56 protein-coding genes and 1 tRNA gene (2 of these 57 running past the window's edge) are annotated in these 57,671 nt (G+C 43.1%); 23 read left to right on the top strand and 34 right to left on the bottom strand.

The window, feature by feature from the left end; genetic code table 11:
• From QQK21_RS07830 to QQK21_RS07820, 3 genes are all read left to right on the top strand, one after another.
• Nucleotides 1–585: the 3' portion of an SDR family oxidoreductase gene (locus tag QQK21_RS07830; RefSeq protein ID WP_284191636.1), read on the top strand. It extends 273 nt beyond the left edge of the window; 585 of the gene's 858 nt are visible here — the last part of the coding sequence; the start codon falls outside the window, past its left edge; the stop codon is at nt 583–585.
• 42 nt (nt 586–627) lie between these two features.
• Nucleotides 628–1,305 (top strand): transaldolase family protein, encoded by a 678-nt coding sequence (locus QQK21_RS07825; RefSeq protein ID WP_284191635.1) that lies wholly within the window; start codon nt 628–630, stop codon nt 1,303–1,305.
• 124 nt (nt 1,306–1,429) lie between these two features.
• Entirely contained in the window at nt 1,430–1,765 is a 336-nt protein-coding gene (locus QQK21_RS07820) for a PTS fructose transporter subunit IIB (RefSeq protein ID WP_152430131.1), read from the top strand.
• Here the strand turns inward: QQK21_RS07820 and QQK21_RS07815 are convergent.
• On the bottom strand, nt 1,762–2,658 hold the full coding sequence (locus QQK21_RS07815) for a helix-turn-helix domain-containing protein (RefSeq protein WP_284191634.1): 897 nt from the start codon (nt 2,656–2,658) through the stop codon (nt 1,762–1,764). The genes QQK21_RS07820 and QQK21_RS07815 overlap by 4 nt on opposite strands.
• Nucleotides 2,659–2,875: 217 nt before the next feature.
• Between QQK21_RS07815 and QQK21_RS07810 the strand changes: the two genes are divergently transcribed.
• The 3 genes from QQK21_RS07810 (at nt 2,876) to QQK21_RS07800 (ending at nt 6,987) form a co-directional block, all read left to right on the top strand.
• Nucleotides 2,876–3,643, top strand: a complete 768-nt coding sequence (locus QQK21_RS07810; RefSeq protein ID WP_284191633.1) for a phytanoyl-CoA dioxygenase family protein — start codon at nt 2,876–2,878, stop codon at nt 3,641–3,643.
• A gap of 60 nt (nt 3,644–3,703) precedes the next feature.
• Entirely contained in the window at nt 3,704–4,891 is a 1,188-nt protein-coding gene (gene manA / locus QQK21_RS07805; protein WP_284191632.1) for a mannose-6-phosphate isomerase, class I, read from the top strand.
• A gap of 359 nt (nt 4,892–5,250) precedes the next feature.
• Complete coding sequence (locus QQK21_RS07800) at nt 5,251–6,987, top strand: hypothetical protein (protein ID WP_284191631.1); 1,737 nt, start codon at nt 5,251–5,253, stop codon at nt 6,985–6,987.
• A gap of 45 nt (nt 6,988–7,032) precedes the next feature.
• Here QQK21_RS07800 and darG read toward each other — a convergent pair whose 3' ends face one another.
• The 4 genes from darG to QQK21_RS07780 all read right to left on the bottom strand — a co-directional run bounded on the left by darG (nt 7,033) and on the right by QQK21_RS07780 (nt 9,521).
• Complete coding sequence (gene darG / locus QQK21_RS07795) at nt 7,033–8,073, bottom strand: type II toxin-antitoxin system antitoxin DNA ADP-ribosyl glycohydrolase DarG (RefSeq protein WP_284191630.1); 1,041 nt, start codon at nt 8,071–8,073, stop codon at nt 7,033–7,035.
• 13 nt (nt 8,074–8,086) lie between these two features.
• Complete coding sequence (gene darT, locus QQK21_RS07790) at nt 8,087–8,728, bottom strand: type II toxin-antitoxin system toxin DNA ADP-ribosyl transferase DarT (RefSeq protein WP_284191629.1); 642 nt, start codon at nt 8,726–8,728, stop codon at nt 8,087–8,089.
• 118 nt (nt 8,729–8,846) lie between these two features.
• Nucleotides 8,847–8,927 carry a helix-turn-helix domain-containing protein gene (locus QQK21_RS07785; protein WP_431313104.1) on the bottom strand — a complete coding sequence of 27 codons (81 nt, stop codon included), beginning with the start codon at nt 8,925–8,927 and terminating at the stop codon, nt 8,847–8,849.
• Nucleotides 8,928–9,131: 204 nt separating this feature from the next.
• Nucleotides 9,132–9,521, bottom strand: a complete 390-nt coding sequence (locus QQK21_RS07780) for a helix-turn-helix domain-containing protein (protein ID WP_284191628.1) — start codon at nt 9,519–9,521, stop codon at nt 9,132–9,134.
• Between the two features lie 131 nt (nt 9,522–9,652).
• Between QQK21_RS07780 and QQK21_RS07775 the strand changes: the two genes are divergently transcribed.
• Entirely contained in the window at nt 9,653–10,114 is a 462-nt protein-coding gene (locus QQK21_RS07775; RefSeq protein WP_284191627.1) for a lecithin retinol acyltransferase family protein, read from the top strand.
• A gap of 132 nt (nt 10,115–10,246) precedes the next feature.
• Here QQK21_RS07775 and QQK21_RS07770 read toward each other — a convergent pair.
• A tRNA-Ser gene (locus QQK21_RS07770) sits at nt 10,247–10,334 on the bottom strand.
• Nucleotides 10,335–10,507: 173 nt separating this feature from the next.
• Entirely contained in the window at nt 10,508–12,937 is a 2,430-nt protein-coding gene (locus QQK21_RS07765; protein ID WP_284191626.1) for a hybrid sensor histidine kinase/response regulator, read from the bottom strand.
• Nucleotides 12,938–13,058: 121 nt separating this feature from the next.
• Between QQK21_RS07765 and QQK21_RS07760 the strand changes: the two genes are divergently transcribed.
• Nucleotides 13,059–13,631, top strand: coding sequence for a UPF0149 family protein (locus tag QQK21_RS07760; protein WP_284191625.1), 573 nt, complete (start codon nt 13,059–13,061; stop codon nt 13,629–13,631).
• Between the two features lie 67 nt (nt 13,632–13,698).
• Here the strand turns inward: QQK21_RS07760 and QQK21_RS07755 are convergent, their stop codons facing one another.
• From QQK21_RS07755 to QQK21_RS07740, 4 genes are all read right to left on the bottom strand, one after another.
• Nucleotides 13,699–14,910 carry a serine protease gene (locus QQK21_RS07755; protein WP_284191624.1) on the bottom strand — a complete coding sequence of 404 codons (1,212 nt, stop codon included), beginning with the start codon at nt 14,908–14,910 and terminating at the stop codon, nt 13,699–13,701.
• 223 nt (nt 14,911–15,133) lie between these two features.
• The gene (locus QQK21_RS07750; protein WP_284191623.1) at nt 15,134–15,493 is read right to left on the bottom strand and encodes a hypothetical protein; all 360 of its coding nucleotides are present in this window, start codon (nt 15,491–15,493) and stop codon (nt 15,134–15,136) included.
• A complete protein-coding gene (locus QQK21_RS07745) occupies nt 15,486–16,715 on the bottom strand; it encodes a S1 family peptidase (RefSeq protein ID WP_284191622.1) in 1,230 nt (409 codons plus the stop codon). Before QQK21_RS07745 ends, QQK21_RS07750 begins: the two co-directional genes overlap by 8 nt.
• A 279-nt stretch (nt 16,716–16,994) precedes the next feature.
• The gene (locus QQK21_RS07740; protein WP_284191621.1) at nt 16,995–18,035 is read right to left on the bottom strand and encodes a potassium channel family protein; all 1,041 of its coding nucleotides are present in this window, start codon (nt 18,033–18,035) and stop codon (nt 16,995–16,997) included.
• A 191-nt stretch (nt 18,036–18,226) separates the two neighbouring features.
• Here QQK21_RS07740 and QQK21_RS07735 point away from each other — a divergent pair, with 191 nt between their 5' ends.
• Nucleotides 18,227–18,703 carry a GNAT family N-acetyltransferase gene (locus QQK21_RS07735; protein ID WP_284191620.1) on the top strand — a complete coding sequence of 159 codons (477 nt, stop codon included), beginning with the start codon at nt 18,227–18,229 and terminating at the stop codon, nt 18,701–18,703.
• A gap of 69 nt (nt 18,704–18,772) precedes the next feature.
• On the opposite strand, the gene QQK21_RS07730 is transcribed toward QQK21_RS07735, so the two are convergent.
• A complete protein-coding gene (locus QQK21_RS07730) occupies nt 18,773–19,216 on the bottom strand; it encodes a DUF2000 domain-containing protein (protein WP_284191619.1) in 444 nt (147 codons plus the stop codon).
• Nucleotides 19,217–19,668: 452 nt separating this feature from the next.
• Here QQK21_RS07730 and QQK21_RS07725 point away from each other — a divergent pair, with 452 nt between their 5' ends.
• The 3 genes from QQK21_RS07725 (at nt 19,669) to QQK21_RS07715 (ending at nt 21,513) form a co-directional block, all read left to right on the top strand.
• Entirely contained in the window at nt 19,669–20,535 is an 867-nt protein-coding gene (locus QQK21_RS07725; protein WP_284191618.1) for an isochorismatase family protein, read from the top strand.
• Nucleotides 20,536–20,808: 273 nt separating this feature from the next.
• Nucleotides 20,809–20,964, top strand: coding sequence for a DUF5993 family protein (locus QQK21_RS07720; protein ID WP_284191617.1), 156 nt, complete (start codon nt 20,809–20,811; stop codon nt 20,962–20,964).
• A 9-nt stretch (nt 20,965–20,973) separates the two neighbouring features.
• Nucleotides 20,974–21,513, top strand: a complete 540-nt coding sequence (locus QQK21_RS07715) for a disulfide bond formation protein B (protein WP_284191616.1) — start codon at nt 20,974–20,976, stop codon at nt 21,511–21,513.
• Between the two features lie 73 nt (nt 21,514–21,586).
• On the opposite strand, the gene nadA is transcribed toward QQK21_RS07715, so the two are convergent.
• The 16 genes from nadA to QQK21_RS07635 form a co-directional block, all read right to left on the bottom strand.
• Nucleotides 21,587–22,648, bottom strand: coding sequence for a quinolinate synthase NadA (nadA, locus tag QQK21_RS07710; RefSeq protein WP_284191615.1), 1,062 nt, complete (start codon nt 22,646–22,648; stop codon nt 21,587–21,589).
• Nucleotides 22,649–22,786: 138 nt separating this feature from the next.
• Nucleotides 22,787–23,557 (bottom strand): tol-pal system protein YbgF, encoded by a 771-nt coding sequence (ybgF, locus tag QQK21_RS07705; protein WP_284191614.1) that lies wholly within the window; start codon nt 23,555–23,557, stop codon nt 22,787–22,789.
• Nucleotides 23,558–23,572: 15 nt separating this feature from the next.
• Nucleotides 23,573–24,112 (bottom strand): peptidoglycan-associated lipoprotein Pal, encoded by a 540-nt coding sequence (pal, locus tag QQK21_RS07700; RefSeq protein WP_284191613.1) that lies wholly within the window; start codon nt 24,110–24,112, stop codon nt 23,573–23,575.
• 36 nt (nt 24,113–24,148) lie between these two features.
• Entirely contained in the window at nt 24,149–25,492 is a 1,344-nt protein-coding gene (gene tolB, locus QQK21_RS07695) for a Tol-Pal system beta propeller repeat protein TolB (protein WP_431313103.1), read from the bottom strand.
• Between the two features lie 30 nt (nt 25,493–25,522).
• A complete protein-coding gene (gene tolA, locus QQK21_RS07690) occupies nt 25,523–26,509 on the bottom strand; it encodes a cell envelope integrity protein TolA (RefSeq protein ID WP_284191612.1) in 987 nt (328 codons plus the stop codon).
• Between the two features lie 13 nt (nt 26,510–26,522).
• A complete protein-coding gene (tolR, locus tag QQK21_RS07685; protein ID WP_284191611.1) occupies nt 26,523–26,966 on the bottom strand; it encodes a protein TolR in 444 nt (147 codons plus the stop codon).
• Between the two features lie 5 nt (nt 26,967–26,971).
• A complete protein-coding gene (tolQ, locus tag QQK21_RS07680) occupies nt 26,972–27,670 on the bottom strand; it encodes a protein TolQ (protein WP_284191610.1) in 699 nt (232 codons plus the stop codon).
• Complete coding sequence (locus tag QQK21_RS07675; RefSeq protein ID WP_284191668.1) at nt 27,660–28,010, bottom strand: YbgC/FadM family acyl-CoA thioesterase; 351 nt, start codon at nt 28,008–28,010, stop codon at nt 27,660–27,662. Before QQK21_RS07675 ends, tolQ begins: the two co-directional genes overlap by 11 nt.
• A 225-nt stretch (nt 28,011–28,235) precedes the next feature.
• The gene (gene ybgE / locus QQK21_RS07670; RefSeq protein WP_284191609.1) at nt 28,236–28,538 is read right to left on the bottom strand and encodes a cyd operon protein YbgE; all 303 of its coding nucleotides are present in this window, start codon (nt 28,536–28,538) and stop codon (nt 28,236–28,238) included.
• Entirely contained in the window at nt 28,531–28,638 is a 108-nt protein-coding gene (gene cydX, locus QQK21_RS07665) for a cytochrome bd-I oxidase subunit CydX (RefSeq protein ID WP_165310907.1), read from the bottom strand. The genes ybgE and cydX overlap by 8 nt, the downstream gene beginning before the upstream one ends.
• Nucleotides 28,639–28,650: 12 nt before the next feature.
• Complete coding sequence (cydB, locus tag QQK21_RS07660; protein ID WP_284191608.1) at nt 28,651–29,787, bottom strand: cytochrome d ubiquinol oxidase subunit II; 1,137 nt, start codon at nt 29,785–29,787, stop codon at nt 28,651–28,653.
• Nucleotides 29,788–29,803: 16 nt separating this feature from the next.
• The gene (cydA, locus tag QQK21_RS07655) at nt 29,804–31,390 is read right to left on the bottom strand and encodes a cytochrome ubiquinol oxidase subunit I (RefSeq protein ID WP_284191607.1); all 1,587 of its coding nucleotides are present in this window, start codon (nt 31,388–31,390) and stop codon (nt 29,804–29,806) included.
• A 455-nt stretch (nt 31,391–31,845) separates the two neighbouring features.
• The gene (gene ruvB, locus QQK21_RS07650) at nt 31,846–32,850 is read right to left on the bottom strand and encodes a Holliday junction branch migration DNA helicase RuvB (RefSeq protein ID WP_284191606.1); all 1,005 of its coding nucleotides are present in this window, start codon (nt 32,848–32,850) and stop codon (nt 31,846–31,848) included.
• Between the two features lie 20 nt (nt 32,851–32,870).
• Nucleotides 32,871–33,488 carry a Holliday junction branch migration protein RuvA gene (gene ruvA / locus QQK21_RS07645; protein WP_284191605.1) on the bottom strand — a complete coding sequence of 206 codons (618 nt, stop codon included), beginning with the start codon at nt 33,486–33,488 and terminating at the stop codon, nt 32,871–32,873.
• An 87-nt stretch (nt 33,489–33,575) separates the two neighbouring features.
• Nucleotides 33,576–34,097 carry a crossover junction endodeoxyribonuclease RuvC gene (gene ruvC, locus QQK21_RS07640; protein ID WP_284191604.1) on the bottom strand — a complete coding sequence of 174 codons (522 nt, stop codon included), beginning with the start codon at nt 34,095–34,097 and terminating at the stop codon, nt 33,576–33,578.
• A gap of 73 nt (nt 34,098–34,170) precedes the next feature.
• The gene (locus QQK21_RS07635) at nt 34,171–35,907 is read right to left on the bottom strand and encodes a glycoside hydrolase family 36 protein (RefSeq protein WP_284191603.1); all 1,737 of its coding nucleotides are present in this window, start codon (nt 35,905–35,907) and stop codon (nt 34,171–34,173) included.
• Between the two features lie 197 nt (nt 35,908–36,104).
• Between QQK21_RS07635 and QQK21_RS07630 the strand changes: the two genes are divergently transcribed.
• The gene (locus tag QQK21_RS07630; RefSeq protein WP_284191602.1) at nt 36,105–36,899 is read left to right on the top strand and encodes an ABC transporter permease; all 795 of its coding nucleotides are present in this window, start codon (nt 36,105–36,107) and stop codon (nt 36,897–36,899) included.
• Between the two features lie 136 nt (nt 36,900–37,035).
• Here the strand turns inward: QQK21_RS07630 and focA are convergent, their stop codons facing one another.
• Nucleotides 37,036–37,878: a formate transporter FocA gene (gene focA / locus QQK21_RS07625; RefSeq protein ID WP_284191667.1), complete on the bottom strand. Its 843-nt coding sequence runs from the start codon at nt 37,876–37,878 to the stop codon at nt 37,036–37,038.
• 285 nt (nt 37,879–38,163) lie between these two features.
• On the opposite strand from focA, the gene QQK21_RS07620 reads away from it, so the two are divergent.
• Both QQK21_RS07620 and QQK21_RS07615 read left to right on the top strand, forming a co-directional pair.
• Entirely contained in the window at nt 38,164–38,397 is a 234-nt protein-coding gene (locus tag QQK21_RS07620; RefSeq protein WP_284191601.1) for a TIGR02647 family protein, read from the top strand.
• A gap of 95 nt (nt 38,398–38,492) precedes the next feature.
• Nucleotides 38,493–39,314: an NAD-dependent epimerase/dehydratase family protein gene (locus QQK21_RS07615; RefSeq protein ID WP_284191600.1), complete on the top strand. Its 822-nt coding sequence runs from the start codon at nt 38,493–38,495 to the stop codon at nt 39,312–39,314.
• An 89-nt stretch (nt 39,315–39,403) separates the two neighbouring features.
• Here the strand turns inward: QQK21_RS07615 and clpA are convergent, their stop codons facing one another.
• Both clpA and clpS read right to left on the bottom strand, forming a co-directional pair.
• On the bottom strand, nt 39,404–41,677 hold the full coding sequence (gene clpA, locus QQK21_RS07610; protein WP_284191599.1) for an ATP-dependent Clp protease ATP-binding subunit ClpA: 2,274 nt from the start codon (nt 41,675–41,677) through the stop codon (nt 39,404–39,406).
• Nucleotides 41,678–41,718: 41 nt separating this feature from the next.
• Nucleotides 41,719–42,039 carry an ATP-dependent Clp protease adapter ClpS gene (gene clpS, locus QQK21_RS07605; RefSeq protein WP_284191598.1) on the bottom strand — a complete coding sequence of 107 codons (321 nt, stop codon included), beginning with the start codon at nt 42,037–42,039 and terminating at the stop codon, nt 41,719–41,721.
• Nucleotides 42,040–42,505: 466 nt separating this feature from the next.
• Here clpS and cspD point away from each other — a divergent pair, with 466 nt between their 5' ends.
• On the top strand, nt 42,506–42,727 hold the full coding sequence (cspD, locus tag QQK21_RS07600; protein WP_006962882.1) for a cold shock domain-containing protein CspD: 222 nt from the start codon (nt 42,506–42,508) through the stop codon (nt 42,725–42,727).
• 94 nt (nt 42,728–42,821) lie between these two features.
• On the opposite strand, the gene QQK21_RS07595 is transcribed toward cspD, so the two are convergent.
• Nucleotides 42,822–45,047 (bottom strand): NADP-dependent isocitrate dehydrogenase, encoded by a 2,226-nt coding sequence (locus QQK21_RS07595; protein WP_284191597.1) that lies wholly within the window; start codon nt 45,045–45,047, stop codon nt 42,822–42,824.
• A gap of 303 nt (nt 45,048–45,350) precedes the next feature.
• On the opposite strand from QQK21_RS07595, the gene QQK21_RS07590 reads away from it, so the two are divergent.
• Nucleotides 45,351–46,043 carry a pseudouridine synthase gene (locus QQK21_RS07590; RefSeq protein ID WP_284191596.1) on the top strand — a complete coding sequence of 231 codons (693 nt, stop codon included), beginning with the start codon at nt 45,351–45,353 and terminating at the stop codon, nt 46,041–46,043.
• Between the two features lie 66 nt (nt 46,044–46,109).
• Here QQK21_RS07590 and aspS read toward each other — a convergent pair whose 3' ends face one another.
• Nucleotides 46,110–47,888 carry an aspartate--tRNA ligase gene (gene aspS, locus QQK21_RS07585; protein ID WP_284191595.1) on the bottom strand — a complete coding sequence of 593 codons (1,779 nt, stop codon included), beginning with the start codon at nt 47,886–47,888 and terminating at the stop codon, nt 46,110–46,112.
• 264 nt (nt 47,889–48,152) lie between these two features.
• Here aspS and QQK21_RS07580 point away from each other — a divergent pair, with 264 nt between their 5' ends.
• The 6 genes from QQK21_RS07580 to QQK21_RS07555 all read left to right on the top strand — a co-directional run bounded on the left by QQK21_RS07580 (nt 48,153) and on the right by QQK21_RS07555 (nt 54,364).
• Nucleotides 48,153–49,016, top strand: a complete 864-nt coding sequence (locus QQK21_RS07580; protein ID WP_284191594.1) for a DUF72 domain-containing protein — start codon at nt 48,153–48,155, stop codon at nt 49,014–49,016.
• Nucleotides 49,017–49,161: 145 nt separating this feature from the next.
• On the top strand, nt 49,162–49,899 hold the full coding sequence (gene cmoA, locus QQK21_RS07575) for a carboxy-S-adenosyl-L-methionine synthase CmoA (RefSeq protein WP_284191593.1): 738 nt from the start codon (nt 49,162–49,164) through the stop codon (nt 49,897–49,899).
• A gap of 69 nt (nt 49,900–49,968) precedes the next feature.
• Nucleotides 49,969–50,943 (top strand): tRNA 5-methoxyuridine(34)/uridine 5-oxyacetic acid(34) synthase CmoB, encoded by a 975-nt coding sequence (gene cmoB / locus QQK21_RS07570; RefSeq protein WP_284191592.1) that lies wholly within the window; start codon nt 49,969–49,971, stop codon nt 50,941–50,943.
• Nucleotides 50,944–51,116: 173 nt separating this feature from the next.
• Nucleotides 51,117–51,866 carry a putative ATP-dependent zinc protease gene (locus QQK21_RS07565; RefSeq protein WP_284191591.1) on the top strand — a complete coding sequence of 250 codons (750 nt, stop codon included), beginning with the start codon at nt 51,117–51,119 and terminating at the stop codon, nt 51,864–51,866.
• Nucleotides 51,867–51,874: 8 nt separating this feature from the next.
• A complete protein-coding gene (locus tag QQK21_RS07560) occupies nt 51,875–53,380 on the top strand; it encodes an inactive transglutaminase family protein (protein ID WP_284191590.1) in 1,506 nt (501 codons plus the stop codon).
• A 3-nt stretch (nt 53,381–53,383) separates the two neighbouring features.
• Nucleotides 53,384–54,364, top strand: coding sequence for an alpha-L-glutamate ligase-like protein (locus tag QQK21_RS07555; RefSeq protein WP_284191589.1), 981 nt, complete (start codon nt 53,384–53,386; stop codon nt 54,362–54,364).
• A 73-nt stretch (nt 54,365–54,437) separates the two neighbouring features.
• Here the strand turns inward: QQK21_RS07555 and mukB are convergent, their stop codons facing one another.
• Nucleotides 54,438–57,671: the 3' portion of a chromosome partition protein MukB gene (mukB, locus tag QQK21_RS07550; protein WP_284191588.1), read on the bottom strand. The gene runs 1,221 nt beyond the window's last position; 3,234 of the gene's 4,455 nt are visible here — the last part of the coding sequence; the start codon falls outside the window, past its right edge; its stop codon occupies nt 54,438–54,440.

Genomic DNA, 57,671 nt, shown 5'->3' with positions numbered 1-57,671 from the left:
ACCCACCAAGCCAAACTTGTTTTTATTTCAAGCGAACAAGTGTTTAACGGTAATCCCGAAGCCGGCCCTTACAAAGAAACGGATCATCCCATTCCAGATACGATTTATGGGCAAAACAAGCTCGAGGCTGAAAATACACTGCGTTCCATCCTAGATGATATGTGGATTCTTCGTTTCACTTGGTTATTTGGATTACCAGAACGTAATACAAGCATCAACCCCAATGTAATTTGGAATGCCCTTCAAGCATTGATCAAGGGTTCGGTAATGAAAGAGCGCAGTAATGAATTTCGCGGCCTCACCTATGTCCACGAACTGATTGAACAATTTCCAACAATTTTCACCATTCCATATGGAACTTACCACACTGGCGCGCACAACTCGCTGAGCCGATATCAGATAGCTGAGCACATCTTAACTGAGCTTGGTCAACAACACCGTTTGGCTGAAGTCTTGGAGCGATGTGATGCCCCAACAATACGTGATGTTCGCTTAGATACAAGCAAACTTGGTGAGCTTGGTGTGAACTTTACCGAAAGTAAAACGGCGATCAGTCAGTGTTTGAAAGACTTTCATTTTACGTAAGCAATTTAAGGGAAAGCATCCTTTTTTATTAGGAGATTCGATATGATCTACATGTTAGATACCGCCAATATTGAGGCAATTTGCAGAGCCGTTGATCTATACCCTTTAGCGGGTGTAACGACGAATCCCTCCATCATCGCACAAGAAAATCGACCGCTTAAAGAGATTTTGCTGGGTATCAGAGAGTGTATCGGCAGAGAGCGCATGCTGCATGCGCAAGTTATGGGTAGCGATGCGCAAACAATGTTGCTAGAAGCGATCGCAATGAGAGCACTTGATCCAGAGATCATCATCAAGGTACCTGTAACCCAGCAAGGTATTAAAGCAATAAAACTGATTGCCGCAAAAGGCATTCGTATCACGGCTACCGCTATTCTTACTCCACAGCAAGCGCTCATGGCTGCCGTTGCCGGTGCAGAATTTTTGGCACCTTATGTCAATCGGCTCGACAATATTTGCAGTGATGGCATCAACCTAGCGGCGGAGATTGGATTATTAATCAAACACTACCATCTCAGTGCAAAAGTACTCGGAGCCTCGTTCAAGAATGTTCAGCAAATACACCAGCTCGCTCTTGCTGGCGCACACTCTGTCACTGTTTCACCAGATGTGTTCGATCTTCTACTTAGTCATCCATTGACCGATTCTGGTGTGGCTGGATTTAGAGCCGATTGGGAAAAAATATACGGAGACAATACCAATGTGCTAGATGCACTTTAGTGTGATCGATGATAAATTTTTAACATTAAATAATGATACAATGACCAATAAGCAACCAGCAATAAGCCCAATATTGCCGTAAGGTTTGGGCGTTACTCAATGACGGAAACAAAGGATCGCCAGAATGAAAATAGTAGGCGTTACTGCGTGTATTAGTGGCGTAGCACACACTTACATGGCTGCCGAAGTGCTTGAAAAAACGTGTAAAAAAGCTGGCTATAACATATCTGTGGAAACACAGGGCGCGCTAGGGAGTGAGAATTATCTCGACGAGAGTGTCATCGATGCCGCAGATGTTGCGGTTATCATTGCCGACATCAATATTGAGGGCGTTGAACGGTTTAACCATACGCGGATAGTTCGCTGCTCCATTGCCCATTTTTTGCGCAACAGCGATCAAGTGTTGCACGCGATTGAAAAAATACGCAATGCGCCCCCTAATGCAGAGCTTATCCTCTAATCCATAGGCCTAATATTCGAACTTACATACTGCGCACGATACTCAGATGGAGAACGCGCAGTTTGATTTTTAAACACTCGACAAAAGTAATTACTGTCCTTAAATCCACAGCGATGAGCTACCTCTTTCACTTTCATATCGTATTCAATAAGCAGATATTTGGCTCTCTCAAGGCGAACATGGTTTAAATATTCATTAAATTTAAGCTGGCCTTCTTTTTGAAAAAGCTGAGATAAATAATTAGGAGAGACATAAAAATGCTGCGCCACAGATTCACGTGTAAGCGGCTCATGATAGTGTTGTTCCAAGTGTTCTCTCACTGCTTCAAACAAAGCGTGGCTTTTGGATAGAGTCTCAACCGGTCTTTCAAGCAGATCAAGGATGTGGCTAAGCAAAGCACTTACCAATAAACGTTTGGTGTCTTGGCTTTCTGGCTGCTTAATCAGCTCTTCAATGGCATTAAGAATAAAAGCTCCGATTCGCGGACCACGACGCAAAACACTTTCTTTAATAGCAGAGTCAAACTGTTGTCCATCCCAACTGAGTAAACTCATACCAAAGCTTTGTTTGCCGGCCATTACCGTCAAGGTAACGACGGGCTTATTCCACACAGGCTTATTCCAACTCTCTGCGGGCAAATATAACACTCCGCCTTGTTTTAACGTGTATTGAGTATCGATCCCAAGGCTATTGCCCACCTCCATATCCAGCTCACCGATCAGTACCATTTCCACGCGCGGAAAATGCACCTGATAGGCTAGCTGAGGTGGTTTAGGGAGGTTTCCCGCAAAGTAAACATCGCTAATATTTTCCGAGTGCTTTGCATAGTGATTGAGTGCTTCAAGTAAATATTTTTTGTCTAGCATAATCGATAATACAGATAACCTTTCCATTTAATAAATAGCCAACATAACACACCACAATGTATTGCTATATATGTTCTTAAGCAAGATAAAAGAGCCCAATAAAATAGAATATGCCATACATCACACTTTCTTAACCAGCTAACAAAAATCCAGCATTTCGAACGATTACCCTACTTATAAACTTCGCATACTCGATTAATTTGAGTATCACCAACAGAAACAAAACCACAACAAGGTGCCCACTATGACACAGACTGCTCAACAGCATTTAAGCGCTCTAGGTGCCGACCTAGAACTCTCTGAAAAAATGACTCATGAACTCGATACTTTGGGATTCACTATTATTCACAATGTCGTGGATAGCGATTGGCTTGAAGAAATGCGTAGAACCATCGATATGTTAGCGGAACGTGAAGGTGATAACCTTGCCATCGAACACCACCAAGAAGAGGGGGTGACAAGGATCGCCAACCTTATCAACAAGGGCACGGTATGGGAAAAAGTCTGGGCACACCCGCTAGCGCTTTCTGCATGCAGGCATATTTTCGGTGGTGCGTTCAAGATCTCCAGCCTGAACGCTCGTGAAGCTCATCCAGACTGTGGCCACCAGCCGCTGCATGCTGACTGGAAAAAACCACGCCCAGACTACCCAAAAGTCCACCTGGTCAACTCAATCTGGGCTGTTGACGACTTGACGCGTGAAAACGGCGCGCCTCGTATCATCCCTGGTACGCATTTACGCAAAGAATTACCCGAAGACATTTTGGATGATGTCGAAGGAGAGCATCCAGATGAAATCTACTTAGAGTGTCCAGCAGGAAGTGTGATGATTTTTAACGCTCACACTTGGCATGGCGGGACTATCAACTATGCCGGAACTCGTCGCCGAGTGTTGCATGGTTTATACATTGACCGCAATGACGAGCCACAGCAAGACCAACAAAAGTGGCTAACAGAGCATACCGCTAGTCGACTCACTCCAGCACAAAAGTGGCTCCTAGACGTAGAGTAATGTGACCCGTTGTCAGCGTTTGTTTCAAAACGCTGAACCGCAAGTAAAGAGAGAATTTGTATGTCGATGCATAAACTCAATAATGTCATTCAAACCTATCCTTGGGGAAGCCTAACTTCCTTGCATGAGATGTTTAATGTCGACAATCCTCACCATACACCGCAAGCCGAAATGTGGATGGGTGCTCATCCGCGTGGCTGCTCTCGTACTTTGGATAAAGATATTGCGCTTGACGAACTATTGGCAAAAAATACCAAGAATATGCTGGGTACCTACACCGCTATGCGTTACGGTGAACTGCCATATTTGCTAAAAGTAATTGCCGCTGACTCGCCCCTATCTATTCAAGTTCATCCGAGTAAACAAAAAGCGGAAGATGGTTTTCAACGTGAGAACGATCAGGGTATTCCCATTGATGCTGACAACCGAAACTATAAAGATCCCAACCATAAGCCTGAGCTTGTTTATGCACTTACCTTCTTTCACGCGCTCAATGGCTTTAGGCCTGTTGATGACATCATTGCACTGTTTCACGAGCTGAATATTGATGTATTGAGCGAGCCGCTAGACGTGCTGGTGAGTCAACCCAACGAAAACGGCTTAAGCACATTTTTCACCCAAATCATACGACTGTCTGGTCATGACAAAGCGGATGCCCTTTTGGCATTGAAATCAGCGATTGGAAAGACGCCGAAAAGCCGTCTAGCCAGAGAAGCCTTTCACACCACAAAAATGCTAATGGCACACTATCAAGATGACGTCGGCCTATTTGCCCCCTTCATATTGAATATTGTCGAGTTAGCCCCTGGGGAAGCGATGTTTCTTGATGCGGAAACGCCTCATGCTTATTTGTCCGGTACCGCCCTTGAAATCATGGCCAACTCAGACAATGTATTGCGAGCAGGTTTAACCTCAAAGCATATTGATACTGAAGAGCTTCTAAGAAACTTATCGGCAAAATCCACCCCAGCTTCTAACTTGATTATGACTCCAGTAGTCAAGTCATCGAGATGGACATATCCGGTACCTGTGGACGATTTTTGCTTTGATATTGTGTTTTCAACACCAGATCATCAAACTCTCTATGTAAGAAGTGCTGAAGTGCTGTTCTGTATTGAGGGGAAGATACGCATAGAAGCGCCACATCACTGCGTGGTGTTGAGTAAAGGAGAGTCCGTACTGATCACCTGCGATTCTCAAGCCTATCAAGTGAGCGGCACTGGCACCCTAGCGCGAGCATACAATTAGGTACTTTTCGCAGGCTTAGAGCCTCACACCTAAATAACGAGAAAGATGGCTTAAAACAACAAACCCCAGCATTTCTGCTGGGGTTTTGAATGTGGCGGTGAGAAGCCGACCAAGTGAAATATCTTATTGATTAATAAAGACTTACATTAAGTCTACTTTCGGAGACATACACTCAGTCATACATAAAAATTTGTGACAAATGTTACATTAAATACCCATTTAGCCAAGCACGTAGCAATAATATAATTAGATGCGATAAAGAGTAACCACCAAACTAAATTGAATTAACCTTTCCCCTAACCCTTGAAACACTGTTCATAAAAACATATGTATATATGAACAGACAAAGGGAGAATCACATGAATACACCTCTGATTCACATTCGCCGCCACAGAGCAACCCAAGCGGCTAAATCAATGCTTAACTACCCTCTGAAGTACTTCGCAAATACAAATAACATCAAGCGTCTTGAGTCCATTGTCGAAGATGACGAACGTGCCTTGAAAGTTATCAACATACTAAAACAGCAACAAACACAATTTTCTAGTTACTTGAACTTTTCACAAGCATCGACGAGCGAACACAACCTCATCAAAAACCTAATAGAAAATCAATCAGAACAATACGTTAACATAAAATCCGAACTGTGCCCTGATGCTCCGTCCGAGCTTTTCGAGCTAGGAGTTACCAATATAGTTTCGAGGATGAACTTGAACTTGGCTGAGTCATTAAATGGCATTGGTGTCAGAAGTGACTTATCAGATAACAACGTATTTATTGCAGAGCTTCTCAATTCAGCATGGCTTGTTGACCATTTCGCTATGTATCTTGTCGGAGCCGTTGATTTATCGGAAGATGTAAGCGGAAATTTCATTTTTAAGCCTAAGCATGAAGATCAATTTACTCCACTCTGGTTTGGGAATGCATTAGAACAAAGTTCCCTACAAGCAGGAAACTACGCTATCGCAAAACTAGCTGCATCTAGTTATGCTCCCAACGCCAATGATCTCTCGTTACAAATGCTACATGCTCGAGTTTTAAGCTTAGTAGAGCAACACTGGAAACTTAAATCCTCCACAATTTTTGAAAAAGTATTCCACCAAAAAGCTGATTTGATAATGCTATTACTTGGAGCATATCAGAACCACTTATCCCAAGATTCGTTTACCGCTATAACTCGTGGAAAGATCGAAACATTGGTACGGCATTCGCCAAATCATCATGGGTTACTTAACACCTATGACGTTGTAAAAGCCTTTCAACAAGCTCTGCCTTCTGAAGATAGATTGTTTGACATCATGAATGACGGTCTAGTTTTAGGGAATACAGAGATTGTTCGTGGGCTTATAAAACAAGTTGAGCATTTCGCTGCAATTCAATTTGGAAATGATTGGCATGCAAACCTTGAAAAAGAACAATTAGCAGAGCTTTTTGGTAGCCTGAAAGAACATGCTCACATTGATGTATTGAACTTTGGACTTAAACAAGAACATATTGGCTTACGTACCCAGAATGAAATTGGCTTAGACATTGACTTCTTCATTCGCGACAACCGAACTAAAAAGGTTTACGCCGTACAACTCAAGCACATTGAATCGAACTTCAAGGCAAACTTAGCACTATGGCTCGACATACTAGCCGGCGCTAACGCAAAACTTGGAAAAGGTGTTACACAGTTAGAAAACCTTGGAGCGTTATGCAAAACCGATCAGAAGATACGAGATCGTTTGATCCAGCATGGAATTATTGAGAGTGAAATCCCTCATATTGTACCTATACTCGTTCATAACTGCGGTAGTATGGATATGATTAAGCTTCATTCAAACATTTGGCTATACGATATATCAACGTTTGTACGGGTATTGACTGGCAGAACTGCCATTTTAGACGTGTATGATGGAGAAAACTATCGCGCTGAAGGTTCGAGTAAATTCGACGCTTCTGGACTGAGATTAGACGAACCATTAGAAATTGTTCATGCCTATCTACAAGATGAACGTTTCCAGAAGCTTAAACACTTTGACGCTGGTCGACATATATCTCGCACAGCCAGAATAGAGGATACAACATTCTCTTCTATTGGATTAGCCCTTTAATCTAGTCAGCACCTAAATGGGCTCATTAAGAGCCCATTTTTCACATTAAGCACTCAACCAATGCTGATTGCTAAGAACCTTCTCTGCGATAGAAATTTGCCGTGGCGTGAACTGCTGCTTTCTCACATTCCAAGAATGAACACCTTCAATTACCTGGTCAGTATTTATCGCTTGCTCATACTTGTTTAACCAATGCACTGTTGCAAGGAGCTCTAGGCCTTGAGGTGACTCAAAACCTTCTACCAATCGAGAAACCTTTTCAAATCTCTCACGAGTATCGGGGTGCTGTTCTAAATATGCTTGTGCTTCTTTGATTGCACCTGGTACTAGCTGAAGTACTTTATCTGGCGCATCACCACCATCTGAATAACCAGAAACAAAATGCCCTTCAATCGCATTAAGCACATGGCGTAAGTTCTGCGCATAAGGTCCATAATGTGCTTTTTGATATTTCAAACGCAATGGTTCACCTGCTTCTTGCATGAAATATAAAAGCTTATGCACTTCAAGTAATGATACAGATGGATCGAGCAAACCTTTCAGGTAGCGCTGCATCAGTTCTATCAATACCGCTCTACCTGCTGTCATCTTTGGCTCTTCTTTCTGCTTTGCCATTCTGTCATTTTGAGGGGCACCTGATGGCTCATATAGCAATACTTGGACATCAGTTAGCGGCTTCATCGCTGCTTCGATTTTTTCATGCACCACCAGCCAATCAAGCCCGCCTAAGCCTGCACCTAATGGAGGAATAGCAATAGATTTGATGCCTAAACGTTGAATATCTTCCACCAATGCTGCTAAGCCAGATTCGATATCTTCAATTCTGCTTGCACCGCGCCAATGACGCTTGGTTGGGAAGTTCACAATAAAACGTGGACTCGCCAACTGCCCAGTTTCAAAGATAAACATTTTTCCTGGCTGAACGTCTTTGTTTTTACATGCAGCGGCATAAGCCTTGAAATTATCAGGCCACGCTTTCTTAAACTGCAATGCAATACCACGCCCCATCACACCGACACAGTTGACTGTATTTACAATAGCTTCTGCATCAGCGCGAAGTATATCACCACGAGTAATTTCGATCATATCTACGGCCTCCTCAGTAATACCAGTTAGAGTTAATTGTAACAGGCGGTCTGTGAGCTGCCATTTGCAACGTGTTGACTACCTGCTGATGAATAAGTGGAGATTGGACAGTGATCGCTTCAACTAAATGCCAAGGAAAACTTTGCTCTATAAGGAACTCAGCTTGCTTTCCTTCCTTACAGCCTTGCCACTGTCTCTCATGAATTGCAGGCCAATCCAGCTCATACAATTGAGCCAAATCGTTTCTATCTTCAAAGTAGTACGAACCTGCGTTTGACAGCGTAAATGCCCAACGATGTCCTTGCTGCTGCGCCCATTGCACTGTGGCATTGAGATCTGCTTGAAGATGAATAATCGGCCCCTGTCCACCTTTGTACGCCAGCTCATCACTGTCTGCTCGATGAATCACATACAACATGATTGAACGCGGGCAAAAGTAAAACGGCACGCATTGTCCTACGTACAAATCAGGATGGCTATCCAGTGTCAGCTCTGTCAAACGGCGCTGCTTGATCGTATTCATACCAATCGTAGTCCCCGCTGCTTGCTGTGCGATGATCTGGGCATCACATAAAAGCCCGTTCGAACCGAGAATAGAAGCTAATCGATCTACGTGGACAATATGAAAAATTTTAGGCTGCACTGGTACGGGCATTTATCATCCTTTCTATTGACACTAATTAAGCGTTCTTAGGCTCTGCATTAGGATTTACCATTACTTGACCATTCATTAACACTTGCCGATGGCTTCTCGACACTTTCTGGGCTTTTTCTTAATACAAAAGTGTCACTGTGTTTGGGCTCAAACCTGTTTCACGAATGACATCAAAAATTTTCAGTTTTCTCTCACCCATCATGCGGACAAAGTGACACTCAATCATGTCATCCTATCCATAGTGGCGAGACATTTTTGATGATGTAGGATTCTATCAAAGTTTATTCTTTAAGCTGAAAAATTTAATTTGAATTTTTGACCTCAAAATTCAATACTGCGTTTCGTCATTCGATGAAGCTCACGCTTCGTTACCCCTCTGAGATAACCATGATATCCGTTACGTTTATTTGGATTTACCAGCCAATCCAATTAGTAATGCTCCCAAGGCTGCTCCCGCAATGAAAGTACCTACATTGCTCCCCCCTTCAGACTTAGATTTTATTGCATTACCTCTAGGTTGCGCTTGAACAGACAACTGTTCACTTTCCTTGAGATTATTAACTGTATTCACAACCGAATTAAAAAGTTTATCTGGAGCAATACCAAGAGCTTTAGCACATTCAAACATCTGATCAACAGAGAATATTGACTTTCCTGATTCCAAACGACTGTAGCTAGCTTGTGAGAGCCCCATTTTTTCAGCTAATACGCTCTGCTCTATGCCTAGTTCTTTGCGCTTATTCGCGACAACCACACCCAGAATCGATGAGTAAGAAACCATTTTATCTTGCATTTTTACCACCAATAACCAAATAACACTTACTCAACAAAGTGCATATGTATAAGTTAAATGCATTGATATACGTTTTACGCATTTCAATGTGAATTTAGAATACACATACTTTAAATCAGTAAGGAAAATTTATGAAGAATAATCTTAGTATTGGTGATCTACTTTATCGTTCAAAGCTGCTGGTAGAACATGCCGGAATCTACCTGGGTAAAGGACGAGTACTTCACAACTCTCCAAATGGCAATGTAGAAATTTGTGCCTTAGAACAGTACTCAAATGGCAAACCAGTGAAAGTCGTCTTAAGCCATTTAAGTGAAGACATGAAAAACGAACTGTTTAGCCAAGCAGAACAATTAATCAAGAACGCTAGAAAATATGGGGTGTTAGACAATAACTGTGAGCATTTAGCCTCAACAGTGCTACACGGCAAGCCCTCCAGTGAGCAATTGCAAGGAGCGGGCCTTGGTGCTGTTGCAGGTTTACTTTTGGCTCACTGTAACCAATCGAAGAACTCTTTGCTGTACATATTAGCTGGTGGCCTTATAGGGTGTATGGCCGTCAATGCAACTCGTAAATACGATTGTGTTGTATAAGAAAAAACCGCGACAATGAAGCAACAAGCCTAAATTTTTGAGCCATTAAATACGAGATGTATCATTGCTCGATTTACTCACTGTTTCACAGATACAAGAAAAGACGCCCTTGGACGTCTTTTAACATAAAAGTGGCGGTGAGTGAGAGATTCGAACTCTCGATACGTTGCCGTATACACACTTTCCAGGCGTGCTCCTTCAGCCACTCGGACAACTCACCGAATCAAATTAAGGTCGGTTTCGATTACCGACGAGGCGCTAATTTAATGATTCTATTGGAGTAGGTCAAGCTAATTGGGGAAAAAAAATCTCGCTTCATGTCTGTTTGATTATTTAATGTCTGATTCGAGCGGATTTTCCCCGCTCGATACTCTTCATAGCAAGATTGACCAACTAACTGCAATAGTCATTCAGTGACACAGTGAGTACATCCAAATCCGACTGCATAGGGGTTTCTCCTCGCGAAATTTTTTCTTGGACGGCATTGAGAGTTTGCGTCAGTAAATCATCTTTCAAACCAGTAATTTCATTTTTTATCCGCTGAAAGTACTCTTGAGCATGAACAAAATTCTCATCCTCTAGCGCCATGAAAAATTTCAGTAGCAGTGGTTCCATTTCTTGTGGCGATACGTCCTTTTTGTCTCGCAAACCTGGTTTGTATTGATAAAGGCGATCATAAAAACGATACAAGGCATCATCAAGTTCAGTTTCATCAATGGGCTTCGAAATAACATAGTCCACCCCCGAATTCACCATACGCTCGCGCGTTTCCTTAAATACATCAGCGGTACAACCGAGTATGACAATATTCGCTTTTGAGCTCGTCAGTGATCGAATAGCGATCGTCGCTTCAACACCATCCATAATAGGCATGTGGTTGTCCATAAGGATGAGATCATAATTATTGTACGCCATCTTCTGCACACAGATTTCACCGTTTTCCGCCACTTCACACTCAAACCCTTTAGTCGTCATAAAGGAATTCATGATAATGGCATTGGTTCGGTTATCTTCAACAATTAGCGCTTTGAGGCCTTGATAGTTGAGGTTGGCATGTTCTCTGATATCAAGCCGGTGGGGTTCACATGGCTCCATCGAGAGCGTGACCCTAAAACTCGTACCAATACCGAGCTCACTGGTCACAGAAATCTCTCCATCCATCAGCTTGCAGATCTGTTTTACAATCGCAAGACCAAGCCCTGTACCACCAAAACGCCGAGTCGTCGAAGACTCAGCTTGCTCAAATGGGTTAAAGATTTTGTCGTGAGCTTCTTTGGCAATGCCAATGCCAGTATCTCGTACTGTGATTTCGAGGAAGTTGTGTCCTCTCTGGTAAATCTCCCGAAAATACACTTCAACATAACCACGAGAGGTAAATTTCACCGCATTATTGAGTAAGTTAAACAGCACTTGACGCAGGCGTGCTTTATCTGAGAGATACCAGCGTCCTTGAGGTACTTCAGAATACACCTTAAATTGCAGGCCTTTTTCAACACACAAGGTATAGTAGACACTCTTCACACTTCCTAATATCGACTCCAGCGGGAATGGGTGTGTTTCAAGTTCCAAAAAGCCTTGCTCAATTTTTGAAAAGTCCAGAATCTCATTCAATAGCGTCATCATGTGATCGCCTGAATCATACAAGGTTTTCATATGCTTTAGCTGTTCTTGGTTCAAATCTGTCTTCATCAAAATTTGCGCTGTACCTAACACGCCATTCATTGGCGTACGAATTTCATGTGAAAGCGTTGCCAAAAAAGCACTTTTCGCCTTGGTCGATGCCTGAGCTTTTTGCTTTTCTTGTTCGAGAAATTGGGTTTTTTGATTGAAGGCATCAATAAGCTGGCGAATTTCATCGTGACTGTTGTAACGCACATTTATTTCTCCGCCAGTTCGAGAATCATTGACTTTTTCGGCAATGAGCACGATGGGAGAAATAAGAAAGCGATTAATGAGTACATAACCCATCATCACACATATCAGCATGATTGGAATAATGCCCGCTTCTACTTTGGTGACAACGTAAAAGGCTTCTTCATCGACGAAGCGATTGGCATTAACAACGTCGATATGCCACTGAAAATCACCAAACTCAGTGCTACTCATGTAGATGCCTTTGACACCCTTGAAGTTGTAATCAGTAATGACATCACCATATGAATCTTTAAGTACCACACCTAACTCATATTCCTGCGCCTGCTTGCTGACAAAAGCGACGAGGCTTTCCAAAGAGATATCAATCGTCGCAACACCTACAGGTTCATCGTCGACAAAATACGGGGATGAGGCAGTAATCATCTGCACATGAGTAAAGGGATCAATATAGACTTGTGACCAAATAACCGTACCTGGTGGTTTATCGAGTACAGGCGCGAACCAAGACTCCTTGTCGTAGCCCCCAGATTCGGCATTATCCCATGAGAAAACTTGGTCTACTTTTCCATCTTTTGCGCGATTGAAAAATAAGCTTTTATAGGCTTTGGTTTTGTCAATAGAGTACGGTATCGGCCATATCCCCCCGCTGACCACTACTCCATCAAGTACTGAAAATAGTTCAAGCAACATGTTGGCCTGATGCTGTTGAGAATCCCCCGTGTTTCCGATACCAACCACACTCTGCAAAATCCCCACAGAACTATTGAGCGGCTCTTCAATCTCAGCCGCGAGCAATTCTGTTCTTAAGTCGAGATTTTTTTCCAATTGATCTCGAATCGGAGGCTCAACCACTAGATAACTCACTGACCCGATAATGGCAATCACAATTGCCATATAGACAGTGAGAGCTAAAAAGCTTTTTCTTTTTAGCGAAGAACGTATTTCCATAAGCCTTTGAATTTTTACTATTTGGATTAAATTATAGCGAATATACGCGGGCTGTAGCCTTTTTATGTCTCGTTTGGGCTGTTAGTATTGTCCCAAATTGACACGACCGCTTGGTACTGATTTGACATTACACGAAATACTCACCCAACCAGAGCTAAAAGATCGGCTAATCAACGAACCTAAAACTCAAGGTTTTGTCACTGCAATGGCCGCAGCACCAAATACGCTTCCCCCCCAAGAATGGATTCCTTTTTTATGGGGCGGGGAAGAAGTTGCTCCTTTTGGAGATGGTGAACAGCTGGAAAGCTACATTGAACTTATTATCGCAATGTGGAACGAATATCGCCCAGATCTCCTAGAAGATCAATGGGTATGGCCGCCAGAGTGTAAACTTGATGATGCTGATATTGTTAATCAAGCCGCTCGTGACTTCTGCGAAGGCTTACTTCAAGGCTGGCAGCTAACTAAAGATGACTGGGAAGCTATCATGCCTGAAAACAGCGAAGACAACGCGTTACTTGGTGGTGTTTTGTTGTCGATTAGTATGCTTTATGACCCAGAAACTTGCTTGGCAACACTGGCTGAGCAAGGGGTTGAAGGCTTAGAGCAATTTGAAGAAATCTTCAATGCCATTCCACCTATGCTGTGTGGGCTCACTGCTCGCGGCGCCTTACTGGTCGATCAAGATATATAAAGTAAAAAGCCGGCGCTAAGACGCCGGCTTTTTACTTATCTTCAATAATCGATAAAAAGTATTTGTGCTATCTCTGCCTTTTGGCCCGTAAGCCAAAGCCAAAGATTGCTAAAAGCATCATTGCAAAGGAAGTCGAGCCACCTGATTTTCCACCGTTATTTGACGCCGTGTCTCTTTCCTCATAGGAGTAGACGATAGAAATGGGTAATTCACTCGAAACTTGGTGATCGGTCATAACTTTTAAAGTTGCCTTATCTGAGTTTGCATAGACCGTCGATGCGTCAATGCTGATATCGATAGTACAAGCATCTCCATATTCCAACTTCGCTGAACAATTGTTACTTACCAGAGTCACGCCTTGTGGAAGATCAACTGATTCCACACTAAAAGTAGGATCGACAGAACCAGGGTCAGTATAGTTTCTAACTTCTATTGTAGAGAAGTAGTTTCCGCTTTTGGCTTTCAGTAGAATGTCTGGTGAATGGCTGACGCCAGATGTGTTTCTCTCAATCCAGCCATTGGTATTGAAGTAACCGACGTTAGAATAAACTCCATACTTATTTTTTTGCGCGCAACCGTATCCCCAGCTAACAACACCAACTTGCTTATATGAGCCTGCAGTCCCCATAACAAGAGGGCCACCGCTATCCCCTTGGCAAGAATCTTTGTTTTCTTCACCAGCACAAATTGAATAAGGGCCGACATTGGAGTAATTCCCTCCAATATTTTGGCAGGTTCCTTTGTCAACATAAGGTATAGACACTTCTTTTAGAGTATTGGAAGAACTTCCATCCTCTTGAGTTAGCCCCCAACCTGCTACTGTCAATTTACTGGTTGTAGTTAACGTATTCACCTCTGTTTCTGTAGCCAGTGTTATTTGAGGTGTCGTAACTGTGTTTTCTAGTTCAATAATCGCAATATCATTAGCAAACGTTGTAGCGTTGTAGCCACTGTGTATATAGTACGAACGAACAGACTCATATTTGTATATATCTCTTTTGTCTCTGTCCTCTGGTCCTATATATACACTCAACGCACTAACACTTTTGTCCTTAACACAGTGAGCCGCGGTTAAAACATACTTGTCACCAATAAGGCTACCACCACAAGCTTTGCTTCCTGATATAACATAGGTAATAAACGGCCAATCATTTTGGTCTGCATCGGCTCCTCCTACAATTCTCGCACTGGCCATTTTTTCTGTTGTCTCTAAACCCTGAGCAGCTGCAGTGCACGATGCGATTAAGCCTACCACTGCCGCCAATAGTGTTTTTTGCATATTATTATTCTTCCATTACATTCATATCAAATAAAATGCTGAAGATTAATAAAACAAACAAATAATGCAAGAATAAATATATGAATTGCAAATTAATGCAGCACGCATCACAAATTACTCAAATCATTGCTTTGCTGTGAAAAGCATTAGGTTTAGATTCACCCAGCCAAAAGTATTGATACAAAAGCATATAAAAACGGCGCTCATTGAGCGCCGACTTATTTCACTCGCTGATAACTTTTCCTTTGGGATTATTGATATGAATCTCTTTCCCTATCAGTGAGTTATATAAGGGCAACTTGAACCCTTGGTAGGCAGGCATTTTTCTACAACCATCTACTTTCAGTCTAATGATAGAAATTTGAGCACTATGTTTTGTCTCATTAACAACTTCTATCGCAAAATCTTGATTGTGACTGCATCCGTTAGAAAGTGCATCAAATTCGATTGAGTCAGCATTGATAGAGTAACTCGCAAGAGACACTACGCTCACTTCATCAATTTGTCTTTCAGACTTTGAGTAACACCCAAAGCCTGTCAAAGAACATACTACCAAAAACGAGCCAAGCCAAGATTTATACATGCCTTTCTTTTGCTCTCAAAGCTAGGCCAAATAGCCCTAACAACATCATTGCTAACGAAAACGTGCCACCTTTACCGCCTCCTGAGCTTGGCTGAGGTTTTGCGTCTGCATAGACTACATTCATCAATAAATCACCTGCAACACTGTGGTTGGTATCCACTTTCAATGTTGTACGATCCGAGCTGGCAAGCGCTACAGATGCATCGACTCTGACATCAATAGAACAAACATCATTGGTATTCAACGTTGTATTACAATTATTCGATATAAGGCTAACCCCAGCAGGTAGGATAACGTCTGTCACATTAAAGGCCTCTGCACTGAAGTTTGTAATCGGTAAATGTACGTCATGCTGACCACTTCTAGTTCTCAGTATCGTATTTTGCGTGTAGCTCACATTGGCCGTATTTTTTTCAATCCAGCCATTGCCTTCGAAGTGGCCAACATTAGCATAAACTCCAGGAGCGTTAGGATTCCCGCAGCCTAGGCCCCAACTCACAACACCGACTTGCTTATAGTCATTACCATTTTTAATCATTAGTGGGCCACCGCTATCTCCTTGGCACGAGTCTTTACCTCCCACCAAATCGCCAGCACAAATCGCATCATCACCAATCAAAAAGTAATCGAGCCCTAAATTTTGACATGTCCCTTTGTCAACAAACGGCACATCAACTTTGAAAAGCGTATTGGAAAACGACGAGGGATTATAAGCATCTTGCCTTCCCCACCCTGTTACAGTCAGAGTATCACCTGAATTTAAGTTATTCACATCTGCTTCTGCAGCTACTTGAACTTGCGGTGATGCAATTGGATGTTCTAATTCAACAATAGCGATATCGTTTTTCATCGTACGGTTATTGTAGTCTTGATGCATATAGTAGGAACGAACAGCAATGCGTTGTCCTTCACTAGATATATGACTTAAGTCATGGACACCCACTGCCACATCAAATTCGCTCGGTTCTATACCTTTAACGCAGTGAGCTGCGGTTAGCACATACCGCCCCCCAATAAAACTTGCACCACAAAATTGTCCTTGCTGTGTATCAGAAGTGAACTTGGCTACCATAGCCGCCATAAACGGCCAGTCATTTTTATTGGTCGCTACCCCCCCTATAATTCTTGAGGTCGGAGCATCTTCAGTTACCGTTATCTCACTAGCAACAGAAACAAACGGTGTACATAAACCCATGGCCAAAACAATTGAACTTTTTTGCATCGAATTTCCTATTAAAAAGCTATTTAAAAAATAAAAAGTCATTTTTTCGGCAACATTCTGGATCGAACAGATATCAAACAGTATCAGGTAAACACCTTAGTTAAAGTGAATACTCTAAAAATGATTGTTCTATAAAGAGTTTATTTTTCTATCTGAACATTTCATCACCGCAAGGTCATCGAGTGACAAAGATCAATATTGGAAAAACGAGGATAAGTAATATTTGGAGGGGAATTGAGCAGTATCGATTAGGGCAATACTGCCATAGATGGGAGTGTTCTATCTTTCCTTTACCTGTTTCCAGTTAAAAGTTTCAATTCGCTCATCAGCAATGTAAAACAAACGGCTTCCAGCACAGACTCTTGCACTCAATTCGGGATTGAGTTTGATACCAGAGCCAGTATCAATTGCGATCAATGTCGACTGATAGTCTTTCTTAAAAAACGAAAAAAGAGTTTCCACATTAGTTTCACTAGAATCTTGGGGGTAAACCGTTGAATATTGGGTCATTCCACGAGTGGAAGCCAAGAGTTCTTGATGAAGTGCACTAGAGCCTGGATCAACTGCCGCTTTCGCAAGCATTTCAGCGCCTACCGCTGGAATGCATTCCGCTTTAGGACAATGTTGGCTTAGAAGATGCCCTAAAGCTTCGTCTTTAAAATAGGCCAGAAGATGAGCATTTGGATTGACGTTTGCACAATAAAGCGAGGCTGATAAAGTAATATCATCTTCAAGGTTATCAACAATGATGCAGCTTGCCTGATCCACATTGGTGAGTTTCATTTCTTGTGAATCGGTATAACTGGTCACTTTGACAAAGCCAATTTGACCGGGTAATGGATTTTCAATCTCAGAACGGCAGCACAACACAATCGGGCGTTTACCTTCTTCTTCATGCTGCAACATACGAATGAGATGCATTGTGCGCTGGCCATTCCAACCCAAAAGTAATATGTGATTATCCATCCTAATTCTCCGCTTACCTAGTATGCCTGCCCGCCAATACTCTATCGCTCCTGATGCCGCTCGGCCCAACACCGCAGCAAATAAACTTAAACCACCCGGAATTACAAATAATGCCACAGCCCATTTGCCTGAATCCGATGAAGGTGATAAGTCGCCATAACCCACCGTTGAGGCGGTCACCATCAAGTAATAAATAAACTGTGAGCCGTTTTGTGTCAGATCAACTTCGCCAGCAAGCCAAAGTAGCCACCATGAAAGTCCGACATACAGAACGCTTAAAATAAGAATATTTTTATTACTAATATGAAAGACATGCGACTCAAACCATTTTTTGACGACTAACCATATGCCCATAAGTGCACCATATATTCAGTAAGGTGGACGAATATAAAACAAACTAGGATTTATCAAAGATAAACAACAGTCACAAACCTATAAATGTGATTTATATCAGGTTATTAGCATGTAGTTACCTGTTAAGGCGACATATGCAGTAGCTTAGACAAGAGACAAAATAAATAAAACAGCCATTAAGAAACACACCCATGGACCTAAGAGCATTTAATACTAAAGATTACAACCTGCTTATCCAGTGGATTGACTGTGAAAAACTCAATTATCAATGGGGTGGTCCAAATTTCAACTTCCCTTTAGATAGAATTCAAATACATGAGCACTGTAGCCAAACCAATGTTTTTCCATTTATCTTTGTCGTAGAGGGTACAGAGGCTGGATTCGTGGAATTATTTAAAGTCTCAGGTACGCACTTTCGCATATGCCGGGTTTTTGTACCTGAGCACTTTCGAGGGCAAGGCATCGCAAAACTGATGTTAAAGCAGCTTATTGCTTTAGCAAAAGAAAAATACCAAGCTGAAATGTTATCACTGGTTGTGTTCAACACAAATAAAACAGCAAAACGTTGTTATGAGTCGTTAGGTTTTGTCGAGACTTCCCTTGAAAAAGGAAAACGCTCTTGGGATGGTCAAGTTTGGGACCTAATCACTATGGAAATGCGATGTTGAGGGATTATTAATAAACGAGGAAAAAGGGCGGCTTTTATCAGGTCATATTTGCCTTGCCCTTGTTACCGTTTACTTAAAAAGGCTGAACTTACCCGTTATTTCTTTTAGCTCTGCTGTATCGCCAAACATACAAATACCAAAATACTCTAAATCTTGCTCTGCTTTCTCAGATGTCGCCATAACTTGTTGCTCTGACGAACCTACAATCATGGTGTCTGTAAAATCGGTAAATGGAATGTTTCGCTCTAGGAGCTCATTGCGAACTTTTCGAATTTTATTCGAGTTGTCCGCTTTTAGGACAATGAAAGGATAATGTGAAATCGATGGGTGTATGCCTTCATCCTTATCTTGATATTGTAAAAAACATAGCTTTGCAACATCACCGACTTGATCGACGAGCCCCACCGACATGTGACCTAGCGCATTGAATAATCTACCCATTTCTATTTTTTTATTGAGTACCGCGACAAACCTCTTTGAGTTTTCATCGGGAAGATTGGAAGAATCGAACATACTACACCTTCTTTTTATCACCTAGCGGAACCTTGCTGGTTCCTTTTTATATTGATAGACACTTCAGATAAGCAGGATGAATGTGAATCTAGAAACCCACATGAAATCACACTTAGCTTCAATTATCCGTCCTATTGCTGACGTGAACATTTCCATGCTCATTATTGACGATTTTGCTATCGAAGCCATTGTTATATGAACAGTCACATTTTTCAATAAAGTTTATATTTATTAAATAGATAATATGGACATTACTCTTGGTGTCTAACCATGATTTCTTTAACCATACTCTAAGTGGCAGTTTTAATGTACACAAGGCGTGACAGAAACCCGCATTGATTTGGGTAGTTTGAAGCGCAAAATTGGCAAACTGCACTAAAATGAAACTTGTTGCATTAACCAATCTATCAATTCGCCTTGTCGAAGGCCAAAGAAATTTGAGGAATAAGGCCATGCCACTACCAACAAACGTCAGTTATCCTATGCCGAGTAAAGTCTCGTTTTTGAACAAAACAGACTGGCAGCTCGACTCAAACAGAACCGTGCTACTGATCCATGATATGCAGCACTATTTTGTTGATATATACGAACCAGATTCATTTTTACTCCCTACCCTGCTAGGAAATATTGCCAAAATAAAACAATGGGCAAAACGAAAAGGTATACCTGTTATCTATACTCAAATAACATTTAATACCATAAGCCATACACATGCTTTAATCGAGGATTTTTGGGGGTTCGAAGAAATCACCCCTTGCTCAAAGATGATCACTCCCTTTATTGCTCCAGAAGAGGGCGATATCGTGATTAGTAAGTCTCATTACAGCGCAATGCAATCCGATGAACTTGCCCAGCACCTACAAGAACTCGGTCGAGACCAACTGCTGATCACCGGCTTGTATGCTAACTTAGGTTGCAGAATCACCGCTACCGATGCCCTGAAGAAAAATATTCAGGCGTTTATGGTCAGTGACGCTGTAGCGGATTTATCATATCAAGATCACATTAGTGCATTGAGTTATGTGGCTAACTACACGGGGTATGTCATCAATACACAAACCGTTCTAGAGCCGAAGCCAGTGGTGAGTTATCAATGGCTTTACGAAAAAGTCCAAGCACTAATGGAAGACTCTAACAGATTAGACCCAGAAAAAAATCTGTTAAATTGTGGGTTCGATTCTGGCCGAATGAAAAAGATTGCTTCAGAACTCAATCGGCTTGGTGTAACTATTGATTATGAGGAATTACACCACGAGCCAAGTATCGTAAATTGGTGGGCTCTGTTGGAAGAAAAAAATAAATCTATGCTCATTGGGTAATAAAGTTATTTGAGGTGAAGGCGCACGAACGGTGGACGTGCGCCTTTTGTTTTAGAAACATAGATGACCTTGTTCTGGGGTTGTTTAATCACAGCCACGCAGTACAGCAGTATTTTTATCTAAGGAGCCATTGCATTTCGTAATCTTATTCTGTTTACTAACCTCTGAGGCTATGCGTATAGCCCTATAAATAGCAACTTTCAAACCCTAAGTTAACCACAAATCGAACAGTAATTCTTATCGTAGATGACAAAATCATAAAGGGGGTTTCCAATGATGTCTTTAATCTTACTCATGCTCTTTATCGCTATGCTGTGTGCATTTACAGGAAAGAAATCGATGAGCTTTGGGTTGTTTTCTGTATCAGTCATACTCAGCGTATACTGGTTTCATCATCATGCCAATGATGCACTATCCATCTTGCTGTGAGGAGACGCCATGAACCGTAATCATATTAGTTTACTGAATACCCTTGGCTTGTTGGGTATGACTTTAGTACTCCTGATTGGATTCATTCTCCAATTCGCGCTCAATGAACTGCCCTGCCCACTGTGTCTACTTCAACGGGTTGGATTTATCATGGTAATGTTCGGCTTCCTACTCAATGTCAAATATGGCCCCGAACAACGCCACTACGGCATAGTATTGGTAGGTACACTGTTTGGCGCCGCAACCTCATTGCGCCAGATTTCCTTACACGTAATACCAGGAACACCTGGCTATGGTAGTCCCATATTTGGTATGCATTACTATACGTGGGCGTTTGTCTTGTTTGTTGTGACCATGTTGGCCGTTGCAATACTATTAATACTGTGGCGAGAAGAATGGAGTTCAAAGGCTTTTGAGATGAACAGCATTGGTCGTTGGGTTTGTCTGCTAGCGCTGGCTGTCGTTGCGCTTAATATTTTGTCGACTTTTGCCGAATGCGGACCCTATCAGTGTCCAGATAATCCCACGGGTTATTGGCTTTTCACCTAGCTTAAAAACCAACATTAACAAAGCCAGCGACTTGAACGCTGGCTTATTTCTATGTGAGCTTTGGCTGAAACAATTATGCGTTACCTTTTACCCTAATGTTCAGTTGTTCAGCAAAATCAAGCATACGATTTAGAGGGATCAACGATTTAACGCGCAATTCCTCGTCAACGAAAATTTCATGGTCTTCACCTCCTTGGCTTAACGCTTTTTCTATAGCTTGAAGGCCATTCATCGCCATCCAAGGGCAATGAGCACAACTACGACACGTCGCGCCTGCCCCGGCTGTTGGTGCTTCAATCAGTTCCTTCTCAGGCACCAATTGCTGCATCTTGAAAAAGATGCCTTTGTCTGTTGCGACAATCATTTGTTGGTTAGGTAACTCTTTCGCCGCTTTTATTAGCTGGCTTGTTGAACCAACTGCATCCGCTAGATCAACCACACTTGCGGGCGACTCAGGGTGAACTAAAACCGCAGCGTCAGGGTATAGGCCTTTCATTTTGCGCAAGGCATCTGCTGAAAATTCATCGTGAACGACACACTCACCATTCCAAAGCAGCATATCTGCTCCTGTCTTATTGGCAATATAGGAACCTAGGTGTCTATCGGGGCCCCAAATGATCGGTTTTCCTTCAGAGTCAATATGTTCGACAATATCCAGAGCGATACTGGAAGTCACCACCCAATCGGCTCGCGCTTTAACTGCAGCGGATGTATTGGCATAGACAACCACGGTATGATCCGGGTGTGCATCACAAAATTCTGAGAATTTGTCCGCAGGACAGCCTAAATCAAGAGAGCATTCCGCTTCAAGTGTGGGCATAAGAATGCGTTTTTCTGGCGTCAAGATTTTTGCTGACTCTCCCATAAAACGTACCCCACCAATCACTAAGGTGCTGGCTGGGTGGCGATTACCAAACTTCGCCATCTCTAATGAATCGCCAACGAAACCACCAGTTTCTTCTGCGAGGGCCTGTATTTCTGGATCGGTATAATAGTGAGCGATCAGTACCGCGTCTTTTTCTTTCAGCAACAACTTAATATTTTTTATGTGTGTCTGCTTTTGTTCATCGGACAAAGGGATCGGCTTGGGCGGAAATGGATAGGCAGTGTCAATAGTATTCAAAATGTGGCTCATTGCTCTTGCTCTAGGCAACGTTTAATAATCCGTATATTGTAACCCCAACTCAGTTAGAGATGCCAGTTTAGCGCATAATTAGTTGCTCGATGTTTAGTGATACCCTATTGAAAAAGGAGCGACACACGCTCCTTTTTTCTATTTAATTCGCTCTTGGGCAAGTTTCGCGGAAGCACTGCTCGGGTACTCATCGATAACCTGTTGATAGTACTTTGTTGCTTGCGCCGCATTGTTGTTGCGCTTGGCTATATCTCCGAGCTTGACTAAAGCATCTGCTCGTTTGTTGGACTTGGGATAAGCGACGACAGCTGCAAAACTTTCAGCCGCTTGCTTGTCCTGCTTCTTCGCAAAGTAAAGCTGTCCTAGCCAGTAATGAGTGTTCGGTGTAAATGTCGAATCAGGGTAATCTTTTTGGAACTGCTGAAATGCTGAGATAGCACCCGCATAGTCACGTTTCTTTAAAATGAGGTCAACCGCATCTTGGTAAGCCGTTTGCTCATTTGCATTGGTGCTGAACTTACCCTCGGGAGCAACATTGTTTTTTGTTGTTTCTGCAAGGGGGGCAGAACTCGCCTGACTACGAACTTTATCAAGCTCGATAAAAAGCTCGCGCTGGCGCTCAAGCATTTGCTGCATGTCATAGCTGTTTTTTTCCAGCTGTCCACGAAGATCGTTAATCTCCAAGGCCATATCATCTAGTTGCTGCTGCATTTGCAACTGCATACGATTGCGATTTTCAAGCAATCGTTCAAGACGCTGGACATCCGTTTCATTTGCCGCACCGGCATAAGAGGATACCGAAGCAGTAGTGCCACTCACATCTGATACTGGGGCTGGTACAGCGAACACTGAGTTCGCTGTACTTGCCAGTAACGTAAGCGTAATGACGCGCTTAAGGTTACTGAACATAAGAGTTATCCCTGATTAGTATACTAAAACCGCACGACGGTTTTTTGCATAAATATCTTCAGATTGACCCATTAGAAGAGGCTTCTCTTCACCGTAGCTAACAATTGAGATTTGGTCCGCTTGAACACCCAATGCTTGTAGATACTTCGCCACTGCATTTGCACGGCGCTCACCCAAAGCGATATTGTATTCTGGTGTACCGCGCTCATCAGCATGACCTTCCACTGTCACTTTAAGTGAAGGATTTTTACTTAAGTAAGAAGCGTGGGCCGCTAGCATTTCTTCGTAGTCACTAGCAATAGTGGCGTTATCAAACGCAAAGTAGATAGTTTGTGACTCACGAAGAGCCTGCTCTTTCAGTTCTTCTTCAGAAAGCTGACCATTTTCTCCAATTGGTGAAACAACTGTGGTGTCAACACCGTTTGCTGAGCCAGAAGTTGATTGGTTCGTTTCAGAGCCAGTAGCGTTTGCTGCGTCATCGCTTGAACTACATGCGGTAACCGCTAGAACTGGTAGCGCAATTAATAGCCCCTTAAGAACTTTGTTTAGTTGCATTGTTATATTTTCCTTAGTTTTGATACATATTACTGGCTACAAATATGGTGACCATGCCGGAGCACGCACACGACCATTTGTTGCGGGTAATCGAGCTTTAAAGCGTCCATCTATCGAGACCATAGAGAGTACATTGGTCTGATTAAAGATAGAACTGTAAATTACCATACCACCGTTTGGTGCGATACTCGGTGATTCATCTAGCAAAGTTTTGGTTAGAATCTGCACTGATCCTGTTTCCAAATCTTGTTTCGCTAAATGGAAACCAGAATTGGTACGATTTACCATGACCAAAAAGCGACCATCCGGTGTAATCTGCCCACCAAGATTCTGACTACCTTGCCAAGTCAGACGCTTAGTTGAGCCGTTTGCCAAATCTACTTTATATATTTGTGGTTTACCACCCTGATCTGATGTAAAGATCAATGATTTACCATCAGGGTGCCAAAAAGGTTCGGTATTGTTTGAGCGACCACGTGTAATTTGCGTCAGCTTACGAGTGTTTAAGTCCAGCGTATACACATGCAAACTGCCCGTTTTAGACAATACAAGTGCTAACTTATTGCCATCAGGTGAGAATCTAGGTGCCCCATTATGACGAGGATAAGAGGTGATTTTCTCACGCTTACCCGTGTAGATGTTCATAATAAAGATTTCAGCCTGGCCATTTTGAAAGCTCACATAAGCAAGTTTTTTACCATCGGGAGACCAAGCGGGCGACATAAGAGGTTGCTTAGAACGCAGTACTAGCTTCTCGTTGTAACCATCGTAGTCGGCCACTCTTAGCTGATAGGCATAGGTATCTTTTTCATTCACAACCACGTATGCAATACGGGTCAAAAATGCACCACGCTCACCGGTCAATTCTTTATAAACTAAATCTGAGATCCGGTGAGCGTATTCACGCAGCCTTTCACCGGGCACAGTCGCACGCTTGCTAAACAAGACATGCTCCTTTGACATAACTAACTGACCATCGGGGCTCAAAGCTTTGCCTTGACCTTGTGTTAATTGTCCGCGAACGACGTCAATTAACTGGTATTGAATGACGTAGTCGCCTTGTGCATTTTGTGAAATGGTACCAGTGAGTAGGGAGTCAACCCCCAAACCTGTCCACTTTTCAAAATGAACCTCACTATCACTATATGGCGTTTGAGGCATCTTACCGGTTGGCACAGGGCTAAACTTACCACTGCGCTGCAAGTCTGAAGCAATCACTGCTGATACATCGTGGGGTAAGGCGGTGGGCCCTTGCCATTTAAATGGCACAATAGCGATTGGTCTAGCCGAATCGATACCGTCTGTAATCACGATTTCCAGCTTAGCACTCGCTAACATTGGCTGTAGTAAAACCAACAAGCTCAACAACTTAACCATCATGCGATTAATATTAATTTTCACTATAATTCCCTATAGTTTGAATCTAAAATTGAAATCTCTAAACTCTCGTTGTAACTGTGCTTCTTTCGGAAAGTCAAATTCTTTTGCCTGAACAATCGCGGCTTTGGCGGCTCGGCAAAGGCTAGTATCACCTGCGACGACTTTGGCAGAAGAAACAATAGCTTTGTAGTCACCTGTAGGTATGAGCTGTATATTCAACACACACTCTTTACCAAAAAACGCATCTTCTTTTAATAGGTTTTGTTCAATGGCAATTCTATATTTTTCGATAAACCGAGAACGTTCATCGGCAAGAAACTGGGATTGAGCGGCACTATTCTGTTCAACTTCAGTTTCTAAACCTGAAAAGATATTATTCAGTGCCGCTTCTTGCTCCTTACGCTCTCGTTCAAGTCGCTCAAGCCGTTGTTTTTCTTTGCGTGCTTTTTCTGCCGCTTCTTTGGCCGCCTTTTCTTTCGCGATACGCTCTTTTTCAGCTTTCTGAGCCGCTTTCTCACGGGCAATACGCTCTTTCTCCGCTTTGGCAACGGCCGCTTCTTTGGCTTTACGCTCAGCTTCTAACTTGGCTGCCCGTTCCTTTTCTTGACGAACTCGAAGCTCAGCCGCTTTACGCTCTTTTTCCTTTTCTTGTCTCGCTTTCTCAGCTTCACGGGCTGCTTTTGCTTCAAGCGCTTGTTGCTCTTTCAGCTTACGGATGCGTTCTTCTTCCGCTTTGCGATTTTTTTCCAATTGCTCACTCTCACGGCGTAGCTTGTCTAAACGTTCTTGCTCTTTTTTGGCCGCTGCTTCTCGCTGGCTGCGTATTTGCTGCGCTTGCTGGCGAACAAGGCTAGGATCAATTACCACAGCCTGAACCATTTTGCCTGATGGCTCTGGCTTGGACATAGTAAAGTCTGCCCCCCACACCAGTGCTATGAGCAGCAACGCATGAAGTATCACGGAGATAACGATTGATTTACCGTAACCACTCTTTTTTTTCGGCTTACTATCTTTCATAACCAGAGAGCGCTTATTCCTTTATCTCGGTGAGCAACCCTACTTTAGGGATCCCCGCTCGACTTAATTCATCTAATACCAAAACAACTTGTGCATAGGGTGTTGCTGCATCACCGCCCACGGCAACAGGAGAGTCTGGCTTAAGTGACAGCTCTGCTTTAATCCGCACAATGACGTCTTGTAGCGAAAGCCCGCGAGTCACTTCCTCATCATTCACGCTCACACCCAGATTACCATCTCGGTCAATCTCAACAATGATAAAGCTCGCATCATTATCACCTGCTAGTTCAGACGCTGGTTTTGCTGTGGACGTTTTAGGCAGTTCAACATCAACCCCCTGAGTCACAAAGGGAGAAGTCACCATAAAAATGATCAGCAGAACTAACATGACGTCAATATACGGAACAACGTTAATCTCTGCGGTCATTTTTCGCTTTTTAGGTTGATAACCAGCCATTGATTTTAGCCCCTATTGGCAGAATCACGACCAGCCATCGCTTGGCGGTGCAAAATACTGTGAAATTCTTCAGAGAAAGTGGCATAGGTATGCTCTAGCTTGCCCACTTTGTTACTCAATCTGTTATAAGCCATTACTGCAGGAATAGCAGCAAACAGACCCATAGCAGTCGCAACTAACGCTTCAGCTATCCCGGGCGCAACCATGGATAAAGTTGCTTGCTTCACTTCACCCAAAGCAATAAAGGCGTGCATAATACCCCATACCGTACCAAACAAGCCTATGTATGGACTTATAGAACCAACCGTGGCAAGGAAAGGTAAATTTGTTTCAAGCTCATCAACTTCACGAGCGACAGCCACTCGCATTGCTCTACCTGTACCTTCCATAATAAAATCAGGCGACTCAGCGTTGGTTTTTCTTAAACGTGCAAATTCCGTAAAACCTGAGTAAAAAATTTCTTCCGTCCCGCTTAGATCATCTTTGCGTTTCTTTGCATTTTGATAAAGCGCGGCAAGGTCTGCTCCTGACCAAAATTGATCTTCAAAAGCTTCTGCACCCTTTGCGGCTTTAGACAAGACTTTGCTGCGTTTAATGATCATGGCCCAAGACACAATAGACATACCCAATAACGTGAGCATCACAATTTTTACGAGTAAGCTAGCTTGAAGAAATAGATCAAGCATTGAAATATCAGCGGTCACTTTGAGTAAACTCCATAATAATTTTTTGCGGTAAGGCTCTAGGCTTCATTTTTTGAGTATCGATGCATGCTACCTTAATCATTGCTTTACACAATATATTCCCCTCAGGATTTACGATCTCCTGACAGAAGGTCATGGAAGCTTTCTGAGCTTTTGCAACAGTCGCTTTAACTACTAGGCGATCCTCTAGACGAGCACCCTGTAAAAAGTCCATATCCACATGTCGGACTACAAAACTAATATTTTGTTCCCTCAGGCTTGAATTTGACATACCAATTTGAGTTAACCATTCAGTGCGGCAGCGCTCGAAGAATTTCAGAAAGTTGGCGTGGTAGACCATACCTCCAACATCGGTATCTTCATAATATACGGTGACTGGAAACTCAAATATGGGTTGATTTGTATCCACGCTCTTCCCTAGGTCAATATGATTTACCTTACTATACCTCACTTCAATACGGTTTGGGCAAGGAATAGTGACGTATTTTCATTACATTAAAAAATAGCACCGTGATAAAAATCGCGGTGCTATCCAATTTATCGACATTGGCTCAGCTATAAAAGCTCAGAACATTCTTACCGCCGTCAAATATATAAGAATCGATATTGAGAAGTAGGGACTAAACAAAACTTGCCAATACCAATTTTGCGGCTTAAATGCCAACCCGAACACCATGCTTGAGCACATAGCCCAAATCATAAGTGGCGTAATAACAATATTAAAGCCACCTATTTGTTCGGCATATAGCTTAGGGTCCCACATAACCAGAGCAACATGATAGAAGCCAAGTATCAGAGATAAGGCTCGCAGCAGAACCTTATCCATTGGAGCATGTAGTCTTGTGACCGGCCCCGCGATGCTAATCACTGTCTTTATCCATCATTTCGGTGTGCTCTAACCAAAGCGCATTGATAATGCCAAATGCACATGCCAGTAATACACCTAGAATCCATGCGAAATACCACATAATCTTTGCTCCTTAGTACAGTGAATCTTTGTTGTCTTCGATGAACTTATTATCCAGACGCCCAAACATCTTATAGTATGTCCACGAGGTATAACCGAGAATTACAGGTACCATGATAAAGGCTACGCCTGTCATTAAGTTAAGTGTTAGCTCAGATGAAGTGGCATCCCACATGGTCAGACTATGGCTTGGCATTAGCTTCGAGGGCATGATAAACGGGAACATGGCTAAACCCGCTGTGAAGATAATGCCCGCATTACCGACACTTGATGCGAAGAAAGCAATCCCGCCTCGGTCAAGACGCGAAGCTATTACCGTCACCAAGGACATCACAACTCCCAATGCTGGCGCAGTCCACATCAGTGGATATTGCTTAAAATTGTTCATCCAAGCACCCGTTCGACTAACCACTTCTTTTGCCAGCGGGTTTGATGCAGCGTTATGATCTAAGGCACTAGTGATGACGTAACCGTCAATATTCTGAACCCAGAAACCTGCTGCAACAAAGGCTGCAATGGTCAATAACCCAGTAATCTGTGCCACACTGCGTGAACGGGCGTGAACATCCTTGGTTGTCTTGAGCTGCAGCCATGTTGCACCTTGCATGATGATCATAAATAAGCTGACCAAACCACATAGCAAAGCAAATGGATTTAGTAGTTGAAAGAAAGAGCCTTGGTAAGTCGGCATCAAAAATTCATTCAGCTTAAAAGGAACGCCTTGCAACAGGTTTCCAAATGCGACACCAAAGATAATTGGGGGAACGAAACCACTGACTGAAATACAAACATCCCATGTCGCTCTCCACTTCTCGTCTTCAATTTTCGAACGGTATGCTAACCCGAGTGGGCGAAGCCATAAGGCCGCTAACGTTAGGATCATTGCCAAGTAAAAGCCGGAAAAAGAAGTGGCATACACCAAGGGCCATGCGGCAAATAACGCACCACCAGCGGTCACAAGCCAAACTTGGTTACCTTCCCAGTGAGGTGCAATAGAGTTGATCATCACTCGTCTCTCACTGTCGTTTTTACCTATCACAGGCACTAAAGCACCCACCCCCATATCAAAACCATCTGTTACCGCAAAGCCGACTAGAAGAACACCAATCAATACCCACCAGATAAGTCGTAAGATTTCATAATCAAACATAAGTTTTCTCCGTGCTTTACGCGTCTACTTGTCGGCTGACTTTACTTTCATAAGAGTCAGAATTCTGTTCGAAATGATAACGCCCAGTTTTCAAGCTACTAGGGCCTTTGCGAGCGAACTTGAGCATGAGGTAGACTTCGGCAATTAAAAACAAAGTGTACAAAGTCAAAATGGCAAACAAGGATGTCCAAATTTCTCCCGCTGTTAGCGCAGAAGCTGCAACATTCACTGGAAGGATTTCACCCACTGCCCACGGCTGACGACCAAATTCGGCGACGAACCATCCAGCTTCCACAGCAATCCAAGGAAGAGGAATACTGAGCAACGCAGCTTTAAGAACCCATGGCTTCTGCTCAATTTTTTGACGACATGTCTGAATAAACGCAGCACCAAACACAAGTAACATTACAACGCCACAAGCGACCATAATTCTAAACGACCAAAATAGTGGCCATACGGTTGGAATAGAGTCATCTGCGGCGGCTTGAATTTGTTCTTCGGAAGCATCCACCACATTTTCTGTGTAGCGCTTAAGTAACAGTCCATATCCTAAGTCACCTTTTACTTCATCAAAAGCGGACATATTTTCTTCAGACTTGTCACCTTCACGAAGCTTCTCTAAAAGGCCATAGGCATACATACCATTGCGGATGCGATCCACATGCTCATCTCTTAGATCGCGGAGACCTGTGACCTGTTCATCGATTGAACGGGTTGCGATAATACCCATTAAGTAAGGAATTTTTATCGCATAATCTGTGTTCATCGTTTCCTGATTCGGAACTCCGAACAAGGTAAATGAGGCTGGCGCAGGCTCTGTATGCCACTCAGCCTCGACCGCAGCCAGTTTCACTTTCTGTACTTCACCAAGCTCGTAGCCGGACTCATCGCCAAGAACAATAACCGAGATGACAGAAGCCATACCAAATGAAGCCGCGATAGCAAACGAGCGGCGTGCAAATGCGATATCACGACCTTTGAGTAGATAGTAGGCACTAATACCAAGTACAAACATGGCACCAGTGGTATAGCCAGACGCCACCGTATGAACGAACTTGACCTGAGCGACAGGGTTCAACACTACTTCGGCAAAGCTCACCATTTCCATGCGCATGGTTTCAAAATTAAATTCAGCTCCTACGGGATTTTGCATCCAACCATTTGCCACCAAAATCCAAAGTGCTGAGAAGTTTGAACCGAGTGCAACTAGCCAAGTCACTGCTAAGTGCTGTCGTTTAGTCAGTCTGTCCCAACCAAAGAAGAATAAACCAACGAAAGTGGATTCAAGAAAGAAAGCTACCAAAGCTTCAATGGCAAGCGGTGCACCAAAAATATCACCGACATAGTGGGAGTAATATGACCAGTTTGTACCAAACTGGAACTCCATAGTGAGGCCAGTCGCAACACCAAGCACAAAGTTAATACCAAAAAGCTTACCCCAGAACTTGGTCATGTCCTTGTAGATTTGCTTGTCCGTCATTACGTACAAGGATTCCATAATGGCTAAAAGGAACGCCATACCCAGAGTCAGTGGTACGAAGAGGAAGTGATACATCGCAGTAAGCGCAAACTGCAACCGCGACAGATCGACAACATCAATCATGTTTACTCCTATGTGTCACCTGATGACACTTTTTACATTAGTGCAGCAAAGTAACCATTGAAACGGAAGAAACAATGTTGCCAAGGTTGACCTATTGTTGCAAAAATGTACCATAACGGTTAGTTAATTGTTAAGCACAAGCTAATATAGCTTGTACTAATACTACTGCTAATAATGAGCTCTTTCAAAAGGTTTGTATTTGGGCTTCGCTTTGATTTCAATCAAGTTTTACTTGACATTCTTGATTAAAAAACCACCACTTTGATCTATATCAATAGTTTATACGAGCTTTTGTTAATTTGCGGTTATTTTGGAAGGGTAAGAGGCGTATACGAAGAACAACTGATTAACATCTTATAAGTTTAAGTTACTTTATTAATATTATAAATGTTTCATTATTGCGATCTGACTCACAAAAAATCAGAACCAGACAGATCATGTCTGGCTCTGAAAACTTATTTTTCAATCCCGAAATGTAAATACGCTCTGTCTGTAGCAATACGACCTCTTGGGGTTCTCTGCAAATACCCTTGCTGGATTAGGTAAGGTTCTAATACATCTTCAATGGTATCTTTTTCCTCACCAATGGCTGCAGCCATATTGTCTAAACCGACGGGTCCACCTGCAAATTTTTCCATAATAGCTAACAGCAGCTTTCTATCCATATAATCAAAGCCTTGCACGTCAACATCCAGCATATTTAAAGCCTTATCAGCAATATCTGCACAAATATGGCCATCTCCTTTCACTTCAGCATAATCACGAACTCGGCGCAGGAGACGATTGGCAATACGCGGGGTGCCTCGTGCTCGCCGAGCAACTTCAAGAGCACCTTCTTTTTCCATTGACAACCCTAAGCAGGCGGCACTGCGCTGGACGATGTGCTGCAGATCAGGAATTTTATAGTACTCAAGCCGCTGAGTAATGCCAAAGCGATCGCGCAGAGGTGAGGTAAGAGAGCCCGCTCTTGTTGTCGCTCCAATCAGAGTAAAAGGAGGCAAGTCAATTTTGATAGATCGCGCCGCTGGACCTTCACCAATCATGATATCCAGCTGATAATCTTCCATCGCCGGATACAATACTTCCTCAACCATTGGACTTAATCGATGAATTTCATCGATGAAGAGCACATCATTCTCCTCCAAGTTAGTCAATAGAGCAGCCAAGTCACCGGCTTTTTCAAGCACAGGTCCTGAGGTTGTACGTATATTAACGCCCATTTCGTTCGCTACAATATTGGCTAACGTCGTTTTTCCAAGCCCTGGAGGACCAAAGATAAGCAGATGGTCTAGTGCTTCTTGCCTGAGATTTGCTGCTTTAATAAAAATTTCCATTTGGTCACGAACATGGTCCTGACCTTGGTAATCTATAAGCTTTTTGGGGCGAATTGCTCTATCAATAACATCTTCATTTTTATAGGCATTGCTATCGGGGGCAATTAAACGATCAGCTTCAATCATTAACGGTTCCTAATCATGATCTAAACCATGGACTTCAGTGCTTCGCGTATCAGCTCTTCGCTACTCATGTCCTGAGTTTTCACTTGGGAGATAACCTTAGAAGCTTGAGTCGGTTTATAACCAAGTGCAAGCAAAGCACTCACTGCTTCTTCTTCAGCGTTGTTCACTTTGTTATGTTCAATCGCGTCTATTGGCGCCTCATCCGTGTAAGGAGTAAACAAGTCTCCGGCTCCCCACCCTTTGAGCCTGTCTTTCATCTCTACCACGAGTCGCTCAGCGGTTTTTTTACCAACGCCTGGCAATTTCACAAGCGTAGAGATGTCTTCGCGTTCAACCGTGGATACAAATTGACTTGCCGTCATCCCCGAGAGTATGCCCAATCCCAACTTGGGCCCAACACCATTCGCTTTTATGACTTCTCTAAACAAAGCGCGTTCTTTCACCGTATTGAATCCGTATAAAAGCTGCGCATCTTCACGAACCACAAAATGTGTATAAATAATTGCCTCTTCACCTACATGCGGTAATTCATAAAAGCAGCTCATCGGCATTTGAACTTCATAGCCAATACCATTGACCTCAATTAATAGCTCTGGGGGTTGTTTTTCCAGTAAAATTCCACGCAAACGTCCGATCACATTCAACACTCTTTATCGATGGATTTATGACAGAATAATAAAGAACTGGATGTTTATCCAGTTCTTTATTGTATGAATACTACGAAGTTAACGGTATCGCCCTCTTCGTGCACTGACTGCTTGCCCTGCTAGTGCAACCAGCGTCTTATTCGTATTGGCATGGCATATCGCCGCGCCAAGTGCATCTGCAGCATCGGATTGTGGTTTCGCAGGCAGTTTGAGAATGGACTGCACCATGTGCTGAACTTGATCTTTATCTGCTCCTCCAGTTCCCACTACCGCTTGCTTAATCAAACGAGCCGCATATTCATAGACTGGAAGTTCAGCATTGACAGCAGCCACTATTGCACTGCCTCTCGCTTGCCCTAACTTCAGCGCAGAATCAGCGTTTCTAGCCATGAAGACTTGTTCAATAGCAAACACATCAGGTTGGAATTGGGTAATGATTTCAGTGACACCAGCGTATATTTGTTTAAGACGGCCAGGCAAATCATTTTCTGAGGTACGGATACAGCCACTACCCAAATAATGTAGATGACGCCCTACTTGGCGGATTACACCATAACCTGTGACTCTGGAGCCAGGATCAATACCTAAGATAATCGACATAACATTAGCGAAGCCTATTCGTAAAAACACTCGGTATAGTAGCTCAGCAGAAAAACATTAGCGAGGCCCACTCTCATCGCTTGGTTAAAATGGCCAAACTCGCTCTAGGCGGCAAACTCACTTCAAGTACATCAACAGGTTTATCGTTTAGCTTTTCACCACTCCAATAGTCATGCCAATCTACCGCTATACGAGACGTCAAACACATAACTCGAATCGAGGAATCAAAATTAAACAGGCAATGCAGATCACTTTTATCATTCATTTTCAAATAGGCGTGATCAAGAGACAGAGACGAAAACCGCGCCGAATTTTGGTTATGCTTGTGACGCACAAAAAGGCGTGACAGCGTACTTTTGGCAAAATGGGATATGTGGTTGAGTGGATCTCCCGACATTAAAATACCGCCACAAGCCAGTAACACATTACGATGAAATTCAAGGTAGTGCGATTCTATGGCCTTATTAGACAAAGATATTAAAGTGGCGCAATCTGGATCAACTTGCCAAAGTTTTCTATGTTGCCAACTGCGGAAAAATGTCTCGCGGGCAATCTGAATAAATCGCTGACCATTACGCTCAACGTCATCTGACACTCGCATAGCATCAACCAGTCCTAATGACGGCCAAAAAGGAGCATTACAACCCAGCACTAGTGCACTACCTGCGCCTTGATTAATCGCACTCATACCCATGCGGTAGGCTTCTACTCCCGTAATCCCATTTTGTTCACGGGTACCTTTTAACGCTCCCCAAAATAACGCATCTAATTTAAAGAGCTCAATACCCCAATCTTTGCGCATGACCGTCATTATGTTGATGAGGTGCTCATGAACATCTGGATTAGTGGCATCCAAAATATACCAGGGCGTACAGCGCCAGCCACCATACGTCACTTCTTCAGCCTTAAGTGGCGATCCGTCTTGATGCGTAACCAACCAATCTTTGTGGTTACGAAAAATCTCCGACTCTTCTTGGACGATAAATGGAGCTAACCATATTGCCGTTTTTTTTCCACAACGCTTAATATCATGAGCTAATGGTTTTATACCGCGGGGAAACAAAGATGAAGGCATTAACCAGTCACCCATATATCTTTGGTATCCATCATCAATCATCACGTAATCCAGCGCTTCAAGACTTCCTGTCATCTGGTTAAGATTTGCAACTATTAGCTCTTGTGAGAGATTCTCATTGTAGGCATACCATGAACACCAGCCAATAGGTGATTGCTTTTTGGCTCCTAGTTTTGGAGCATGGTGAAGAGAAATAAAATGCGCATACTCAAAATAGAGTTGATTTAATGAGTCTCCTTGCAAAATAACCATTGATTCAAGTTGGTTGGATGACCAATCTTGTGGATACGTATCTTCACCATCTAAGCAAATTTTAACCCAATGTTGCTGCTCTACTTCGACTAATTCAAAATAACCAGAAAAGCGATAACAGGAGGTAAAACCGAACAAGGTATAACCTGACATTTCCTCCACCAACAGGTAATTGTAATAACGTTTGGCTGATGAAGAAGAATAAAGTCGGTAGGGGGCTGACTGCTCCGAATATCTACCTACATCCATGGGAGTTTCGATAGTTCCCGTCGTTTGGCTACACATTTGAAATCCGTCACCTAACAGCACGGCATTACGATCAAAGGCAAATTCAGTGATCGCCAACACGTATCCGCTACCAATTGGATCGTTGCTTAATCCTTGATACGCAAACTTTATCTCATTTCCTTTAAGTTCAGCCTGCAAGTTAATATCCCTCACTCGCAGACTAAGGCCGTTCTCCAAGGTGACTGAAAACGACATGTGGGATTCCCCATAAGTTTCCTATGCTTATCTATTGAAGTTAGGTTACTTCATTTTTCCTGTCTATTTTCTAGGGTAAACACTGGTGTTTTTCTTCAATAACATAGACTAAGCTGTTGCATGTATCACTTGTCTAGAACAATGTTAAGTTTGAGATAAAACATCGATTAGAAAAGTATTTACCCAAAGGATTCTGCATGAACAATAGTGGTGTGATAGATATACCGTGGTCGCTTCTTGCGCTGTTTTTTTCCACTCTCGCAATTCCTCTCTATATCAGTCGTCATTTCAACCTTAATATTGGACGAGATACTTTTACCAGCATTCTAAGAATGACCATTCAACTGTTATTAGTAGGCATTTATCTAGAGTATTTGTTTAAATTAAACAGTGTTTTAGTCAATATTACTTGGCTCATACTCATGACTTTAGTTGGGGCAAGTTCAATCATTAATAAGGCTAATCTCCCCTATAAAAGATTGATGTATCCTGTCACTACAAGTTTACTTTGTAGCTTACTTCCAATGTTAGCAGTACTATCCGTGCTGGTTATAAAACCAAAACCACTATTCAACGCTCAATACATAATTCCACTAGCTGGAATGTTACTTGGGAACTCGCTCAGCGGAAATATTGTGGCACTACAGAACCTGTTTACTTCCATCGATTCACGTTACAGCGAGTATGAAGCTGCAATAGCGTTAGGAGCTTCTTCAAAATTTGCAACGCAGTCCTTTGTTACTGAAGCAATCAGGAAATCACTGGCACCATCTTTAGCCACTATGGCCACAACTGGGTTAGTGACTCTGCCAGGTATGATGACAGGACAAATATTGGGAGGAGCGAGCCCTATTATAGCGATCAAATATCAGCTTCTGATCATGATCGCCATATTTGTGGCATTGTCGATATCTTTGAGCCTAACCCTCACTTTGACAATACATCATTGCATCAGCAAAGAGGGCAAAATATTGGTTATCCCTAAGCCTTAGTCATCGGTCTGATTGGTTATCCACAGAATCTGTGGATAACCATGTCATCGCTTTAAGGATAAGTGGGCTGTTGATGCAATAGGCGTACGCTATACAAGAGAATGGATAAATGCTGCCAAGCAATGGAAGAGGGTTGTTAATCTTTCAAATAAATCATCCAATACCACATGCCTACAAAAATCCCACCACCGATGATGTTCCCCAGAGTCACCGGTATTAAGTTGCTGGTCACAAAATTCATCAGGGTCAAATCTGCATAGTCAGATATATTTGCTCCTGTGATTTGCCAAAACTCTGCCGGCGCAAAGAACTTTATCCCAATCGCCATTGGAACTTGAAACATGTTCGCAATGCAATGCTCGAAACCCGCAGAGACAAACATGGCAACGGGTAAAATCATAACAACGATTTTATCAGTCAATGTTCGTCCACTAAATGTCATCCACACAGCAATACATACTAATACGTTACACATAATGCCGAGTGCAACGGCTGAAATAAAGTCATGATGTAATTTATGCTGTGAAATAGCCATGGCATTGAGTCCAACTTGTCCGTTGTCAAACATGTACTGCTTGGTGAGCAGCATACACGCGACCAAAAGTAACGCTCCAACAAGATTGCCACTGTATACTACTAACCAGTTTTTAATCAGCATTTTCCAACTAATTTTTCCACTGGCTCGCGCAACTAAAGTCAAAACAGAGCTGGTGAATAACTCTCCACCGGTCACAACAACAAGTATGAGGCCTAAGCTAAATGCTAGCCCACCAACAAACCTTGTCATTCCCCATGGTAGCTCTGCGGCCCCTGTGGTCACTATGGTATAAAATACAAACGCAATACCAATATGGATTCCAGCCGAGATAGCCAAGAGAAACGACTTAATGGGATCTTTGGTCACCTTACCGACACCAATTTCTGCTGCACGTTCTGCCATCTGTGGAGGTAACAAAGAATCAAAGTGGTTCAAGTTCATCATAAAGACATCTTTAAATATGTGGTTTTATGGCGGCGGATGATCACCGTTATTGAGGTGATTTTCAAGACCTAATTTTCATATTAACAAGCAAAAATATGACATTTGAGCCTATACACATACGCAAAATTAATATGATACCAATTAAGTATCAAAGCTATCGCTACTTTCCGTCGAAAAGCTGCCAATATTCAGCGATAGATAACATTTTTTTCCTCATTAGGTTGCCCAGTATCAGTACAAAGAATATGGTTGTTATGTTCCATTTTTACGGAGAGAACATTAATGAAATACACCACAGACAAAATTGCCGAACTCAATTTGTTACTCCAATTTGATCTCAGAAGTACAGCGACGGGCATTAAAGTCCACCAAGACGCAACAGACGAAATGCAAGCCGCTGTGGGCAGACTTTACAACAAAGGGTTATGTACTCTTCCCGATGGTGGGTATCTCACAGACGAAGGTATTGAAGTGGCGGAACATGCCGATAAAGTACTCAGAGTGCTCTCTAGTTAAGAAAGTCCATAAAAACTTAAAAAAACTACGGTTGATTCTTTGATAAATCTTTTAGATAGTTACTATGCCGCACCACAACAAAAGATGTGAAGAACTTGAAAAGCATATTAATTATCGGTGGTGGGTGGCTGGGAAAACCACTCGCTCACTACCTACAAACTATCGGCCACAAGGTAGCCGTTAGTCATACTACTGAAGTTGGGGTATCTAAAACAAATACTCCACAACTCAATGCCATACAGCTCGATCTGCAAAGTGACTTGTCTCATATCATAAAGACAATAGAAAGTACAGAGGCAAAGATTGTCATCGGCTGTTTTCCGCCTGGGTTTAGGAGCGGTAGTGGCGATGGCTATGCCATTAACTGGGATAAGCTCACCCAAGCATGTAAGGCTGCGAGTATAGAAAAAGTCATAATGGTAAGCTCAACCAGCGTTTACCCTAACATAGCAAAGCCTATGGTAGAGGATGACGCTTCCCTATCTAAAGCCATTGGGAGTATGGATTTTGATCACAAAGCCGTCGTGATGCTCCAAGCCGAGCAACACGTCATCGATTCAGGAATCAGCTATGGCATTGTGCGTTGCAGCGGCCTCGTTGGCCCAAATCGTCACCCTAGCCGGTTTATTAGCAAAATGAAGCAGGTTAGCTCAACCGCACCCGCCAATATGCTACATCTTACTGATGCTATCGGCGCGATCAGCTTTGTCACCGCGCTCCAACACAGCACAATAGTTAACGCGACGACACCAAACACAGTCAATAAAGCCGAGTTTTACCAAGCCGCACTCGATAGTGCTCAATCTGAAGAGACTTTACCGCCATTAGTCACTGACAACGATAAACAGATTCTCGCAGTTCACCTGCAAGAATTAGGATATAAATTCCACTATTGCCATACCTTAGAGCTTGTTTAAGTTGCTCTATTTTGTCGGCAGAAAATACATGTTTCGAAAAAATAGGGTGTATAAACACCCTATTTTTTGCTACGCACAAACATGCTACATCAATGGATAGCCACTTCCTTTTGACTTGGATACTTAAACTTAAGCTCATCTTTTCTCAAGTCAACTTTAACGGTACCACCATTTACTAGGGCACCGAATAGTAGCTCATTCGCTAGCGGTTTTTTAAGTTGCTCTTGAATAACACGCCCCATAGGTCTCGCTCCCATGGCTTTGTCGTAGCCTTTTATAGCTAACCAATGGCGAGCTTTATCGGATACTTCCAGTGAAACACCTCTAGCATCCAACTGTGCTTGAAGTTCAACTATGAACTTATCAACCACTTGATGAATGACCGTCTCATCTAGGCTATTGAACCAAATAACATTATCTAAACGGTTACGAAACTCAGGAGTGAACACCTTCTTGATTTCTGACATCGCATCATGGCTGTGATCTTGCTGAATTAAGCCAATCGATTTCTTAACCGTTTCCTGTACTCCCGCATTGGTTGTCATAACAAGAATAACATTGCGAAAATCAGCTTTGCGTCCGTTATTGTCTGTTAGAGTGCCGTTGTCCATCACTTGCAATAAGAGGTTAAAAATGTCGGGATGGGCTTTCTCTATCTCATCGAGCAATACCACTGAATGTGGATGTTTAATAACAGCATCTGTTAGCAAACCTCCTTGATCATAGCCAACATAACCTGGAGGTGCACCGATCAAACGGCTAACAGAATGTCGTTCACCATATTCAGACATATCGAAACGCAGCAATTCTATTCCCATTAGCTTAGACAGCTGAACCGTCACTTCTGTTTTACCAACACCCGTTGGACCTGCGAACAGGAACGAACCTACAGGTTTATTGTCTGCACCTAGGCCTGCACGAGTTAGTTTAATCGCCTCACTCAACACATCAATGGCATCATCTTGGCCAAAGACCAACATCTTCATCTTTTCATCAAGATTTTGCAGAATCTCTTTGTCAGAGGAAGATACCGACTTCTCTGGGATCCGTGCCATTTTGGCAACCATCGCTTCTATGTCAGCGACACCGACGGTTTTCTTACGGCGACTTGCTGGCGCAAGACGGTGGCGAGCGCCTGCTTCATCGATCACGTCAATAGCTTTATCCGGCAAATGACGTTCATTGATGTATTTTGCAGAAAGCTCAACGGCTGCACGAAGCGCCTTATTGGTGTAACGAACCTCGTGGTGCGCTTCATACTTGGATTTTAAACCCATTAAGATCTTTGTCGTGTCGTCTAGTGATGGCTCGACGATATCGATTTTCTGGAAGCGGCGAGAAAGTGCTCGCTCTTTGTCAAAAATATTACTGTATTCTTGATACGTGGTCGAACCAATACAACGTAACTTACCGCTGCTGAGCAAAGGTTTTATCAAGTTTGCAGCGTCAACCTGTCCACCAGACGCGGCTCCTGCACCGATTATGGTATGAATTTCATCAATGAAGAGTATTGCATCGTCTTCTTTCTCGAGCTGTTTCAAAATCGCTTTAAAACGCTTTTCAAAATCACCACGGTATTTGGTACCCGCAAGCAAAGAACCGATGTCTAAAGAATAAATGACACTCTTTTTGATGATATCAGGAACCAGACCTTCAACAATGCGCCACGCTAACCCTTCAGCAATGGCCGTTTTTCCTACTCCCGCTTCCCCAACAAATAAAGGGTTGTTCTTTCGACGACGGCACAGCACTTGTATTGTGCGTTCAAGCTCCTTGTCTCGACCGATGAGAGGGTCAATTTGCCCTTGCTTAGCAAGTAGGTTTAGGTTTGATGCGAAACTCTCCAAACGCTCTTCAGAGCCTGATTCTTCTGCACTATCATTGCTACTGAATGAATCAGAGGAAGATGAATCATCACTCGAGCTAGACGCTTTGGTAATACCATGAGAAATGAAGTTGACGATATCGAGACGGCTAATATCATTTTTTTTCATCAGGTATGCAGCGTGAGATTCTTGTTCACTAAAAATGGCAACGAGCACATTCGCACCAGTCACTTCACTGCGCCCAGATGACTGCACATGGAAAACCGCTCGTTGCAACACACGCTGAAAGCTTAGTGTAGGTTGAGTTTCTCGTGTTTCATCATTCTCTGGGATCAACGGGGTTGTTTGATCAATAAAGATATCCAGCTCATTTCTCAAAGCATCAATATCCGCCTGACACGCCAGTAGAGCCTCTCTGGCCGCATCATTTTCCAACAATGCTAGCAGGAGGTGCTCGACAGTCATGAACTCATGTCGTTTGTCTCTGGCGCGAGAGAATGCGCCGTTGAGACTCGACTCTAACTCTTTATTCAACATAAGTACCTCCTTTGCAGCAACTTAAATTGCTTAGTTAAGCTTTACACTTGCTCCATTGTACAAAGCAAGGGATGCTCGTTTTCCTGAGAATACATTGTAACTTGCGCTACTTTTGTTTCTGCGACTTCTGCAGTATACGTGCCACAAATCGCTTTACCCTCGTAATGCACCTTGAGCATAATTTGTGTCGCTTTGTCTATATCCATCGAAAAAAAACGCTCTAGAATTTCAATTACAAAGTCCATCGGTGTGTAATCGTCGTTATTCAAAACAACGTTGTACCTCGATGGTGGTGACACCTTGGTCTTTTCTAGCTCCAGTAAGTCCTGGTCTGGAGAAACCCATTCAAAATGCTTGCTCATGACACTTTACGTTTAAAACAACGTCCCTTATATACAATTTTAACACTTCAATGCGTTTAAAATTTAGATCTAGCTCCTATTAGTAAGGCTAAATTGAGCCAAGCAAATTTTGCCCTTACTTAGAGACTAATGCAGCAATTGTATCGCTGCAAATAAAAGATTTCTATCTAGCAAATTTATCTATCTAATTGATTAAAAAGAAACCAAAAACCAATATCTCTATTATAAAACACCCAATGCATAGTGAAAACAGTTGCAAGAACGCAAACGATAAAGGTGACTTGTTTACAAATATGCACAGTCCAAGAGGTTTTCTCTATTGACTGCTCCCAAGCATTGACTACATTGGTCAAATAGTGACTGGAAATTTAGCAGCGGCTGAATGATTATTCACTGATATGTTTACACACGGATTGTTCGTGTAATCACACAACTTCAGTAACAATATGCATGAGGGATGTATAGCATGGCTACAGGCACAGTAAAATGGTTTAACAATGCCAAAGGATTTGGTTTTATTTGTCCAGAAGGGGAAGATGGCGATGTATTCGCCCATTATTCCACAATAAAAATGGATGGGTATCGCACACTGAAAGCAGGCCAACAAGTAACGTTTGAAGTGGAGGAAGGCCCGAAAGGATACCATGCTAGCTCAGTGGTTCCTGTTGAAGCTCAAGCCATTAAATAATTCGCTGCTAGATTTCACTTACAGACACCTAGAGGTGTCAGAAATAAAAAACCGCCGATCAGTTCGGCGGTTTTTTTATTTAGAATAGCCAGCACTAACCATTGATGATGGCATTTAGTGTCGCACTTGGGCGCATAAGCTTTGAGGCTTTGTCAAACTCTGGCGCGTAGTAACCACCAAGGTCGCCTGGTACTCCTTGAACACCATTTAATTCCGCTACTATCTCACTTTCTTTTGAAGATAACGCTTGTGCTACAGGTGCAAATTCTTTCGCTAATTCAGCGTCAGATGTTTGCTCTGCGAGGGCTTGTGCCCAGTATGTTGCGAGATAATAATGGCTTCCACGGTTATCCAACTCACCCACTTTTCTCGACGGTGACTTATTTTGGTCAAGAAACTCGCCTGTCGCTTTATCCAGAGCATCTGCCAACACTTGAGCTTTAGCATTGCCTGTAACTGTACTTAAATGCTCCAGAGAAGCGGCTAGCGCTAAGAACTCACCCAGTGAGTCCCATCTTAGGTGATTCTCTTTCTCTACCTGTTGTACGTGCTTAGGAGCCGAGCCCCCAGCACCCGTTTCAAATAAACCACCACCGTTCATTAACGGCACAATAGACAACATCTTCGCCGAGGTACCCAACTCCAAAATTGGGAACAAATCTGTCAAATAGTCACGCAATACATTCCCAGTAACAGAAATAGTATCTAAGCCTTGTTTAATGCGTTCTAGAGAGAACTTACAAGCATCTAACGGCGCTAGTATTTTGATGTCCAGACCAGAGATATCATGCTGTGGCAGATATGAGTTGACCTTCTTAATCAACTGGGCGTCATGCGCTCGATTCTCATCTAACCAAAATACTGCTGGCGCACCTGTTGCGCGAGCTCGAGTCACGGCCAATTTCACCCAGTCTTGAATAGGCGCGTCCTTGACCTGACACATACGGAAAATATCACCTTCTTCAACCGCTTGCTCTAGTAGGACTGAGCCCGCCGTATCAACAACCCGCACGTTACCCGCCTGACCTAGAATAAACGTCTTATCATGTGAACCATACTCTTCGGCTTTTTGTGCCATCAAACCAACATTAGGTACACTGCCCATTGTCGTTGGATCGAAAGCGCCATTTTCCTTACAAAAATCAATAACCGCTTGGTAGATGCCAGCGTAGCTACGATCAGGGATCATTGCTTTAGTATCGCTTTGCTTACCATCAGGGCCCCACATTTGTCCTGAAGAACGCAGCATAGCAGGCATAGATGCATCGACAATAATATCGCTTGGCACATGCAAGTTAGTGATGCCTCTGTCTGAGTCGACCATGGCTAACGGCGGCTGGGTACGATATACATCTTGAATCGCCGCTTCAATTTCTGTTCTTTGATCTACGGGAAGTGACGTAATTTTGGCGTAGACGTCACCGATACCATTATTGACATCAACACCCAATTGCTCAAATACCTTACCGTATTTGGCAAACACATCTTTGTAATACACCTTAACCGCATGGCCAAAAATAACAGGATCAGAGACTTTCATCATGGTCGCTTTCATATGCAGCGAAAGCAGCACACCTTGCTGTTTGGCGTCAGCAATTTCGTTTTCAAAAAACTCAACAAGAGCTTTCTTATTCATCACAGAGCAATCAATAATTTCTTTGTCCTGCAGTGCAAAAGGGGCTTTAAGCTCTTTGATCGTACCATCGCTAGCAACAAACTCGATCTTAACCTGAGTTGCACCATTGACTGTATGTGACTTTTCACTGCCAAAAAAATCATTCGCGGACATGCTGGATACATGAGACTTGGAATCTTTTGACCAAGCTCCCATAGAATGTGGATTTTTTCTCGCGTAATTCTTAACCGATAATGGAGCTCGACGATCGGAGTTACCTTCACGAAGCACTGGGTTTACTGCGCTCCCCTTTATCTTGTCGTAGGTAGCCTGAATGTTTTTCTCTTCTTGCGTCTTTGGCTCTTCTGGGTAGTCAGGTAAATTGTACCCTTTCGATTGCAACTCTTTAATTGCCGCTTTTAACTGAGGAATAGAAGCAGAAATGTTTGGCAATTTTATGATGTTTGCTTGTGGTGTTTTAGCCAGATCACCAAGCTCAGCCAACGCATCACTAATACGCTGCTGCTCTGTTAAATACTCAGGGAAGTTTGCAAGAATACGCCCAGCAAGAGAGATATCACGAGTGTCAACTTCGATACCAGAAGAAGCCGTAAATGACTGAATAATAGGCAATAATGAATACGTTGCTAAAGCTGGAGCTTCATCTGTGATAGTGTAAATAATTGTAGGTTTTTCTGTAGGCATGAAATTTCCCTATCTGTTCTTGCAAAGCTCGTCACCAGACGGCTTTGGTTGATGTATCCGTAAACAAGCAAGCGATGACGTCACTCACTTATTAACGGCTTTGTTGTCTCTTTTGTCTTTTCCTTACGTCTCTTTTTAGCGTAAGATCCGTGAGAACAGTACGTTATGATTAAACAAAATCGGCACAATAGTCTATTGTTTTGTGGTTCCAATCCTGTTTTCGGGCGCGCTTATGATAGCTTAAAACCATTAGGTTTAAAATTTCCACCCACACTTCATTCACAATTTTGCAAGGTAGTTAACATGTCATCACGCTCGCAACGTGAGTCTTCTAAAACCTCTCATTGTTCACGCAAGCCAAGTTTTAAACGCGCTGAAAGCCGTGAACAGTCAAAATCGTATTCTCGGTCACCAAAGCGTCAATCCAAAAGTAACAAAAGTCGTGTAACTTCTGAAAATCGTACGCTTATCTTATTTAACAAGCCTTATGATACTCTTAGCCAATTTACCGATGGTCAAGGTAGAAAAACACTTGCCGACTATGTTTCGGTCAAAGATGTTTATGCTGCAGGCCGATTAGATCGCGACAGCGAAGGGTTAATGGTGCTGACAAATGATGGCCTATTGCAAGCCAAACTTACCCAACCCAACTCTAAATCACCCAAGACATACTGGGTTCAAGTTGACGGAAAACCCGAAGAAGAAGATCTAGAAAAACTGCGTCATGGCGTAGTACTAAAAGATGGCCCAACACTTCCAGCAGAGGTAAGAATCATCCCTGAACCCGATATCTGGCTACGTAATCCACCGGTGCGCTATCGAGCAAATATTCCTACAACTTGGTTAGCCATTACCATTATAGAAGGCCGAAATCGCCAAGTAAGAAGAATGACAGCTCACATCGGCTACCCTACGTTGCGCCTAATTCGCTGCTCTATTGGACAATTTGAGCTGGGAGAACTTCAGCCAGGAGAGTGGAAGACGCTTACCCTGTAAAAAAGCGCTTCAATCATGAAGCGCCTTTTACTGAATGGCTATTGACCAGCTGTTTAGCTACACAAATTAGCTCTCAATGCTCTCTTTGGCTGCCGTCACTGCGATCGCCAACTCTTCAAGTGCTGCTGGGTTTGCCACACTTGGAGCATCCGTTAACAGACAAGCCGCTGCCGTTGTCTTTGGAAATGCAATCACATCACGGATATTTTCGGTGCCACACAAAAGCATAACCAAACGGTCAAGACCAAAGGCTAGGCCTGCATGTGGTGGCGTGCCAAATTTAAGCGCATCGAGTAAGAAGCCAAACTTTTTCTTTTGTTCATCCGCTTCAATACCCAATATATCAAATACCGCAGCCTGCATTTCGGCGTTATGGATACGAACTGATCCTCCCCCCACCTCATAGCCGTTGATCACCATGTCATAAGCATTTGAGTTGGCTGATGCAGGATTCGCTTTCAGTTCTTGTGCACTAATACCCAAAGGAGAAGTAAATGGGTGATGCATGGCATGTAGATTACCCTCATCATCTTCTTCAAACATAGGGAAATCAACAACCCATAGTGGTGCCCATGCTGACTCATCCGTCAATTCTAAGTCTTTACCCAACTTGAGTCGCAGTGCTCCCAATGCTTCTGAAACTACATTGGCTCTATCTGCACCAAATAGGATAATGTCACCGGATTGAGCTTGAGTACGCTCTAAGATACCTTCAATCACGTCTTCGTTTAAGAATTTAGCCACTGGTGACTGAATACCGTCTAGCCCCCCAGCACGGTCATTAACTTTCATCCACGCAAGACCTTTAGCTCCGTAGATTCCAACAAATTCGGCATAACCATCGATCTGCTTGCGAGTAAGAGAAGCACCACCTGGTACACAAATTACGGCAACTCGACCTTTCTCATCATTGGCTGGACCGGAGAATACTTTGAAATCAACATCTTTGACTAGGTCAGCAACATCAACTAATTCCAATGGATTACGTAGATCTGGTTTATCAGAACCAAAACGGCGTATTGCCTCAGAAAAAGGCATCACTGGGAATGAACCTAAGTCCACGTCAAGCAGCTCTTGCCACATATTGCGAACCATTTTTTCTGTTGTGGCTCTGACCTCATCGGCCGTCATGAATGAGGTTTCAATATCAATTTGAGTAAACTCTGGCTGACGATCTGCACGCAAGTCTTCATCGCGAAAGCACTTGACGATTTGATAGTAGCGGTCAAAGCCTGACATCATGAGAAGCTGTTTAAATAGCTGCGGAGATTGTGGCAGCGCATAGAAGCTGCCTTTGTGCACACGACTTGGCACCAAATAATCTCGAGCGCCTTCTGGTGTCGCCTTGGTGAGCACTGGCGTTTCTATATCAAGAAAACCATTTTCATCAAGGAATCGACGCACAAAACTGGATGCTTTGGCACGTAGCTTAATCCGATCACTCATTTCTGGGCGACGTAGGTCTAAGTAGCGATATTTAAGGCGCTGCTCTTCAGTATTTTTTTGATTGAAGTCCAATGGAAGAACATCCGATCGATTGATGATCTCTAGGCCTTTGGCCAATATCTCAACTTCTCCAGTTGCCATATCTTGGTTGATCTGACTGTCTGGACGAAGTCGCACTTCCCCAGAAAGCTTGATACAAAATTCATTACGAAGCGAATTGGCCACTTCATACGCATCAGCCATGTCTGGATCGATGACTACCTGAACAATGCCTTCACGATCTCGCATATCAATGAAAATAAGTCCACCTAAGTCGCGGCGACGATTAACCCAACCGCAAAGCTCTACCGTTTGTCCTGCGAGGGACTTGTTCAAGTGACCACAGTAATGGGTACGCATAATGAATTTCCCAATCTCTTTTAGTATGTTAATTACTTTCCATCGGTGCTAAGTTTACCGATAATGCAAAGCTCCATTTATACGCTGAAAGTGTTTCAAGATCGACAACTCAACGCACAACTTATTGCGATTTATACTCTATTGATGCTTTTTAAACCAATAAAGGGCTAAAACAATAGCAATACAAAATTTGGCGCAGATTATAGCCTTATTCTGAGTGATTGAGCAAAACTCTCATCCATCAATATTGAAATGGCAACTACGATGATTTACCCAATCAGGTTTGGCCTCACTATGTGGTCTCACAATAATTGGCAACAAACTTTTTATGGCAGTGGTACAAAGAGCCATGAACGACTCGAAAAATACGCCAGTGTCTTTCACACCGTTGAGGGAAACACAACCTTTTATGCCACACCCAGCACCTCGACAGTGAAAAATTGGCTGGCGTCAACACATGACAAATTCCGCTTCACATTCAAGTTACCCAAAAGTATCACGCATCAACACATGCTGCGAGGCTGCCAGGCTGAGTTGAATAGCTTTATGTCCGTCTTAGCTCCCCTCCACCACCGTATCGGTTTATGGACTATCCAGTTGCCCGCTATTTTTGGCCCGGAACACGTTGACCAGCTTAAACAGTTTTGTGCTTTATTTCCCAAAGACTTTCCGATAGGCGTTGAAGTTCGCCATCCCGCGTTCTTCTCGAAAGGTAATGCAGAGCGTGACCTAAATGCTTGGCTTATCGAGAAAAAGTATGATCGAATTATCATGGATAGCCGGCCTATTTTTGCTGCAAGGCCCGACACTGAAGCCATTATCGACGCCCAACAAAAAAAGCCCAAGGTACCCGTTCATGCCATTGCGACTGCGCAAAATCCTATGGTGAGATTCATTGGTCATCCGCTAGAAAATAAAAACTATGATTTGTTCACTCCGTGGCTATCAAAACTGCCTGAATGGATTAAGCAGGGAAGACAGCCTTATGTCATGATTCATACCGCAGATAATATTGTTGCTCCTGAATTAGCAGCAAGCCTATACCGACAACTACAATCGAACATAAAGCTTCCTGATCTCAATACGTTTCCAGCGTCAAAAGGCAGTACACAAATCCAAATGTTTTAGTGCCGCCCATTGACCAATTTAAGTACCACTCATCAATAACCAACCAGTTCAATACATGACAGACGCTCAAAAATCACATAAAATGTACCGCTTTTAAATTTGTATTACTGCATGGTAGAAAAACCCGACGTTGAGAGAAGCTGTTATGAACCCCAAGAGTCACCCTGACACCATTTTTTCTGCACCTATCGACAAAATTGGGGACTTTACTTTCGATGAGCGTGTAGCAGAAGTATTTCCCGATATGATTCAACGCTCGGTACCCGGCTACAGTAACATTATTTCTGCAATCGGTATGCTTGCAGAGCGCTTTGTAAAAGCTCACTCAAATATCTATGACTTAGGCTGTTCTCTCGGCGCAGCGACTCTTTCGATGCGCCGACATATCACCCATGAAGGCTGCAAAATTATTGCTGTCGATAACTCTTCAGCCATGGTGGAGCGTTGTAAACTCCATATCAATGCTTATCGTAGCAACACCCCAGTTGATGTCGTAGAGGCAGACATTCGCGATATAGAAATCGATAATGCGTCAGTTGTGGTGCTTAACTTCACGCTTCAATTCCTTTCGCCAAAAGATCGCTATGCTCTATTGGAAAAGATATATAAAGGCTTGCGTCCTGGTGGCATTTTAATTGTTTCAGAAAAGTTTGTCTTCGAGGACAGTATGTCCAACGAGTTACTTATCGATTTACATCATGACTTTAAGCGAGCGAACGGCTATAGCGAACTAGAAATTAGCCAAAAGCGCAGTGCGATAGAAAATGTGATGCGTCCAGACTCTAAAAAGGCACACAAAGAACGTTTCGCACAAATTGGCTTTAGTAGCTTTGATGTTTGGTTTCAATGCTTTAACTTCGGTTCAATGTTTGCAATCAAATAGACAGGAGCACTGCACTCCTCGTGCTCCATTGACCAATATAAATTCCAACTCCACTATCAGTGAAAAACTATGTTTAACTTTGCCAATTTTTATCAGTTAATCGCAACCGATACTCGCCTTCAACCTTGGCTTAATGTGTTACCTCAGCAGCTCACAGATTGGCAGAACGCTGAACATGGTGACTTTGAGCGCTGGCTCAAAGCCTTAAGCAAAATTCCCGCAGGTGCTCCTGATAACCTTGAGCTAAAAAGTTCGGTAATGTTATCCAACCACACACCGCTTGCCTCTGGTGAACTCAAGAAGCTGGAAAGTTTGCTGCGTACCTTCCATCCTTGGCGCAAAGGTCCATATCATTTACATGGCATTCATATTGATACGGAATGGCGAAGCGATTGGAAATGGGATCGAGTGTTACCCCATATAACCTCCCTGAAAAACCGCAATGTTCTCGATGTTGGCTGTGGCAATGGCTATCACATGTGGCGCATGCTAGGAGAAGGTGCTCGTCTGTGCGTTGGCATTGATCCATCTCACTTGTTTTTAATCCAGTTTGAAGCGATTCGTAAGCTCATGGGCGACCATCAAGGTGCTCATCTTTTGCCTCTTGGAATCGAGCAACTGCCAAAATTGGAAGCCTTTGATACTGTATTTAGTATGGGAGTCCTCTATCATCGCCGCTCACCGCTTGACCATTTGATGCAGTTAAAAGATCAATTGGTTCCGGGTGGAGAGCTGGTACTAGAAACACTGGTCATTGAGGGCGATGAAACTTCGGTTCTTGTGCCTTTCAAACGTTATGCGCAAATGCGTAATGTGTACTTCTTTCCTTCGGCAAAAGCCCTTAAAGTATGGCTTGAGCAAGTCGGTTTTGAGTGCGTCTCAATTGTGGATGAAAATATCACAACCACAGACGAACAACGAACTACAGATTGGATGACGCATAATTCATTGCCAGACTACTTAGACCCCACAAATCCTACCAAGACGATAGAAGGGTACCCCGCCCCTCGCCGTGCTACCCTTATCGCGAAAAAACCAAACTAAGACAATTTTTGACAGACTCCTAACCTTTAGGGTCTGTCCTCCCCTTAATCTAGAAGCCAAAAAGATTTAGAATCCTCGTATCAATACGAGACTTCCTAATATGAGAAACTACAATATTCGCATTGTGGCCTTTTCTCAATTGGGCACACTTCAATCTACTGTTGGGATTTTCAATGTTAACCAAATTGGCTCCGGTCATCGCAATTACCTTAATTTCTGGCTGTACCCTCACCAACAGCGAGCAATATCACAAAGAAACACTATCGGCTATTCAAACTTCCGAAACCAATACAATACAAAGGTTTGATCAGATAGAAGCACAGATAGCAGATAGAGATGCTCAAATTACCACTCTGACAACAAGAATCGATTCGTTAAGCATTGAGTTGCAAAAATATAGGCAACAAACACTTCGTCAAGTGGGTAAAACTCGTTCAGAGATGATAAGGTCCGAGCCAATCAAGAGCCAACCGCATTCTAGAGAAACCTTAACGCTTGGTGAAATTGAAAAAGTCGCCATAGATTCTGTCGTTGCACAAAAGTTTGATGCTCGAATAGACACTGGGTCAGAAACTTCATCATTAAATGCCGTTGATATAGAAGAATTTGAACGTGACGGCAAAAATTGGATTCGCTTTCATTTATCCGATGGCACTACCCCATTGGATGAAAGTAATTGGATCGAGGCACCGATCGTTCGTTTCGTCAAGATACGTCAAGCGACAAATTGTCAATTAGAACGACGTCCAGTTGTCGAATTATGGGTTAGACTGGGCAAGATTCACGAAAAGACACTGTTTACTTTGGCAGATCGCTCCCAAATGATCCATCCTGTGTTACTAGGTCGGGATTTTATCCGAGACATTGCAGTGGTGGATGTAAGTAAAAAATACATTCAAACGGAAATTGAACAAAAACAATAAGGTAGTATATGACGTCTAAAGCCCCCTTTTACATATCTGTCGCACTACTCATAATCGCAGGTATCGCGCTAAGCCTCTTTCGCCACCAAACATATGGCGTCCCTTGGACCCCTGGTGAAACCCGTCAGATATGGGATATTGAGGCTCGTGTCGAGTTTAACGCTCAGTCTAAGCCAGTCAAAGCTTCTTTAGCGATTCCTCATACACAGGATGGCTTTACTCTGATTAATGAGTCATCCTCATCATCAGGCTATGGCGTATCCTATGTCAAATCTGAATTAGGTCGCCGAGCAGAATGGTCAATCCGAAACGCTGACGGTGCTCAGACGATTTATTACAAGGCTCAATTTCTGGTTGATCCTCAAGCTAAAGTAAAGCCGCAGGTGCCCGCTAAAAAAATTACCGTACCCACTTTTGACGGTCCAACAGAGGCCGCCGCAATATCGATCATTGAGCGTGCAAATAAAAGTTCAGCAGATGACATCACTTTTGCGCGAGAACTGATTAAAATACTCAACGACTCTGATAGCCAAAATGCCGGACTTCTGCTTAACAAAATGTCCAAGGTTTCTGCCGTTGATAAAATCCTCGCCTATGCAAAAATACCCAGTAAAATTGTTGGTGTCATTGAGTTGGAGGATGGCCGGAGACGTCAGACTATAGATTTGATGAACCAAGTGTGGGACGGTAGTAAATGGGTGCTTTTTAATCCTAAAAATGCGACCCAAAATATAGACAAAAATATCTTAGTTTGGGATGAATCTAACGTTTCTTTGCTCGACATTGTAGGAGGCCAAAACAGTCAGGTTCATTTTTCTATGATTGCCCAAGATGTTTCGCCCAAGCAAGCAACTTTAGATAAAGTTGAAGCTGATGGCTTACTCAATTTTTCTATACACAGCCTTCCTCTTGAAGAACAAGCCATGTTTAAAACCATTATGCTTATTCCGATTGGGGCTCTGATTGTTGTCTTCTTGCGCGTGATTGTCGGCCTCAAAACATCAGGCACCTTTATGCCAGTTCTGATTGCCGTTGCTTTCGTACAAACCCAGTTACTTACCGGGATTGTCGGCTTCTTGCTTATTGTAGGAACCGGTTTAATTATCCGAAGTTACCTTTCTAGGCTCAACTTACTGCTGGTTGCCAGAATATCTGCCGTAATTATAACGGTAATTATGATCATATCTTTGTTTACTGTTGTCGCATTTAAGATTGGGCTAACAGAAGGTTTATCGATCACATTCTTCCCAATGATTATTTTGTCATGGACTATCGAACGTATGTCAATTCTTTGGGAAGAAGAAGGTGCTAAGGAAGTGGTCCTTCAAGGTGGTGGCTCGCTGGCAACCGCAGTACTTGTCTATCTTGCAATGACAAACACCTATATTCAACATCTGACCTTTAATTTCATCGGCCTTCAGCTAATCGTATTAGCAGGTATATTGCTACTCGGCACCTACACTGGATATCGTTTGACTGAACTGAAACGCTTTAAGCCATTGGCGGAGGACTAAGCTATGCTGTCACGATTCACTTCGCAGTTTACTTCGCCAAGTAAGCTTCGCCATAAGGGTATTATGGGCATGAATCAGCGTAACCATAGCTATATTGGTCGCTACAATGATAGGTCCAAATATCCCTTGGTCGATGATAAACTTAAAACCAAAATCATCGCTCAGCAGCACGGTGCGACGACTCCAGAGCTGATAGGCGTGATTGGTAGTCAAGCTGAGGTAAAAAACATCCACAGCATGGTTAAAGATTGGCCGGGTTTTGTTATCAAGCCAGCTCAAGGAAGTGGTGGCAAAGGTATTTTAGTTGTGACCTCTCACGACAATGGCGTTTATACCAAACCGTCAGGAGCTACCATTAACAAGGAAGATGTCGAAAGACACATAAGTAATGCCTTAGCGGGCCTATTCTCTCTGGGCGGTAAAAACGACGTCGCGGTTGTCGAGAACTTGATTAAATTCGATGATTGTTTCAATGGTTTTAGCTATGAAGGCGTCCCTGATGTACGCATTATCGTGTTCAAAGGTTACCCAGTAATGGCGATGATGCGATGCTCAACTGCAGCCTCTGATGGCAAAGCAAACCTTCACCAAGGTGCAGTTGGTGTCGGTATTGATATCGCTACAGGTAAGGCCATTAGAGCCGTTCAATTTGATCATCCAGTCACTCATCACCCAGATACCAACAAAGATCTATCAACTCTTCAGGTACCACATTGGGAGCGTCTGTTAATTCTTGCATCCAGTGCTTGGGAGATGACTGGACTTGGCTATATGGGCACCGATATGGTACTCGACAAAGAAGAAGGCCCCATGGTGTTAGAACTGAATGCAAGGCCAGGGCTCGCAATTCAAATCGCGAATGGTGCTGGATTGCTGCCCAGGTTGCATCATATAGAAAGCTTAGGTACACCGAGGATCTATCCAACCGTTGAAGAAAGAGTGGCCTATGCGGCCAAACAATTTGGTACCGTCGCACAGTTCTAAATCGGTACAATAAACTCGATAAAAAAAGCTGCTCTTATTCAGAGCAGCTTTTTTAATTTATCGGAAGTCAACATTACTCGATAACTGCCTCAGTTTCTTTTGACTCTTTTTCCGGCTGACCAAAACCGCGCAAACCAACGACATGCACATGCTCATGGTCCTTAAACACCTTACGAACCAGTTTATACGTCGTCCCTTTTTCAGGGCTAATATTTTCCGGTGCCGCAATAAGAAGTTGCATATCTAGACGGTCACATAATTCAAACAAAGTTGAAATCGACTTCGCATCTAAACGAGCGGCTTCATCCAAAAATAGAAGACGACATGGCACAATATCTTTGCTTCGCAAACGCCTTGATTCCTCTTCCCAACTTTGTACAACCATCAGTAGTATTGACTGCCCTGTACCGATTGCTTCACCTGTCGACAAAGCACCCGATTCCGCTTGTAACCAACCATCCGAACCACGGCAGACTTCAACACTTAGCTCAAGATAATTACGATAATCCAACAGCTCTTCGCCCAATACTTGAGGGCTTCTCTGCCCCATATCAATATGAGGATTAACTCGTTGAAATAGCTTCGCCATCGCCTCAGAAAAGGTATGTCGTGTGGTTTCAAACAGATCTTTATGCTGCTGTTGCTGAGAGGCGAGCCCTTTGAGTAAGACCTCATGGCTTTCTCGAATTTTCACATTCAAGCGCACCCCTTTTACCTGTCCAAATGCGATATTCGATAAACCTTGATTGAGCATTCGAATACGGTTTTGCTCACGCTGAATCGTTTTCTTTATTATGCTCGCAACTGAGTCAGAGCTGATAGCCAAGCGATGTTCTCGCTGAGTCAGTTCTTCGGTTAACCGCGCTAACTCAACTTCCATCTCTTCAATAGCTTCAACAGGATCATCGGTACGAATAATGTCTTGACGAATACGCTCTCGCAAATGCTGATAAACAGCGATATAAAAGAGGACTTTGCGTTCTGGGCGTGAATTATCTTCCGACAAACGAAGGCTATCCCGTAGGTCATCATTATCTGAAACCGCAAGACGCAGCGCACCCAGTGATTTATCGGACATCGAACGCAGCTCATCTGCCGATAGGTAGGCGAGCTCACGTTTATGCAATCGACGTTCAACGTCATTTTCACGGGCTAAACGCAATACGGAACACCAGCCCGCCTTGGCAGCCACAACAAACGTGCGAAATTCGACATAGTCCTTTTGAACTTTCTTGAGACGTTTTGCCAAACCTTTCATTTCTAGCTCAGTGGATGTGATCGTCCTTTCATATTCGCTCTTACGACTGCGTGATGTATGCAAGCGCTCTTGCAGTTCATCACGACGACGAGCAGCACGCTCTTTTGCACCTTCATCAGCCCTCACTCCAAATTCTTGAAGTTCTTGCCTAAATTCCTGTACCGTTTCTTGTTTCGCTTGATGGGAACTCTTGAGCGAAGCCAACACCTGATTGTATTGGTTCATTTGGCCTTGCGCCTGTTTCAATTCCTCACGAGAGCGTGATCGCTGCCGCTCAGCCTCCACAAGCTTAACTTTCAGCTGTTCACTTAATTCGCTACTTTTATCGAGTAGTTCAAGGGAGTCAGAATAAGCAAAATGATGGCGACGTTCTATAAGGTCCGACAAAGCAAAGAGACATTTCTTCAATTCCTGTAACTGAGCATCTGCGGTGCGGTATTCTAATTCAAGTGCATCAAATTGCTCTGGGTCAGCATCCAGCGCGGATACGACTTTTTCCAATTCGATGATGGACTTTTCGTGACGCGCTAAGAAATCTTTTGCTTCTAGTAATTGAACGATCTTGTTCTCAACATCTTCGAAACGCTCTGTCAGAGATTCATCTTCCATTAACAACATGACAGGTGCCAACTTATCAAGTAATGTCAGTGCCTGTTTACTTGATGCCAATTGTGCTCTGTGCTGTTGTTCTTTCGCATCCAAATCAGCCAATTCTCGTATGATTTGGTTGCGTTTATCGCGCATAATAACTAGTGCTTGTTCAGGATCAGGTTCAAAGGCAACTTGAATATGCTGTGCAACAAAACGATTAAAAGCTTGATAGAGACGCTGAAGTTTTTGTGAATCAAAAGCCGCTTTTGCATGCTGTTCAACAACCTCTTCTCGTTGCTCACGTAATAGCTCCAAACGTTGCTCGCGAGCTGCGCGGCCAAATAATGGAATCTCAGGAAGACGAGAATAGCGCATTTGGCGATCGTTCATACGAACACAAACAGCACCTTGTAACTCTTCTGCATCAAAAGAGCTATCATCAAAGGCATCAATATCACCTTCAATAAGGTAGAGATCTTCAGGACAATCATCCAGCTCTACAAGCTTTGCTTCAATATCTGTTAGATCTGAAACTACGATAGCATGTCGTGATGGCCCATACATGGCGCTAAAATAGGGAGCGTCATCTATAGTAATGTCATCATAAATTTCTGAGAGTAAAACACCTCCCAATGTATCCGCTAAACCTTTTAAACGTGGATCATTCGAGCCTCCAGGTGAAGCAAGCCTCTCTATCTCATGTTCTAGTTGAGCTCGACACTCAGCAAGTTTATCTTTAGCCAGTGACTGCTGTTTTTCCTGCTCTAACACCACTTGCATTTGAGACATAACCGCTTGCTTGTCATATAAATCAGCGCCACTTTGCTCTTTGAGAGTTTCAAGTGCATCATGGGCTGCAATCCAAGCGGGAGCGATATTTTCTAGCCTTTGTATCTCGGCAGATACGTCTTGCTCTAAACGGCGCTTATCACTGCGCTGCTCGCGCAATCCATCCCAATCAAACTCCAGTGATTCCACTTGTGCTTGCTTTCGCTCACGTTCTTGCTCTAGCGTCACTTCATCAATCAGTTGAATTTGGTGCTGCTTATAGTAAGCATCCACACTTTCTTTTGCCTGCCGCTGCTGACTCAAGCGACGTTCCAAATCCCTATGCTGCGCTTGCCACTGTTGCTCATTATTCACAACCTGCCTCGCATCTCGGGCTTGGCTAATTATCGCTTTCGCATGCTCAGAGGCTGCTCTGCGCTCAACATCAGAGCCTACAACACTTCTAACGATTTGCAGTGCCGATTCAAATTGCTCTGCTAAGGCAGACGACATGTCAAGTTTGTGCTTAACCGCTAGTAGTTCAGCCGTGTTATCGGATTCTTGGTGTTTAAGCTGTGAAACTAGCGTTTGAGCCTTCTCGACGGTTAGCTCATCGTCACCAAGCAATATTTTCGCTTTTTCTAACGCCTGTACAGCTTGTTGGTATTGGAGGGCTCTTGTTTGCTGCAC

It is taken from the genome of Vibrio zhanjiangensis, from assembly GCF_030161235.1.
GTDB lineage: Bacteria > Pseudomonadota > Gammaproteobacteria > Enterobacterales > Vibrionaceae > Vibrio > Vibrio zhanjiangensis.
This window is presented reverse-complemented; position numbering and strand designations above follow the sequence as displayed.

Excerpts from the sequence above, each read along its gene's own strand:
- QQK21_RS07735 (WP_284191620.1), top strand. The coding sequence starts at position 18,227 with ATGGACCTAAGAGCATTTAATACTAAAGATTACAACCTGCTTATCCAG.
- QQK21_RS07785 (WP_431313104.1), bottom strand. The coding sequence starts at position 8,927 with ATGGGTGAGAGAAAACTGAAAATTTTTGATGTCATTCGTGAAACAGGT.
- QQK21_RS07720 (WP_284191617.1), top strand. The coding sequence starts at position 20,809 with ATGATGTCTTTAATCTTACTCATGCTCTTTATCGCTATGCTGTGTGCA.
- pal (WP_284191613.1), bottom strand. The coding sequence starts at position 24,112 with ATGCAACTAAACAAAGTTCTTAAGGGGCTATTAATTGCGCTACCAGTT.
- tolR (WP_284191611.1), bottom strand. The coding sequence starts at position 26,966 with ATGGCTGGTTATCAACCTAAAAAGCGAAAAATGACCGCAGAGATTAAC.
- QQK21_RS07740 (WP_284191621.1), bottom strand. The coding sequence starts at position 18,035 with ATGGGCATATGGTTAGTCGTCAAAAAATGGTTTGAGTCGCATGTCTTT.
- QQK21_RS07765 (WP_284191626.1), bottom strand. The coding sequence starts at position 12,937 with ATGGAAATACGTTCTTCGCTAAAAAGAAAAAGCTTTTTAGCTCTCACT.
- QQK21_RS07775 (WP_284191627.1), top strand. The coding sequence starts at position 9,653 with ATGAAGAATAATCTTAGTATTGGTGATCTACTTTATCGTTCAAAGCTG.
- QQK21_RS07815 (WP_284191634.1), bottom strand. The coding sequence starts at position 2,658 with ATGGAAAGGTTATCTGTATTATCGATTATGCTAGACAAAAAATATTTA.
- QQK21_RS07630 (WP_284191602.1), top strand. The coding sequence starts at position 36,105 with ATGAACAATAGTGGTGTGATAGATATACCGTGGTCGCTTCTTGCGCTG.
- QQK21_RS07620 (WP_284191601.1), top strand. The coding sequence starts at position 38,164 with ATGAAATACACCACAGACAAAATTGCCGAACTCAATTTGTTACTCCAA.
- QQK21_RS07675 (WP_284191668.1), bottom strand. The coding sequence starts at position 28,010 with ATGGTCTACCACGCCAACTTTCTGAAATTCTTCGAGCGCTGCCGCACT.
- QQK21_RS07580 (WP_284191594.1), top strand. The coding sequence starts at position 48,153 with ATGATTTACCCAATCAGGTTTGGCCTCACTATGTGGTCTCACAATAAT.
- clpA (WP_284191599.1), bottom strand. The coding sequence starts at position 41,677 with ATGTTGAATAAAGAGTTAGAGTCGAGTCTCAACGGCGCATTCTCTCGC.
- QQK21_RS07725 (WP_284191618.1), top strand. The coding sequence starts at position 19,669 with ATGCCACTACCAACAAACGTCAGTTATCCTATGCCGAGTAAAGTCTCG.
- darT (WP_284191629.1), bottom strand. The coding sequence starts at position 8,728 with ATGCCCGTACCAGTGCAGCCTAAAATTTTTCATATTGTCCACGTAGAT.
- nadA (WP_284191615.1), bottom strand. The coding sequence starts at position 22,648 with ATGAGCCACATTTTGAATACTATTGACACTGCCTATCCATTTCCGCCC.
- cydA (WP_284191607.1), bottom strand. The coding sequence starts at position 31,390 with ATGATTGATGTTGTCGATCTGTCGCGGTTGCAGTTTGCGCTTACTGCG.
- QQK21_RS07820 (WP_152430131.1), top strand. The coding sequence starts at position 1,430 with ATGAAAATAGTAGGCGTTACTGCGTGTATTAGTGGCGTAGCACACACT.
- cydX (WP_165310907.1), bottom strand. The coding sequence starts at position 28,638 with ATGTGGTATTTCGCATGGATTCTAGGTGTATTACTGGCATGTGCATTT.
- QQK21_RS07560 (WP_284191590.1), top strand. The coding sequence starts at position 51,875 with ATGACGTCTAAAGCCCCCTTTTACATATCTGTCGCACTACTCATAATC.
- darG (WP_284191630.1), bottom strand. The coding sequence starts at position 8,073 with ATGATCGAAATTACTCGTGGTGATATACTTCGCGCTGATGCAGAAGCT.
- tolB (WP_431313103.1), bottom strand. The coding sequence starts at position 25,492 with ATGATGGTTAAGTTGTTGAGCTTGTTGGTTTTACTACAGCCAATGTTA.
- focA (WP_284191667.1), bottom strand. The coding sequence starts at position 37,878 with ATGAACTTGAACCACTTTGATTCTTTGTTACCTCCACAGATGGCAGAA.
- cspD (WP_006962882.1), top strand. The coding sequence starts at position 42,506 with ATGGCTACAGGCACAGTAAAATGGTTTAACAATGCCAAAGGATTTGGT.
- QQK21_RS07635 (WP_284191603.1), bottom strand. The coding sequence starts at position 35,907 with ATGTCGTTTTCAGTCACCTTGGAGAACGGCCTTAGTCTGCGAGTGAGG.
- QQK21_RS07825 (WP_284191635.1), top strand. The coding sequence starts at position 628 with ATGATCTACATGTTAGATACCGCCAATATTGAGGCAATTTGCAGAGCC.
- QQK21_RS07595 (WP_284191597.1), bottom strand. The coding sequence starts at position 45,047 with ATGCCTACAGAAAAACCTACAATTATTTACACTATCACAGATGAAGCT.
- QQK21_RS07555 (WP_284191589.1), top strand. The coding sequence starts at position 53,384 with ATGCTGTCACGATTCACTTCGCAGTTTACTTCGCCAAGTAAGCTTCGC.
- tolA (WP_284191612.1), bottom strand. The coding sequence starts at position 26,509 with ATGAAAGATAGTAAGCCGAAAAAAAAGAGTGGTTACGGTAAATCAATC.
- manA (WP_284191632.1), top strand. The coding sequence starts at position 3,704 with ATGTCGATGCATAAACTCAATAATGTCATTCAAACCTATCCTTGGGGA.
- QQK21_RS07590 (WP_284191596.1), top strand. The coding sequence starts at position 45,351 with ATGTCATCACGCTCGCAACGTGAGTCTTCTAAAACCTCTCATTGTTCA.
- clpS (WP_284191598.1), bottom strand. The coding sequence starts at position 42,039 with ATGAGCAAGCATTTTGAATGGGTTTCTCCAGACCAGGACTTACTGGAG.
- QQK21_RS07750 (WP_284191623.1), bottom strand. The coding sequence starts at position 15,493 with ATGTATAAATCTTGGCTTGGCTCGTTTTTGGTAGTATGTTCTTTGACA.
- ybgF (WP_284191614.1), bottom strand. The coding sequence starts at position 23,557 with ATGTTCAGTAACCTTAAGCGCGTCATTACGCTTACGTTACTGGCAAGT.
- ruvC (WP_284191604.1), bottom strand. The coding sequence starts at position 34,097 with ATGTCGATTATCTTAGGTATTGATCCTGGCTCCAGAGTCACAGGTTAT.
- QQK21_RS07745 (WP_284191622.1), bottom strand. The coding sequence starts at position 16,715 with ATGCAAAAAAGTTCAATTGTTTTGGCCATGGGTTTATGTACACCGTTT.
- QQK21_RS07810 (WP_284191633.1), top strand. The coding sequence starts at position 2,876 with ATGACACAGACTGCTCAACAGCATTTAAGCGCTCTAGGTGCCGACCTA.
- cmoB (WP_284191592.1), top strand. The coding sequence starts at position 49,969 with ATGTTTAACTTTGCCAATTTTTATCAGTTAATCGCAACCGATACTCGC.
- QQK21_RS07730 (WP_284191619.1), bottom strand. The coding sequence starts at position 19,216 with ATGTTCGATTCTTCCAATCTTCCCGATGAAAACTCAAAGAGGTTTGTC.
- cydB (WP_284191608.1), bottom strand. The coding sequence starts at position 29,787 with ATGTTTGATTATGAAATCTTACGACTTATCTGGTGGGTATTGATTGGT.
- aspS (WP_284191595.1), bottom strand. The coding sequence starts at position 47,888 with ATGCGTACCCATTACTGTGGTCACTTGAACAAGTCCCTCGCAGGACAA.
- QQK21_RS07755 (WP_284191624.1), bottom strand. The coding sequence starts at position 14,910 with ATGCAAAAAACACTATTGGCGGCAGTGGTAGGCTTAATCGCATCGTGC.
- cmoA (WP_284191593.1), top strand. The coding sequence starts at position 49,162 with ATGAACCCCAAGAGTCACCCTGACACCATTTTTTCTGCACCTATCGAC.
- QQK21_RS07780 (WP_284191628.1), bottom strand. The coding sequence starts at position 9,521 with ATGCAAGATAAAATGGTTTCTTACTCATCGATTCTGGGTGTGGTTGTC.
- QQK21_RS07565 (WP_284191591.1), top strand. The coding sequence starts at position 51,117 with ATGTTAACCAAATTGGCTCCGGTCATCGCAATTACCTTAATTTCTGGC.
- QQK21_RS07715 (WP_284191616.1), top strand. The coding sequence starts at position 20,974 with ATGAACCGTAATCATATTAGTTTACTGAATACCCTTGGCTTGTTGGGT.
- ruvB (WP_284191606.1), bottom strand. The coding sequence starts at position 32,850 with ATGATTGAAGCTGATCGTTTAATTGCCCCCGATAGCAATGCCTATAAA.
- QQK21_RS07800 (WP_284191631.1), top strand. The coding sequence starts at position 5,251 with ATGAATACACCTCTGATTCACATTCGCCGCCACAGAGCAACCCAAGCG.